Source organism: Mesorhizobium sp. P3_A8 (assembly GCF_056402995.1).
On sequence record NZ_JBFUGI010000014.1, the window covers coordinates 165842 to 219434 of the forward strand.

Annotated in this window: 48 protein-coding genes; 21 read left to right on the forward strand and 27 right to left on the reverse strand. The window is 63.3% G+C overall.

Features of this window, described 5'->3' with window-relative positions; translation table 11 throughout:
* The first annotated feature begins 54 nt into the window (after window positions 1-54).
* Window positions 55-762, forward strand: a complete 708-nt coding sequence (locus tag AC1DX4_RS28835; RefSeq protein ID WP_477223534.1) for an LssY C-terminal domain-containing protein — start codon at window positions 55-57, stop codon at window positions 760-762.
* A gap of 15 nt (window positions 763-777) precedes the next feature.
* Here AC1DX4_RS28835 and AC1DX4_RS28840 read toward each other — a convergent pair whose 3' ends face one another.
* Window positions 778-1800, reverse strand: a complete 1023-nt coding sequence (locus AC1DX4_RS28840) for a zinc-dependent alcohol dehydrogenase family protein (RefSeq protein WP_477223535.1) — start codon at window positions 1798-1800, stop codon at window positions 778-780.
* Window positions 1801-1926: 126 nt separating this feature from the next.
* On the opposite strand from AC1DX4_RS28840, the gene AC1DX4_RS28845 reads away from it, so the two are divergent.
* Both AC1DX4_RS28845 and AC1DX4_RS28850 read left to right on the forward strand, forming a co-directional pair.
* On the forward strand, window positions 1927-2841 hold the full coding sequence (locus AC1DX4_RS28845; RefSeq protein ID WP_477223536.1) for a LysR family transcriptional regulator: 915 nt from the start codon (window positions 1927-1929) through the stop codon (window positions 2839-2841).
* Between the two features lie 177 nt (window positions 2842-3018).
* Complete coding sequence (locus AC1DX4_RS28850) at window positions 3019-4329, forward strand: hemolysin family protein (RefSeq protein ID WP_477223537.1); 1311 nt, start codon at window positions 3019-3021, stop codon at window positions 4327-4329.
* A gap of 18 nt (window positions 4330-4347) precedes the next feature.
* On the opposite strand, the gene AC1DX4_RS28855 is transcribed toward AC1DX4_RS28850, so the two are convergent.
* The 4 genes from AC1DX4_RS28855 to AC1DX4_RS28870 form a co-directional block, all read right to left on the reverse strand.
* Window positions 4348-5667 (reverse strand): HlyD family type I secretion periplasmic adaptor subunit, encoded by a 1320-nt coding sequence (locus AC1DX4_RS28855; protein ID WP_477223538.1) that lies wholly within the window; start codon window positions 5665-5667, stop codon window positions 4348-4350.
* 3 nt (window positions 5668-5670) lie between these two features.
* Complete coding sequence (locus AC1DX4_RS28860; RefSeq protein WP_477223539.1) at window positions 5671-7425, reverse strand: type I secretion system permease/ATPase; 1755 nt, start codon at window positions 7423-7425, stop codon at window positions 5671-5673.
* Between the two features lie 35 nt (window positions 7426-7460).
* A complete protein-coding gene (gene eglC, locus AC1DX4_RS28865) occupies window positions 7461-8936 on the reverse strand; it encodes an endo-1,3-1,4-beta-glycanase EglC (protein ID WP_477223540.1) in 1476 nt (491 codons plus the stop codon).
* A gap of 368 nt (window positions 8937-9304) precedes the next feature.
* Window positions 9305-10219, reverse strand: a complete 915-nt coding sequence (locus AC1DX4_RS28870; protein ID WP_477223541.1) for a DMT family transporter — start codon at window positions 10217-10219, stop codon at window positions 9305-9307.
* 198 nt (window positions 10220-10417) lie between these two features.
* On the opposite strand from AC1DX4_RS28870, the gene AC1DX4_RS28875 reads away from it, so the two are divergent.
* Window positions 10418-10822 (forward strand): YciI family protein, encoded by a 405-nt coding sequence (locus AC1DX4_RS28875; protein ID WP_477223542.1) that lies wholly within the window; start codon window positions 10418-10420, stop codon window positions 10820-10822.
* Window positions 10819-12075 (forward strand): RNA polymerase sigma factor, encoded by a 1257-nt coding sequence (locus AC1DX4_RS28880; RefSeq protein WP_477223543.1) that lies wholly within the window; start codon window positions 10819-10821, stop codon window positions 12073-12075. The genes AC1DX4_RS28875 and AC1DX4_RS28880 overlap by 4 nt, the downstream gene beginning before the upstream one ends.
* A gap of 8 nt (window positions 12076-12083) precedes the next feature.
* Here the strand turns inward: AC1DX4_RS28880 and AC1DX4_RS28885 are convergent, their stop codons facing one another.
* The 4 genes from AC1DX4_RS28885 to AC1DX4_RS28900 form a co-directional block, all read right to left on the reverse strand.
* On the reverse strand, window positions 12084-13640 hold the full coding sequence (locus AC1DX4_RS28885; RefSeq protein ID WP_477223544.1) for a DHA2 family efflux MFS transporter permease subunit: 1557 nt from the start codon (window positions 13638-13640) through the stop codon (window positions 12084-12086).
* A 7-nt stretch (window positions 13641-13647) separates the two neighbouring features.
* Entirely contained in the window at window positions 13648-14751 is a 1104-nt protein-coding gene (locus AC1DX4_RS28890) for an HlyD family secretion protein (protein WP_477223545.1), read from the reverse strand.
* Window positions 14748-15302 (reverse strand): winged helix-turn-helix transcriptional regulator, encoded by a 555-nt coding sequence (locus AC1DX4_RS28895; RefSeq protein WP_477223546.1) that lies wholly within the window; start codon window positions 15300-15302, stop codon window positions 14748-14750. The genes AC1DX4_RS28890 and AC1DX4_RS28895 overlap by 4 nt, the downstream gene beginning before the upstream one ends.
* A gap of 190 nt (window positions 15303-15492) precedes the next feature.
* The gene (locus AC1DX4_RS28900) at window positions 15493-15957 is read right to left on the reverse strand and encodes a RidA family protein (RefSeq protein WP_477223547.1); all 465 of its coding nucleotides are present in this window, start codon (window positions 15955-15957) and stop codon (window positions 15493-15495) included.
* A 195-nt stretch (window positions 15958-16152) separates the two neighbouring features.
* On the opposite strand from AC1DX4_RS28900, the gene AC1DX4_RS28905 reads away from it, so the two are divergent.
* Window positions 16153-16833 (forward strand): TetR/AcrR family transcriptional regulator, encoded by a 681-nt coding sequence (locus tag AC1DX4_RS28905; RefSeq protein WP_477223548.1) that lies wholly within the window; start codon window positions 16153-16155, stop codon window positions 16831-16833.
* Window positions 16834-16838: 5 nt separating this feature from the next.
* Here the strand turns inward: AC1DX4_RS28905 and AC1DX4_RS28910 are convergent, their stop codons facing one another.
* On the reverse strand, window positions 16839-17819 hold the full coding sequence (locus AC1DX4_RS28910) for a quinone oxidoreductase family protein (RefSeq protein ID WP_477223549.1): 981 nt from the start codon (window positions 17817-17819) through the stop codon (window positions 16839-16841).
* 35 nt (window positions 17820-17854) lie between these two features.
* Here AC1DX4_RS28910 and AC1DX4_RS28915 point away from each other — a divergent pair, with 35 nt between their 5' ends.
* On the forward strand, window positions 17855-18325 hold the full coding sequence (locus tag AC1DX4_RS28915; protein WP_477223550.1) for a winged helix-turn-helix transcriptional regulator: 471 nt from the start codon (window positions 17855-17857) through the stop codon (window positions 18323-18325).
* Between the two features lie 157 nt (window positions 18326-18482).
* Complete coding sequence (locus AC1DX4_RS28920; RefSeq protein ID WP_477223581.1) at window positions 18483-19205, forward strand: MBL fold metallo-hydrolase; 723 nt, start codon at window positions 18483-18485, stop codon at window positions 19203-19205.
* 42 nt (window positions 19206-19247) lie between these two features.
* On the opposite strand, the gene AC1DX4_RS28925 is transcribed toward AC1DX4_RS28920, so the two are convergent.
* Window positions 19248-20402: a sulfite oxidase gene (locus AC1DX4_RS28925; protein WP_477223582.1), complete on the reverse strand. Its 1155-nt coding sequence runs from the start codon at window positions 20400-20402 to the stop codon at window positions 19248-19250.
* 1130 nt (window positions 20403-21532) lie between these two features.
* Complete coding sequence (locus AC1DX4_RS28930; protein WP_477223551.1) at window positions 21533-22138, reverse strand: NADPH-dependent FMN reductase; 606 nt, start codon at window positions 22136-22138, stop codon at window positions 21533-21535.
* Between the two features lie 91 nt (window positions 22139-22229).
* Here AC1DX4_RS28930 and AC1DX4_RS28935 point away from each other — a divergent pair, with 91 nt between their 5' ends.
* Complete coding sequence (locus AC1DX4_RS28935) at window positions 22230-22598, forward strand: winged helix-turn-helix transcriptional regulator (RefSeq protein ID WP_477223552.1); 369 nt, start codon at window positions 22230-22232, stop codon at window positions 22596-22598.
* 168 nt (window positions 22599-22766) lie between these two features.
* Here AC1DX4_RS28935 and AC1DX4_RS28940 read toward each other — a convergent pair whose 3' ends face one another.
* The 3 genes from AC1DX4_RS28940 to AC1DX4_RS28950 all read right to left on the reverse strand — a co-directional run bounded on the left by AC1DX4_RS28940 (window position 22767) and on the right by AC1DX4_RS28950 (window position 24533).
* Entirely contained in the window at window positions 22767-22970 is a 204-nt protein-coding gene (locus AC1DX4_RS28940) for a hypothetical protein (RefSeq protein ID WP_477223553.1), read from the reverse strand.
* A gap of 125 nt (window positions 22971-23095) precedes the next feature.
* Window positions 23096-23491, reverse strand: coding sequence for an acyl-CoA thioesterase (locus AC1DX4_RS28945; RefSeq protein ID WP_027044112.1), 396 nt, complete (start codon window positions 23489-23491; stop codon window positions 23096-23098).
* A gap of 100 nt (window positions 23492-23591) precedes the next feature.
* Window positions 23592-24533: a phosphoribosylaminoimidazolesuccinocarboxamide synthase gene (locus tag AC1DX4_RS28950; protein WP_477223554.1), complete on the reverse strand. Its 942-nt coding sequence runs from the start codon at window positions 24531-24533 to the stop codon at window positions 23592-23594.
* Window positions 24534-24739: 206 nt separating this feature from the next.
* On the opposite strand from AC1DX4_RS28950, the gene AC1DX4_RS28955 reads away from it, so the two are divergent.
* The 4 genes from AC1DX4_RS28955 (at window position 24740) to AC1DX4_RS28970 (ending at window position 29111) form a co-directional block, all read left to right on the forward strand.
* Window positions 24740-26356 (forward strand): GMC family oxidoreductase, encoded by a 1617-nt coding sequence (locus AC1DX4_RS28955; RefSeq protein ID WP_477223555.1) that lies wholly within the window; start codon window positions 24740-24742, stop codon window positions 26354-26356.
* Window positions 26353-27567 carry a mandelate racemase/muconate lactonizing enzyme family protein gene (locus AC1DX4_RS28960; RefSeq protein ID WP_477223556.1) on the forward strand — a complete coding sequence of 405 codons (1215 nt, stop codon included), beginning with the start codon at window positions 26353-26355 and terminating at the stop codon, window positions 27565-27567. The genes AC1DX4_RS28955 and AC1DX4_RS28960 overlap by 4 nt, the downstream gene beginning before the upstream one ends.
* Complete coding sequence (locus AC1DX4_RS28965; RefSeq protein WP_477223557.1) at window positions 27564-28481, forward strand: NAD(P)-dependent oxidoreductase; 918 nt, start codon at window positions 27564-27566, stop codon at window positions 28479-28481. The genes AC1DX4_RS28960 and AC1DX4_RS28965 overlap by 4 nt, the downstream gene beginning before the upstream one ends.
* Window positions 28482-28604: 123 nt before the next feature.
* A complete protein-coding gene (locus AC1DX4_RS28970; RefSeq protein WP_477223558.1) occupies window positions 28605-29111 on the forward strand; it encodes a DUF6790 family protein in 507 nt (168 codons plus the stop codon).
* A gap of 8 nt (window positions 29112-29119) precedes the next feature.
* Here the strand turns inward: AC1DX4_RS28970 and AC1DX4_RS28975 are convergent, their stop codons facing one another.
* Window positions 29120-30058: a diacylglycerol/lipid kinase family protein gene (locus AC1DX4_RS28975; protein ID WP_477223583.1), complete on the reverse strand. Its 939-nt coding sequence runs from the start codon at window positions 30056-30058 to the stop codon at window positions 29120-29122.
* Between the two features lie 900 nt (window positions 30059-30958).
* On the opposite strand from AC1DX4_RS28975, the gene AC1DX4_RS28980 reads away from it, so the two are divergent.
* The 3 genes from AC1DX4_RS28980 to AC1DX4_RS28990 all read left to right on the forward strand — a co-directional run bounded on the left by AC1DX4_RS28980 (window position 30959) and on the right by AC1DX4_RS28990 (window position 33193).
* Complete coding sequence (locus AC1DX4_RS28980; RefSeq protein WP_027044106.1) at window positions 30959-31393, forward strand: hypothetical protein; 435 nt, start codon at window positions 30959-30961, stop codon at window positions 31391-31393.
* A gap of 6 nt (window positions 31394-31399) precedes the next feature.
* Window positions 31400-32530, forward strand: coding sequence for a hypothetical protein (locus AC1DX4_RS28985; RefSeq protein ID WP_477223559.1), 1131 nt, complete (start codon window positions 31400-31402; stop codon window positions 32528-32530).
* Window positions 32531-32671: 141 nt separating this feature from the next.
* Window positions 32672-33193, forward strand: coding sequence for a hypothetical protein (locus AC1DX4_RS28990; protein ID WP_477223560.1), 522 nt, complete (start codon window positions 32672-32674; stop codon window positions 33191-33193).
* A gap of 3 nt (window positions 33194-33196) precedes the next feature.
* On the opposite strand, the gene AC1DX4_RS28995 is transcribed toward AC1DX4_RS28990, so the two are convergent.
* From AC1DX4_RS28995 to AC1DX4_RS29015, 5 genes are all read right to left on the reverse strand, one after another.
* Complete coding sequence (locus AC1DX4_RS28995) at window positions 33197-33820, reverse strand: hypothetical protein (RefSeq protein WP_477223561.1); 624 nt, start codon at window positions 33818-33820, stop codon at window positions 33197-33199.
* 15 nt (window positions 33821-33835) lie between these two features.
* Entirely contained in the window at window positions 33836-35458 is a 1623-nt protein-coding gene (locus tag AC1DX4_RS29000; protein WP_477223562.1) for an FAD-binding protein, read from the reverse strand.
* A gap of 202 nt (window positions 35459-35660) precedes the next feature.
* Window positions 35661-35903, reverse strand: a complete 243-nt coding sequence (locus tag AC1DX4_RS29005; protein WP_172348989.1) for a DUF1344 domain-containing protein — start codon at window positions 35901-35903, stop codon at window positions 35661-35663.
* 457 nt (window positions 35904-36360) lie between these two features.
* Window positions 36361-37338, reverse strand: coding sequence for a hypothetical protein (locus AC1DX4_RS29010; RefSeq protein WP_477223563.1), 978 nt, complete (start codon window positions 37336-37338; stop codon window positions 36361-36363).
* Between the two features lie 56 nt (window positions 37339-37394).
* Window positions 37395-38447, reverse strand: coding sequence for a CapA family protein (locus AC1DX4_RS29015; RefSeq protein WP_477223564.1), 1053 nt, complete (start codon window positions 38445-38447; stop codon window positions 37395-37397).
* A 107-nt stretch (window positions 38448-38554) separates the two neighbouring features.
* Here AC1DX4_RS29015 and AC1DX4_RS29020 point away from each other — a divergent pair, with 107 nt between their 5' ends.
* Entirely contained in the window at window positions 38555-39811 is a 1257-nt protein-coding gene (locus AC1DX4_RS29020; RefSeq protein WP_477223565.1) for a hypothetical protein, read from the forward strand.
* Between the two features lie 261 nt (window positions 39812-40072).
* Here AC1DX4_RS29020 and AC1DX4_RS29025 read toward each other — a convergent pair whose 3' ends face one another.
* Window positions 40073-41287 carry a clavaminate synthase family protein gene (locus AC1DX4_RS29025; protein WP_477223566.1) on the reverse strand — a complete coding sequence of 405 codons (1215 nt, stop codon included), beginning with the start codon at window positions 41285-41287 and terminating at the stop codon, window positions 40073-40075.
* 101 nt (window positions 41288-41388) lie between these two features.
* Between AC1DX4_RS29025 and AC1DX4_RS29030 the strand changes: the two genes are divergently transcribed.
* Complete coding sequence (locus AC1DX4_RS29030; RefSeq protein ID WP_477223567.1) at window positions 41389-42318, forward strand: LysR substrate-binding domain-containing protein; 930 nt, start codon at window positions 41389-41391, stop codon at window positions 42316-42318.
* Window positions 42319-42349: 31 nt separating this feature from the next.
* On the opposite strand, the gene AC1DX4_RS29035 is transcribed toward AC1DX4_RS29030, so the two are convergent.
* From AC1DX4_RS29035 to AC1DX4_RS29050, 4 genes are all read right to left on the reverse strand, one after another.
* Window positions 42350-42943, reverse strand: coding sequence for an Imm42 family immunity protein (locus AC1DX4_RS29035; RefSeq protein ID WP_477223568.1), 594 nt, complete (start codon window positions 42941-42943; stop codon window positions 42350-42352).
* Between the two features lie 81 nt (window positions 42944-43024).
* The gene (locus AC1DX4_RS29040; RefSeq protein WP_477223569.1) at window positions 43025-43960 is read right to left on the reverse strand and encodes a hypothetical protein; all 936 of its coding nucleotides are present in this window, start codon (window positions 43958-43960) and stop codon (window positions 43025-43027) included.
* Window positions 43960-46659, reverse strand: a complete 2700-nt coding sequence (locus AC1DX4_RS29045) for a spermidine synthase family protein (RefSeq protein ID WP_477223570.1) — start codon at window positions 46657-46659, stop codon at window positions 43960-43962. Before AC1DX4_RS29045 ends, AC1DX4_RS29040 begins: the two co-directional genes overlap by 1 nt.
* A gap of 22 nt (window positions 46660-46681) precedes the next feature.
* Window positions 46682-47551, reverse strand: coding sequence for a protein-L-isoaspartate O-methyltransferase family protein (locus AC1DX4_RS29050; protein ID WP_477223571.1), 870 nt, complete (start codon window positions 47549-47551; stop codon window positions 46682-46684).
* 17 nt (window positions 47552-47568) lie between these two features.
* On the opposite strand from AC1DX4_RS29050, the gene AC1DX4_RS29055 reads away from it, so the two are divergent.
* From AC1DX4_RS29055 to uvrB, 3 genes are all read left to right on the forward strand, one after another.
* On the forward strand, window positions 47569-47922 hold the full coding sequence (locus AC1DX4_RS29055) for a hypothetical protein (protein WP_477223572.1): 354 nt from the start codon (window positions 47569-47571) through the stop codon (window positions 47920-47922).
* A 146-nt stretch (window positions 47923-48068) separates the two neighbouring features.
* A complete protein-coding gene (locus AC1DX4_RS29060) occupies window positions 48069-49697 on the forward strand; it encodes a tlde1 domain-containing protein (protein ID WP_477223573.1) in 1629 nt (542 codons plus the stop codon).
* Window positions 49698-49826: 129 nt separating this feature from the next.
* Window positions 49827-52997 carry an excinuclease ABC subunit UvrB gene (uvrB, locus tag AC1DX4_RS29065; RefSeq protein WP_477223574.1) on the forward strand — a complete coding sequence of 1057 codons (3171 nt, stop codon included), beginning with the start codon at window positions 49827-49829 and terminating at the stop codon, window positions 52995-52997.
* A gap of 285 nt (window positions 52998-53282) precedes the next feature.
* Here the strand turns inward: uvrB and AC1DX4_RS29070 are convergent.
* The coding region (locus tag AC1DX4_RS29070; protein ID WP_477223575.1) for a transposase at window positions 53283-53593 on the reverse strand (311 nt) is incomplete at its 5' end.

Sequence of the window (53593 nt, forward strand, 5' to 3'; positions counted from 1 at the left end):
ATTGATTTCCCGGGGCCGTCAGGCAACAGATACCGCACGAACCGAGCCTCCTTCATGAGCCAACGAAGCCTTCGGCGACGCGCGACAATCTGGCTGGCGTCCTTGCTGGGTGCCTGGTTCGCGCTTGCCTATCTCGCGGCGCCGGAATTCTGGACGTTCCGGGAGCGTGGCTTTCGCGACCAGCGCTTCGAAATGGTGACGCACACGCCGCAAGGCATTCCCGGCGACCCGATCAATGTCGGCCTTGTCGGTACGGAAAAGGAAGTGGTCCATGCCTTCGCCGTCGCCGGCTGGGACACCGCCGATGCCATCACCTTGAGAACCGCCATCGATATCGGCGAGAGCGTCCTGTTTTCCCGCCCCTATCCCGATGCGCCGATGAGCCGCCTGCTGTTCGAGGGCCGCGCCCAGGATCTCGCTTTCGAGAAGCCGGTCGGCGACAGTGCCGACCGGCGCCACCACGTCCGTTTCTGGCAGACGGATACGATCGGTGACGACGGTCGCCCGCTCTGGCTGGGCTCCGCCAGTTTCGATCGCGGCGTTGGGCTGAGCCACGACACCGGCGCGATCACCCATCACATCGGTCCCGACATCGATGCCGAACGCGACTTCCTGATCGGCGACCTCAGTGCAGCCGGCCTGCTGGCATCGACCAGCGATATGGGCGGCATCGGCGCCACCAAAACCGGCCGCAATGGCGGCGGCGACCCCTATTTCACCGACGGCAAGGCGATCATCGGCGTGCTGAAGCAGTTGCAGTGATCTAAACAGCAAGCATCAGGTCGTGCGGATCACGATCTTGCCGAACGGCCCTTTCTCCAGATGCTGCAAGGCCTGCGGCACCTCGTCAAAGCCGAAGACCCTGTCGATGACCGGCTTGATGCCGAGCGCCTCGATCGCCTGGTTCATTCGCTCGAAGGACCGGCGATGGCCGATCGACAGGCCCTGCACGGTGATGCGGTTGCGCATGAAGGGCATTATCGGGAAACTGAGTTCCATCGAACCCAGAAGACCGATGATCGACAGCCGGCCATCGGCGGCCAGCGCATTCAGCGATTGCCGCGCATTGTCGCCGCCGACCATTTCCAGAATGTGGTTGACGCCCAGCCCATCGGTCAGCTTACGCGCGGCCTCGTCCCATGCCGGCTGCGTGAGATAATTGATCCCTTGCCAGGCGCCGAGCTTTCTTGCCCGCTCAAGCTTCTCGTCGCTGCTCGAGGTGACGATGGCGCGCAGGCCGAATGCCCTGGCGAACTGCAGCGCAAACAGCGACACGCCGCCAGTGCCCTGGATGAGAATGGTCTGGCCCGCCACCGGCCTTGTCGCCTCGGCCATCGCGAACCAGGCCGTCAGCGCCGCGATCGGCAGCGTCGCCGCCTCGACATCGCTGAGCGATGGCGGCGCCAGCACCGCGGCATCCTCGCCGAAGACAACATGATCGGAGAGCATGCCCGACAGCGAGGAACCAAGCGTATGCTTGTGCAGCACCGGCGGGGCGTCGCCATCCGGCCAATCGGCGATCACCTGGCCAAGCACGCGCTGCCCGACCTGGAAGCGGCTGACCGCGCCGCCGACAGCCACCACCTCACCCACCGCATCCGATGTCGGCACGAAGGGAAAGGCGAGGTCGGGGATCAGCGTGCCCTCAACGACCATCTTGTCCTTGTAATTCAGCGACACGGCTTTCGTGCGCACCAGAAGCTCGTGCGGGCCGGGTTCGGGAATCTTGCCGGTCACCTGGTTCACCCTGGACAGGCCGAAACCGCTCATCTGCCAGGATCTGTTGATTTGGGTGCTCATGTCCTTCGCGCTCCTTTGATTGATGGCCACGCGAGACATTTATGCTTTTCGACTATAGAAAATAGGGCTCCCATGCGGCATATTGGATGACTGATTGAGGACTAGAATTCGCCAATTGGAATCATCATGGAATCGACGGACCTGCAAGGCATCGTCGCATTCGTCCAGGCCGTGGAGGCTGGCAGCTTCACCGGCGCCGGCGAACGGCTGCATGTGACGAAGTCGGCGATCGGCAAGTCGATCGCGCAATTGGAGCTGCGGCTTGGCGTTCGCCTGCTCAACCGCACCACCCGCAGCCTCAGTACGACCAGCGAAGGCATGAGCTACTATGAGGCCTGCGTCAGGGCGCTGGCCGAGATCGAGGCGGCGCAGTCATTGCTCGCCGCGCGCCGGCAGATCCCGTCCGGCCGGCTGCGCATCGATGTACCGCTCGCCTTTGGTCGCCGCTGCGTCGCCCCCGTTCTGTTCGAGATTTCGAGGAACTTCCCCGAGCTGACGGTCGAAATCTCCTTCAACGACCGCCGCGTCGACCTGATCGAGGAAGGCATCGACCTCGCCATCCGCATGGGCGAACTGGACGACAGCCTGTCGCTCGCGGCCAGACGCATCTATGCCCAACGCTCGGCCATCTGTGCCGCCCCCGCCTATCTCAGGGAACACGGCTCGCCGCAATCGGTTGAGGATCTCACCCATCACAGCGTCATCGGTTACGGCCGCGAGGGTGTTGTCCGCCCCTGGGTGATCAGGCATGGCGACGGCCATCTGACGACCTTTGTCCCCAAGGCGCGTCTGGTTCTCGGCCATGGCGAACCGATGCTCGACGCCGCCCTTGCCGGTTGCGGCATCGCCTTCCTGCCGACATGGCTGGCAGCCGAAAGCCTCAGGCATGGCGACCTCGAAATGGTCCTATCCGACTGTCTCGTGGAAAACATTGTCGTGCATGCCGTCTGGCCGGTGACACGCACGCTCACGCCAAAGGTGCGGGTTGTCGTCGACGCTCTTGTCGAACACTTTTCGGCGCCAGCCTGGGACAACGCCTGAATGACGCGACTGTCATTTTCTAAAAATGGCCAATGCATGTCACACAAAAGTGGTCCCGGTTTTGGGACAATGACATGCATCAAAACTAAAGACTGAAAGCGCGGCGCGCTTAATCCGTTTACGCGCGATGCGCTTTCACTATTTTCGAGCGGCCCACCGCAATGCTATTGAGCCCTCATGCTATACGTTGAAATTGCTATCGTGGTCGTCCTCATCTGTGTGAACGGCCTTCTGGCGATGTCCGAACTCGCTATCGTTTCATCACGCCCGGCACGGCTCAAGGCGATGATCGACCGCGGCGTCAATGGCGCCGGCCGTGCGCTGGATCTTGGTTCGAATCCCGGCAAGTTCCTGTCCTCTGTGCAGATCGGCATCACCCTGGTCGGCGTGCTCTCCGGCGCCTTCTCCGGCGCCACGCTGGGTGACCGGCTGTCGGTGTATCTGGCCTCGATGGGCATGCGCGAAAGCGTCGCCGACCCGCTCGGCGTCGGCATTGTCGTTGCCATCATCACCTATTTCTCGCTGATCGTCGGCGAACTGGTGCCCAAGCAGATCGCGCTGCGCGACCCGGAGCGCGTTGCCGCCCGGGCCGCTCCGGCCATGACCATCCTCGCCAACATCTCGGCCCCGCTGGTGTTCCTGCTCGACATCTCCGGCCGCGCCATATTGTGGCTGCTTGGCCAGCGTGGCGAAAGCGAGGAGAAGGTCACCGACGAGGAGATCAAGATGCTGGTCGCCGAGGCCGAGCATCATGGCACCATCGAATCCGACGAGCGGCGCATGATCGCCGGCGTCATGCGGCTTGGCGACCGCGCGGTGCGCGCGGTGATGACGCCGCGCACCGAGGTCGACTGGATCAATCTGCAGTCCGACGACACCACGATCCGCAAGCTCCTGATGGAAACCCAACATTCGCGCCTGCCGGCCGGCGACGGCGGCGTCGACGTCATGGTCGGCGTCGTCCAGACGCGCGACGTGCTGGCCGCGATCCTTGCCGGCCGCACGCTCGACCCGCGCAAGCATGTGCGCGCAGCCCCCATCGTCTACGACCAGGCCGACGCGCTCGACGTGCTGCACAAGCTCAAGGAATCCGACGTGCCGATGGCGCTGGTGCATGACGAATACGGCCATTTCGAAGGTATCGTCACGCCGGCCGACATTCTCGAAGCCATCACCGGCGTGTTCCGCGCCGACCTCGATGCCGGCGACGAGGAAAACGCAGTCAAGCGCGAGGACGGCTCATGGCTGCTCGCCGGCTATATGCAGGCCGACGAGATGGCCGAGATCCTGGGCATCGACCTGCCCGAAAACCGCGACTACGAGACCGTCGCCGGCTATGTGCTGTCGCACATGCACCATCTGCCGGCGACCGGCGAATGCGTCGACGCGCAAGGCTGGCGCTTCGAGGTGGTCGACCTCGATGGCCGCCGCATCGACAAGCTGATCGCCACCCGCCTGCCCGGTAGCCAACGCGAAGCGGTGCGCTGATCGTTCGATCCCCAATATCTACCGCTCCGTGAAGGCGCGAGCGAAGGAATCGAGCATCGGCCGTGCCAGATACTCGAAGAATGTCCGGTTGCCAGTGTTGATGAACGCCTCGACAGGCGTTCCCGGATAAAGCTGCTCGGGCCTCACGCCGGAGGGCAACGCGGCGGCAATCTTCAATCTGGCGCGGAAATAGGGCTCGTGCGTGACCTGGTCGATGAGCCGGTCCGCGGAAATTTGTGTCACGGTGGCTGAAACCTCTGGGGTGAGCCGCATGTTCAAGGCGGACAATCGCAGTTTCGCCGGCTGGCCGACACGGACCTGATCGATGTCTTTTGGCCGCAGCCTTGCATCGACGATCAGGTCAGGTGATGTAGGCAGGATCTCCATGATCTTTTCGCCGGGGGCAATCACGCTGCCTTTGGAATTGTAGGTCGACGAGACGACTATGCCCGCCGCCGGCGCCTTGATCGTCGTTCGCCGCAGCACCGCCTCCGCCGCCCTGATCTGTTCCTCGATGTCGGCCAGGTTGGCGCGAACCTCGTCCAACTTGGTCAGTGCCTCCTCCACACGCTGTGTTGTCAGGTGCTCGGTCTGCCCTTGGGCCTCGACGATCTGGGTGTTGGCCGTTGCAAGATTGGCCTCCAGCGCCCCGGCCTGCCCGACGAGATCCGCTTCGCTGCGCAAAAGCTGGGAGTATTCGGTACGATTGGTGAGGCCCCTGTCCAGCAGGCTGGTCTTGATGCCGAGCTCCTTCTTCACCAGTTCCACCTGTTGCTGAATGGCCTGTTTCTGGGCCTGCAATCCCACGACCGACTGTCGATGCATGGCGACCCGTTGGACGAGGATCGATTGTTCCGATCGAAATCGGGCGAGCCTGGCGTCGAATTCCTTCTGCTGTTCTCGAACCAGCGTCTCGAAATCGTGCTGGAACGGTGCTGGCGCCGCTTCGGTGATTGGCGCCAGCCGATCCAATCCGTCGCGTTCCGCCTCCAGCCGCGCCGCGCCCGCCCTGAGCGCGACCGACTGTCTCGTCAATCGGTTGAGCTTTGCGCGCGCGGCTGTTGGATCCAGCACGATCAGATCCTGGGCCTGCTCCACGCGATCGCCTTCATGGACCAGCAATTCCTGGATGATGCCGCCCTCGGGATGCTGGATCAGGATGTTTCCGCCGGTCGCCGAGATCGTCCCTTGCGTGATCACCGCTCCCGACAAGGGCGCGCTGACGGACCAATAGCCAAAGCAAGCTAGCAATAGCGCTATTGCCGCGTATCCGGCGGATGCCACACGCCTTATGTCGGTGCGCGGACTGACTTCCCGGGCGAGGCTCTGGACTGCCATGGTCTATGATCCGAAGCGGGTGTTGTGCGTGCGAAGCGTCGCGGCAAACGACCCTGTCACCACCGGATTCTGCCGGGGAATGCCGTTGCCGGCGCCCGTGCTGGCCCCAGACTGCCGCAACACCTCGCCACTGGGGCCGAAGGCTTCGATCACGCCGCCGCGCAAAAGCATCACGCGGTCACAGGAGGCAGCAATCGAAGGGCGGTGGGTGATGACGATGATCGTGACGCCGGCCGCTTTCGCGGCGGAAAGCACCGCTTCGAGCGCTGCTTCGCCCGCGCCATCGAGATGGGCGTTGGGCTCATCCAGGACGAGAATCCTGGGAGCGCCGTAGAAGGCGCGCGCCAGCCCGATCCTCTGGCGCTCGCCGCCCGACAAATTTCTGTCCAACGGACCTATCAATGTCTGGTAGCCGTCCCGCTGCGCCAGGATCAGGTCATGCGCCGCGGCCCGGCTTGCTGCCTCGATGATCGAGGCGTCATCTGCATGGGGGTCGAAGCGGGCGACGTTCTGCGCGATCGATCCTGGGAACAGTTCCACCTCCTGCGCGAGGTAGCCGATATGCTTTCCGAGTTGGCTTTCGTCCCAGGTCCTGAGGTCGGCGCCGTCGATCCTGACCGCGCCGCCGGTCGGCCGGGCAGCGCCCACAAGCAACCGCGCCAGCGTCGATTTGCCGGCGCCGCTTGGGCCAACGATGGCCAACGCTTCGCCGGCGCCAATCTGGAAGTTCAGTCGCTTGAGGATGGGTTCGGTGCCGGGCTGCGCATTCGGCGCCATGAAGAAAACGTCCTGCATGGAAATCGCGCCGGTCGGATCGGGCAGGATCAGTTTTCGCGCTTCAGCCGGACGCGCCGCAAGCGCCGTCTCCAGCCGGCTCCACGCTCTGCGGGCATCGGCGATCTGCCGCCAGGCGCCGATCAACTGGTCGAGCGGCTGCAGCGCGCGCGACGACACCAGCGAGGAGGCGAAGATCATGCCTGCCGTCATCTGCCCTTCGAGCACCAACCATGCGCCGGCGCCGAGGATCGCCAGTTGCAGCATCATGCGCAGCGCCCGCGAGGCACCGCTGAAGATCGCATTGGCACTCGAGGAACGGTCATGGAAGGTGAGCGCTGCCGCTACATGCCGTCCCCAGACCTGCGCGGCGTTCTCCACCATGCCCATGGCGCGCAGCGTCTCCGCATTGCGGGCAAAGGCCTGTTCTGCCTGGCTGGCCAAAGCCGAACGCTCCGCGGACAAGGCGTCGTTCCTGCCGATGGCAAGCTGGTTGGCCACGACAAGGAGAAGCAGAAGCGCCGCGCCGGCGACCGTCACCCAAAACAGCACCGGATGGATCAGATACAGCAGGGCGAGAAAGACAGGGGCGAAGGGCAGATCGAACAACACCGCCACGCCGCGCGACCTGATGAAGGCGCAGACCGAGGCGAGGTCGCGCAGCGGCGACAGGCCGCCGGCATATTTTGCGCCAAGCGAAACGGCGAATGTGTCGGCACCCAGCTTCCGGTCGAGGGTCGCCGCGACGCGCTGCGTGTAAACGGCGCGGATCGCATCCAGCAGCCCGAGAACCGCGAGCGCGAGAACCGCAATGGCCGAAAGATAGACGAGCGTCTCGACGCTGGAGGACGGTAGCACGCGGTCATAGACCTGCAGCAGATAGAGCGGGATCACCAACAGCAGGATGTTGATCAACAGCGAGAAGATGCCGACATCGGCGATGGCGCGCATGAAGACCGGACGCAGGCCGGACGGTCCAGTCATTTCCGCATTCCCCGACGCTGCATGATCCCGAGACCTTACGCGTGGCCCCCGTATTCGGAACCGCCATGCAGTGTGCTGCTGGCGATACTGTGCGTGGTGCTGCTGCTGGCGATGTTCAGGGCGTTTGCCGGAGCACTGTCCAGCGTATAGGCGCGGACGTAGTCGATCTTCATCTCGGCCGGCGTGGCCAAATGATCCGGAGGGGTGCCGGCCAGGCCGCCGACCGCGAGATCGACCAGCATGTACATGGGCTTGTTCATGTCGGACGGCGTCGCCGCTTCTGCGACCTGCACACCGTCATAGGTCCAGACGAGCTTGTCCGGCGTCCAGAGCAGGCCATAGGTGTGGAAACCGGCGGGGTCGGAGACACTCACCGTCGATGTGACCTTGGTGTGCGTTCCGGTCTCATTCGAGTGCGCCGTCATGATCAACGAGTTGGGGGCTTGGCCGATTGTCTCCACGACATCGAGCTCCGGCGGCCACGAACCGTCTTCCGGAAGCAGCCAGAAGGCCGGCCAGGCGCCGGCGTGCTCTGGCAGGTCGGCCCGCATTTCGAAATAGCCATAGGTCTGCGAGAAGGTGTCGTGGGTCGTCAGGATGCCTGAGGTGTATTCATAATTGTTGATCAGCGGCTTGATGTCCGCCGGCGCCTGCGCCGCGGTGATGGTGAGCACGCCGTTGTCCACGCTGAACGGGTGGACCGAACTCGTCGGTGCGTAATTGGCGTCGATATACCATTGCAGCTCGTTGTTGCTGGTCAAGGTGCTGCCGTTCGGCGCTCCCCACGAGAAGTTGCTATCCCACGTGCCGCCCTGGCTGTTGTGAAGGTTCAGCGTGTTGAAATCGTCGCTGAAGGACAGGCTCATTGCGGACTTGTCGATCGGCAATTCGAACTGGCCGGGCTGCAGCTTGTCGATGGTCGTGTCCTTGAACTCGAGGATCTCGCCGGATCCGAGGTTCAACAGCACGTTCGATCCCGCCTGGATCATGTTTGAGTGGATGGCGTCGAACGAGGTGAACCCATAGCCATTCAGGCGGACGGTATCAGTGGCGGCAAAATTCGCTATCAGATCGCTTCCATTGCCTTTCGAGACGATGAAAGTGTCATAACCGCCGCCGCCGTCGATCAGCACATCATTTCCCGCGCCGCCGTCCAGCGTCTGGTGCCCGGCCTGGGCGGTGATGATGTTGTCCAACCCGTTGCCGAAAGCATAGTTATTGGCGTTTGTGACGACGAGGTTCTCGACATTGTCGGGGAGCTTGTAGCTCATCCATGTGCTGATCGTGTCGATGCCTGCCCCGGCGGCCTCGGCCACCTTGTTGCTCGCCGCATAGAGGTAGTAGATGTCATCGCCTGCGCCACCATGCATGGTGACGCCGGATGCTCCGTAGAAGGAGTCGTTTCCGGAGCTGCCGTACAGGTCCGGTCCGGCCCCTGCCGCTGAGTACCAATGGTTGGAAGCGCCGCTATAGGGAAGAGGAACGCCCAGGGCATTGACGAAGAAGCTCATCGGATAAATCGTCCTCGTAATGTCTGGCCTGCTTGTATCGTTCGATACGGGTTTCAGGCGGCCGCATCCGAATCAAAATTGCCATGCACTTTGCGGCTCCAGGAGCTTGCCATAGAGTTCACCATTACATCGACCACTCAGTGGTATTTTCCGAGTTGGAAGCATAACAACCCGACGAATGGTCTATGGACAGTAATTCCACCAGAGGAATATTTAATAAAAATTGATGCGTCGACGCGCCGGGGATGGCGCTGCCATGTGGCCGACCTCTATGGCGGCGGATAGACCAGCTGATCGACACCCGCAGGACCGGCGGTCATCGCGAGGCGGTGCGCTGGTCTAACAATCGAGCGTTTGTTTCGGCCTGATCAAACCGTGGCTTCGATCGGCTCGGCAAGTCTGGGATTCGAGCGCGCGGCGATCAGGCAGCTGGCAACGATAAGGCCCGCTCCCGCCAGCGTGGTCCAGGTCACCGCTTCGTCGAAGAAGAACCAGCCGAGCGCGATCGCCCAGATAAAGGCCGAGTATTCGGTCGGGATCAGATATTGCGCTTCGGCGCGCGCATAGGCCCAGCTCATCAGGAACTGGCCGGCGAGCGACAGCGCCGTTACGCCTGCGAGCGGGAGCCAGAGATTGCTGGGCAAGGCAATGGCGAGCCAAGGTGCGGCAAGGCCGAGGGTGACCGCAACGCCAAGGTTCTGGAACAGCATGATCTCGACTGGCTTGGCCAACAGCGCCTGTTGCCGGGCGAGGATCAGATTGTAGGCATAGAAAATCGTCGATGCGAGCACCGCCGCAGTGCCGAGCAGGGCATCCCCGGCGTAGCTTGTGTGGCCGAACTGGCCGGCCACGATGATGACAACGCCGGCAATGCCGGCGAGCGAGGCCCAGATCGCCTTGCGTTGAATCCTTTCGCCGAGCAGCAGCACGGCCAGCAGGAGTGCAAACAGCGGCGCCACAAAACTGAGCCCGATCGCCTCCGCCAGCGGCAGCCTCGCAAGCCCCCAGAAGAAGCACAGCAGGACAAAGCTGACGACCACCGCGCGCAGCACATGCAGCCTCAGCACCGAGGGCGTTGGAAGCGAGCGCGGCCCTGCCAGCCAGCCCGCGCCGGCGACCACGGTCGCCAGCATGCTGCGCCACAGCACTGTGTTGTAGACGCCGACCGCGATGACCAGCACCTTCATCGCCGCATCCATGCCGGACAGCAGGAAGATGCCGAACACGCAGACGAGCACCGGGATCGTGGGGGAGATTGCGCCGGCCTGGCTGGATGATTTCACGGATTTGCTCGAGTGAGGAATTGCAGCCTGACATATCAGGGCAAACTGGCAGGGCCAGATGGCAGCCTCGCCCATATGGCGGTCCAACACTCTCGGTCTTTGGCGCGACCGCGAATTTGAACTTTTTTGCCACTCGTGTCGATTCCGCCATTGCCCGTTCGTCTTATCATCGAACCAACCCAACCAAGGAGAACGACCATGCGGTTCATGATGCTGATGATCCCCGGCGGCTACGCAGAGGCGGCGCCCGATGTCAGGCCCGGCGCCGAGGCGGTGGAAGGGATGATGCGATACAATGAAGAGCTCAAGAAGGCCGGCGTGCTGCTGGCGCTCGACGGGCTGCATCCGCCGTCCGAGGGAGCGCGGGTCAGCTTCAAGGGCGGCAAGCCCGTCGCCACCGACGGGCCGTTCGCGGAGGTCAAGGAAGTGCTTGGCGGCTATTGGGTCATCGACGTGCGCTCGCGTGAAGAAGCCATCGAATGGGCCCGCCGCTGCCCTGCCGGGGAGAATGACCTGATCGAGGTTCGACGCGTCTTTGAGATGAGCGATTTCCCCGAGGACGTCCAGAAGGCGGCTGAAGGTTTTGGCGAGTTGAAGGGTTGACGGCCAACGCCACCATCGAAGCGGTCTGGCGGATCGAGCAGCCGAAGCTCACCGCCAGGCTCGTCCGCTATCTCAGGGATATCGGGCTGGCCGAGGAGATCGCGCAAGATGCCTTCCTGCTGGCGCTGGAGCGCTGGCCCCGGGACGGCATCCCGCGCAACCCGGCCGCCTGGTTGACCGAGGTCGCCAGAAACCGGGCGCTCGACCGGCTGCGCCGCACCACCATGATCGACGGCAAGCATCGCGAACTCGCCATCGACCTCGCCGAGCTGGAGCGCGAGATGCCCGGCATCGAGGCAGCACTCGACGAGGATATCGACGATGACCTTTTGCGGCTGATCTTCACCGCGTGCCATCCCATACTGCCGGCCGAGCAGCGTACCGCACTCGCCTTGCGGCTGCTCGGCGGGCTGTCGACGCCGGAGATCGCCCGCGCCTTCCTGGTGCCCGAAGCCACGGTCGCCCAGCGCATCGTGCGCGCCAAGCGGACGCTTCGCGATGCCGCCATCCCGTTCGAGACGCCGCGCGGCGAGGAGCGTCGCGAACGCCTCGCCGCCGTGCTGGAGGTGGTCTATCTCACCTTCAACGAGGGCTATGTGGCAACCACGGGACCGGATTGGCTGCGCGCCGATCTGTGCGGCGAAGCGCTGCGCCTCGGCCGTTCGCTGGCCGCGCTGATGCCTGATGAGCCCGAGGTGCAGGGACTGGTGTCGCTGATGGAACTCAACGCCTCGCGCTTTCCCGCCCGCACCGGCAAAGCGGGCGAACCGATCCTGCTGCTCGACCAGGACCGCGGCCGCTGGAACTGGTCGCTCATCCGGCGCGGCCTCGACGGCCTGAACCGCGCCATGACCCTGACATCGACACCCGGTCCCTATCTCCTGCAGGCGATGATCGCCGCCTGCCATAGCCGCGCGGCAACAGCCGCCGACACCGACTGGATCGCGATATCGGCCTATTATCAGGCCCTGGCCTTGGCGGCCCCGTCGCCCATCGTCGAAATCAACCGGGCGGTGGCCGTCGGCATGGCCTTTGGACCGGCGCAGGGCCTCGCCATCGTCGAAGCGCTGAAGGACGAACCGCGCCTGAAGGACTCGCATCTCTTACCCACGGTGCGCGGCGATCTTCTGGAGAAATTGGGGCGACCAGTGGAAGCCCGCGCCGCGTTCCGCCAGGCCGCCGGATTGACCGGCAATGACAGGGAGCGCGCCCTGCTGCTCGCCCGCGCGGGTGACCAGATCACCCGCCGATAACGTCGGTCTCAGTGAGCGTCCGGTGGTGGCGCCTTCGGTGCGACATTGCGCAGGAACGGCACCATAGCGGTGGCGATGACGAAGGCGGCCATGATCACCAGGAACGCATCGGCATAAGCCATGGTCGACGCTTCGCGATAGGCCAGCGCCCACAACTGCTTCAATGAGGCGGTATGACCATCCGCGACCGCGCCGGGCAGTTGCCCATAGCGAAGCGCGACATTGTCGACGAGCCGCATGGCGGCCTCGTTCTGAGGCGTCAGGTGCGAGGCAATCGTCAAGAAATGGAAGTTGGTGCGGTCGTTCAGGATCGCGCCGCAAATGGCGATGCCGACCGCGCCGCCGAGATTGCGCATCGTGTTGAACAGGCCGCTGGCATATTTCAGCCGTTCGGGCGGCAGGCTGCCGAGGCCGAGATTGACGCTCGGCGCCACCGCAAAGACCTGCGGGAAGCCGCGGAACAGTTGCGGGATCAGGAGCTCGGCCGCACCCCACTGGCTGGTGATGGCGCTAAAACTCCACATCGACGCGCCGAAGGATGCCAGGCCGAACATCATCAGCCAGCGCGTGTCGAAGCGCTTGGCGAGAAAGATGTAGACGGGCACGCCGACCATCGAGGCGACGCCGGTGGAAAACACCGCCACGCCGGTCTGGAAGGCGTCGTAGCCCCTGACATAGCCGAGGAACAGCGGCGTCAGATAAATCGTGGCGAAGATGCCGATGCCGGTGACGAAGGAGAGAAAGCAACCAATGGCGAAATTGCGGTTGCCGAAGGCGCGGAAATCGACCACCGGCTGCGCATAGGTCAGGCTGCGGATGATGAACAGAACCATGGTAACGCTGGCAACGATGGCGCCGTTGCGGATCGTTGCATCGTCGAACCAGTTCCAGCGCGTACCCTCCTCCAGAACGTACTCCGCCGTGCCGAGACTGACGGCCATCAGAACCATGCCGGTATAGTCGGCGCCCTTCAGCAGCGACGGATCGGCTTTGTCGATCTTGACCAGAGCCGCGACGAGGATGGTGATGATGGTGCCGGGAACGACGTTGACATAGAACAGCCAATGCCAGCTCAGCGTATCGGTGATCCAGCCGCCGATGACGGGGCCGAGCGTCGGCGCGATCGAAGCGATGCTGCCGACCACAGCCGCCGCATAGACCCGCCTCGGTCCCTGGAAATAGTGGAACGACGAGGTGAAGACGGTTGGGATCATCGACGCGCCGAGCAGCCCTTGCAGCGCGCGGAACACGATCATGCTTTCGATGCTCCAGGCGAAGCCGCACAGCATGCTGGCCAGCGTGAAGCCGGCCGCCGAGAAGGTGAACAGCCAGCGTGTCGAAAACACCCGGGTGAGCCAGCCCGACAGCGGGATGACGATGATTTCGGCCACCAGATAAGACGTCTGCACCCAGCCGATCTGGTCTTGTGCCGCCGACAGGCCGCCGCCAATGTCCTGCAGCGAGGAGGCGACGATCTGGATGTCGAGCAGCGCGATGAACATCCCCACGCACATCACCATGAACGGCAGAATGCTGACGAAGAAGGATTGCGGGCGCTCTAACATGGCGTCCTCAGCGCGACGCGGTATCGACGGTCACGACGGTGGAGAGGCCCGGCCGCAGCGCGACCTTGCGCGCCTGATCCGGGTCGATGGTGATGCGGACAGGAACGCGCTGGACGATCTTGGTGAAATTGCCGGTGGCGTTCTGTGCCGGGATGACGCTGAAGATCGCCCCTGTTGCCGGTCCGAGGCTGGTGACATGGCCCTTGAGCGGCTGGTCGGGCGCGATGTCGCTATAGACCGTCGCCGCCTGGCCATCGGCCATGCTGCGCAGTTGATCCTCCTTGAAATTGGCGTCGACCCACAGCCCGCTCTCCGGAACGATCGTCAAGAGATAGCTGCCCGGCGAGACATAAGTGCCGACCTGCGCCAGCCGGTTGCCGACGAGGCCGTCGATCGGAGCGCGGATCTGCGTGAAGCCGAGCTCAAGCTCAGCCATGTCGAGATCGGCCTTGGCGGCCAAAACCGCGGCGGTGGCTTCCGCGATCTGCGTGTTGAGCACATCGAGCTGTTGCCTCGCCGCGGCAAGCCCGGCGCGGGAGGCGGCGACAGATGCCTTGGCCTGGCTATCGGCGGCAAGACTTCTCTGCGCATCCTGTTGCGTACCGGCCTTGGTGCTGGCCAGCACCGCGTAGCGTTGAGCGTCCTGCGTGGTGAAAGTGGCGGCAGCGCTCTTGGCATCGAGATCGGCCCCGGCCTGTTCGATCAGCGAATTCTGCAGCGAGACCTGGGCGTGAAGATTGTCGAGCGCCGACTGCTGCTGCTGGACGGAAGCCTGCGCACGCTCCACCGCCGCCTTGAACGGCCGGTCGTCGATGCGGATGATCAGCTGGCCGGCGGCGACATGCTGGTTGTCCTCGACGAGGATCTGGTCGATATGCCCGGCGACGCGTGGCGCCAGCGGCGTGACGTTGCCGCCGACATAGGCATCGTCGGTCGAGACGAGGAAGCGGCCGGCCTGCCACCACTGAGAGCCATACCAGCCGGCAATGCCGATCGCGATCGCGGCGCCCAGCAAGACGAACGGCTTGCGGCGCTTTTTAACGGGCGCGGGAATCTGAACGACCGAAGGCTGCGCCGGCTGCAACTCGGCAGCGGAAAGAACCTTGTTCATTGGCCCCGCGCCTCATTCGACCTGTGCTCGATCACGGTGTTGTCGACGAGCGGAAAGCCTGAGCCTTCGCTGCTGAAGCGATAGCGCTGCCGCATGCGGTCGGTGGCCTTGGGTGCCGTCGCCATGGTGAAGCCTTCGCTGTCGAGCTCCTTGCCGGTCTGGCGATCGACCAGCACCGGCTCGGCCCAACGCCCGTCAGCCTTGTCCACCACCACCAGGCTCGGGCCTTCGGGGGCGAGATGCTTGTTGCCCCAGGCGAGCAGGGAAAGCAGCACCGGGCGGAAATCGCGCGCCTTGGCGGTCAGCACATATTCATGACGAAGCGGCCGCTCGCAGTAGGCGCGCTTTTCAAAAAGGCCGCGCTCGACCAGACTGTTCAGCCGCCGCGTCAGAATGTTGGGCGCGATCTCCAGGCTCTTTTGAAACTGGTCGAAGCGCGTCAGCCCCTGGAATGCGTCCCGCAGCAACAGGATGCTCCACCACTCGCCGACATCGTCGAGGCTGCGCGCGATGGGGCACGGGCGTGTTTCGAAGCTTGTTTTGGCAACCATGATCGGAGTCTCTTTCAAAATGAAAGTGACTCATAGCCATGTTGGTTGCATTATGCAAGTCACTCGAGTGTGATCGTGGATCGAGTGCGGATTTGAAGATATGATATAGAGCCCAAGCGATGCGGGCCGGCACCAAAGCCGGCCCATATGCCACAAGCGGTCTTCCGTTGCAGAGCTTCGCTGGCGCCCGCTAGTCAAGCACCACCACGGCTTCCACCTCGAACAGCATCGGGTCGATGGCAAGCTTGGGAACCGGCACCAGTGTCTGCGCCGGCAGCGCCTCGCCGAACATCTCCTTGACGTTGCTGGTCAGCACTTCGAGCTTGGACATGTCGTGGTCGACGACGAAGACCGTGAGCTTGGCGACCTGATCGGGTTTCGCGCCGATCCCCTCGAGTGCTGAGCGCAAATTCGCATAGGCCTGTTTCACCTGGACGGCGAAGTCGGGCGACAAGCCTCCCGTACTGTCCTGGCCGCCCTGCCCGGAAATATAGGCCACCCGGGCTCCCGGCGGCGTGACCACCGCCGTGCTGTAACCGTTCGGCGACGGGTCGTAGAGGGTCCGAGGGTTGACGATGGTCAATTCATTGGCTGTTGCCGCAGTGGTCATGATGATTAGTCCTCCGATAAGCAGATGCTTGATTGCGCGTGACATGATTTCTCTCGGGCTTCGCGGCCTGCCAGCGACGTCCTCGAAGCCGGCATGATTGAGCTTTAATCCTACTTCTAGTACAACGTACTATACGGTGCACGAGTCATCCTATAGTACGTCGTACGAGTCAACCGTTCAGGATCGACATTCCTGACGGTGCCTGCCAAAACTGAGGTTCCTACCAGCGAGGAAGACGGGATGGCAGCCAAGCGCAGCGGCGCTCGTAGCAAACGGTCTCAACGGATAAGCCAGCCGGTGCAGGAGCCATCAGGTGAACCGCCTCTGTCGCGCGAGCGTATCGTGGCGACTGCGGTCGACCTTTTGGACGCTCAAGGGCTCGACGGATTGACCATGCGCCGGCTGGCCGACCGCCTCGGCTCAGGCGTGATGAGCCTGTATTGGCACGTCGACAGCAAGGAAGATGTCTTTGATCTGGCGCTCGATGCGGTGCTCGACTATCGCGGACCGCCTGAAATGATCGAGCCTCAAAACTGGCGCGCGGAAATCGTTCATATGCTTGAAGACTGGCGCGCCGGCATGCTGCGCCATCCCTGGTCGGCATCCTTGTTGCCGCGCCGGGCGCTCGGTCCGAACGTCCTCGGCCGCCTTGAATTCATGAGCAAGACCTTGTCCCGGGCCGGTGTCGCGGACGCGGATGTGAACGCCGCTATATGGTCGCTCTGGAACTATGTGATGGGCGCCACCATCACCCGCGCGAGCTTCGATCTCTCGGACGACGACAGGGCCGCCGCGCAGCAGCGCCTGGCCAGCGAACGCTACCCGACCATCGAACGCTCTCGCCTGCTGTTGGACAATGATTGGGATGGCACCTTCCGCAAAGGCCTCGACTTCCTGCTCGATGGCCTCTCTCGGAGGTAGCGCCGTCAAGGCATCAGCACGACCTTACCGGTCGAGCGGCGCTCGTCGAGCAGCCGGTGCGCCTCGCCTGCCTGGTCGAGCGGAAACCGGCCGCCGATCGCGACCCGCAGCCGGCCGCTCGCCGCCAGCTGGAACAGCTCCGACAGGCTGGTTTTCAGCACGTCAGGGGAAAGCAGCGGCAGCAGCGCGAACCCTCTGAGCGACTGGTTGCGGCCGATCATGGCTTCCAGATCGGAAGCCGCGAGCCCATAGCGGCCGAGCGCCGCAAACACCAGCTCGCCGCCGGACGCAAGAGCCTGCAGCGATGCCCCCGTCAAAGCGCCGCCGACCGTGTCGTAGATGATGTCGACACCGGCGCCGTCCGTGACGTCGCGGACGCGGGCGGGCCAATCCGGGTTGGTGTAATCGACGGCCGCATCGGCGCCGAAGGACAGGGCAAGATCGAGCTTGGCCTTACCGCCGGCAGCCGCGATCACCTTGGCCGTGCCCTTTAACTTCGTAAGCTGGATAAGCAGCGATCCGACACCACCGGCCGCGGCCGGCACCAGCACCGTCCGGCCCTCACACGGGCTCTGGCGCAGCAGATGCAGCGCTGTCAGCCCCTGCACCATCAGCGCCGTCGCCTCTTCGAATAAGATTTCATCCGGCAACGGCACGGCGAGATCGGCTGATATCGTCACCTGCTCGGAATAGCCACCATGAGGACGCTGCGAGGCAAACAGCGGTGCCGCGACACGTCTCCCCAGCAGCGCCGCATCCACCCCTTGGCCGACGGCTTCGACGACGCCCGCCACTTCCACGCCGGGGAACATCGGCAGCTGTGGCGTCACTGCATAACGGTCCGCGCGCATCAGCACCTCGAAGAAGTTGATGCCGGCAGCGCGGACGCGGATCAGCACCTCGCCGGCCTGCGGCACGGGCGCCGGCACGTTGACGACCTCAAGAACCTCGGGGCCGCCGAAGCGGCTGAATTGAACGGCTTTCATTGGCAAACTCCGATCGCACTGGCATCAGCCGTGCTTTGCCACTATCTGCGAGGCCTCGACTACACACTCATTTGTCCCCTGCTGACCACGAGGTGACCATGGCCGGTCCTGCCAGGAAAATGCCGATCAAGAGGCTGCCGATGCTGCCGGCGGAACGTGCGCTCAAGGTGATCGCCGGGCGCTGGAAGGCGGTCATCCTGTACCATCTGTTCGATGGTCCCCGGCGGCTGACGACGCTCAAGGCAATGGTTCCGGGCATCACTCAGAAAGTGCTGATCCAGCAGCTGCGCGAGATGGAAGAGCACGGCCTTGTCAGCCGCGAGATCTTCGCAGAAGTGCCGGCGCGCGTCGAATATTCGGCGACCAGCCTCGGCCTCAGCCTCGAGCCGATCCTGCTGGCGCTCTGCCAATGGGGCCAGCACCACGCCGATGAACTGGACGAGAAGCATCGTCTCGCCGACTGCATCATCCGGCCACGGCAGGCACAGCACGCACAATTGGCTTAGATCGAATTGACAGGGCGGGTTGCCGACGCCGGCTGTCCGTCTCAGACTGTCTAAAAAAACGGATCGGCAAATGCACCGCAAAGCTTCGGGTGAACTCTATCAGACCTACACTCTTGGTGACCTACGCATCACCGCCTTGCGCGATGGCTATGTCGACATGCCGGTCAGGCGGCTTCGGCAAAACGGCGACAAGCCTTTTGGCGATGATTTGCCGGCACAAGTCCCGCTGTTTGGCGGTCAACTCAGGCTCTCCGTCAACGCCTTTGCGATTGACGATGGGAATGAGATAACGCTGATCGATACCGGCTCCTCGAATGCCTGGCACCCCACCATGGGCCGGCTTCCCCAGGCGCTGGACGAAGCCGGCATCGATGTCGGACGAATCCACTCGGTCTGCTTCACCCATACGCATCTCGACCACATTCATGGCCTTGTGCTTGCCGACGGCCGGGACGCTTTCCCGCGCCTGGCGCGCCTGCTCGTTCCCAGCGAAGAACTCGGCCTTTTTCGCGCCGAAGCGCGGCTCGAGCGGTTTCACGGCATGGCGGAGCCATTCGAAGCCGGAGACCATTTCGGGGCACATGTCGACATTATCGGCGCTCATGGCCATGAAGTGGGTCACAGCTGCTTTCGCGTTTCGAGCGGCAGCGAACGCATTTTGATCTGGGGCGATACCGTTCACTGCCCATCGCTTCAGTTCGACCGGCCTGAGGTGACATGGGAATTCGACACGGATCAGGACCAGGCGCACCAAAGCCGGTTGCGGCTGCTGGCGCTTGCGGCGGACGACAATCATTTCGTTGCCGGCGCGCATCTGGACTCGCCCGGCATTGGCCGTGTTATCAGGTCCGGCGGCAGCTTTCGATTTGAGCCGCTATAACGAGAAAGGGCGGCGCAAGCGCCGCCCCGACCGGCGCTACCGTCAACCGATCTGAATGCGGCGTGTCACGTGTCCGTTGCTCTCCCAGTAGGTGTGTTTTTTGGCGATCCACGGATCACTCATCGCCGGCTGGATATTGCCGCTCGTATCGATCGCGCGCGAGGTGACGGTGTGCTCTCCGGCAGAAGGCTTGGGCCAGTCGAGAGACCACATCTTCCAGGCAAACTCCGCCTCCTCTGTATGGTCGATGGTCGCCGGCAACCACGGCCCATCGTCGATCTTCACCTCGACCCGGTCGACCGGCGCGCCCCAGGCGGCTCCGACGATGCAGTAGTTGCTGCCGACCTGAGTGACCCGGGCCGGTGCCGATTTGAGGCGCGCCCGTCCGACGGAGGTTTCCACCCATACGGTCTCGCCGTTGTGGTCTTCCTCACGGAGCGTGACGTAGTCGCGTCCCATGAACCGGTTCTCGAAGCGCTGGTCGCGCACGTCGATGCGCTTGAGCCATTTCGCGTTGGCGACCCCGTACCAGCCCGGCGCCACCAGCCGCAGCGGGAAACCGTTGTCGGGCGGCAAGGGAGCGCCGTTCATCTCGTAGCAAAGGATGTTTTTTGGATCCATGGCTTCGGCAAGCGACATGCTGCGAGCGAAATTTTGCTTGAACTTGACGTCGTCGGCCCGCTTGATCTCGCCTTCGTCGGCACCCCAGAAGACAACCTCGATGCCGCTGTCGAGGACCCCGGCTTCCTTCAGGATCGGTGCGAGCGGTGTGCCCGCCCAGCGCGCATTGCCGATGCCGCCGTTGAAAAACGGAAGGCCAGTGTTGCCCGAGCATTCAATCGTGAACGTAACCTCTTGGCGCGGACGGGCCTTGATGTCGGCAAGCGTCAGGGCCATCGGCTTTTTGACCATGCCATGGATTTCGAGCTTCCACGTGCTTTCGTCGATGACGGGTCGGTTGAAGTGCGCGATTGAAAAGAATTTGTCGTTGGGCGTTACCCAGGAATCGAGATCCTCCCAGGCGAGCTGGTTCTTGATGACCTCCGGAACAGGGTTCGGCGGTAGCTTGTCGAGCCATTCGACGACTTTCTCGCCGGGCCGTGTCGGAAAAGCGTAAGCACGCGAAGCATGGAGAGCCGCGATTGCGGCAACGGCCACGCTTCCCTGGATAAGTTCTCTGCGTTGAAGATGAGGCATGCTGTTTCCCTCCCAGTTGGTCCGGAACGGGCTGCAGCGTGCTATTTGGGCCGTAGCCTGATCTCGGACAGGCGCACAAAGGAACGACTGCCACCCGGAAATATCCGGATGGGTCATGCGGTCAGCGACGCGTCTCAAGCATGTAAGGCACTGGACGAAACTCTAGCTTGGGTTTCGTGCTTGAAGAGTGCGCCCTGAAAAAGGATGTGTCCACAACTTGGACGGGATATGTTGACCTTGCGGCCGATTTCCGTCCCGTCGCAGCTCGCGACCCGCTTCTGGCGCGACGCGTTCGCTCCGATGATGTCCGGTCTAGCTAGGGGGCACCAAAGCCTCTCACCGCCCGTCCTTGGTCTTGCCCATAGGCGTTCGGGGCTGGTCTCGGGCGTATGGATCAGCCCGTGCGGGATTGCCATTATTTTAGCCTAGGCGCATATTGATCCGGCAGGCGGTCCTTTACTCGCGGCGCCTATGACATCGTTATCAATGCTGAGGTGCCGGACCAGGCCGCTGGGATGGGCATAGCCCTAGCGGAACGGCCGTGCTCGCGGCTGCCAATAGGGCTGCCAGCGTTTACAAGCCCGCCGGCTGATTGGACTAACCGTACATTGAAGGCAGCACGGTACCGGAGGACGGACAAGCGTGCGGAGGCTCCTGACAGGCCTGTTGGCCGCGATGCTGGTGGCGTCGGCAGGACGATGCTGGTCCAAGGACAAGCAACCTTACAAGCCGATTGCCGAAGAAGCAGTGAGAACGGCCAGTGCCCGGCTGTATTCCGACATTCTGAAGCAAGAATGCCTGCAAGGACGACGGTATCTCAGAAGCCAAATCGAGAGCGGCTTCAGAAGGCACTTCGAGGAAACGAGACTGACGTTGGTGCAAGAAGGGTACACAATTGTGCCCAATGCGACAAAGAACAATTCATCTTGGTCTCTCTCGCAGATGGCATTTGACGCCAAACGGCGACTGGCTCTCCCGCCCCAATTCGGCTGTTTTGAAGCATACTGGCTCCATGACAATCCGGATTGGTAGCGGCTGCTGGGCTACCGGCCACAAGCGGTTTCACACAATTGAAAAGGGCGGCGCATGCGCCGCCCCATATCCCTTGGGAGGATAATCTCAAAAGGCGATCAGGCCGCCTTGATTTCCTCGTCCACCACGTCGGCATCGCGGGCCTTCTTCAGCGCCTTGGCCCACCAGGCGACGTCGTTGACCAGCGCCGTGGCGGCCTGGTTCAGATGCTCGAGATCCTCAAGCTTCTTCTCGCCCTGGCGAACGGCGAGGAAGTCGCCCCAGGCGATATGGACGGCCGACTTGACCGGCGCCATCTGCAACTCGACGGCATGGAGGCGGAGCTGCTCCACGGCGCGGGCACCGCCGACGCTGCCATAACCGACGAAGCCGGCCGGCTTCTTGTTCCATTCGTTGGCGGCGTAGTCGATGGCGTTCTTCAGCACGGCCGTCGGGCCGTGATTGTATTCAGCCGCGGTGAAGATGAAGCCGTCGAACTCGGCGACCTTTTTCTGCCAGCGCTGCGCCACTTCGTTGGTCGACGGTACCCAGGCGGAGGACGCAACCTCGTCGAAGAAGGGCAGCGGGAAATCACGCAGGTCGACGACCTCGACTTCGATGTCGGCATGCGACTTGGCGATCTTGGCAATCCATTGGGTGGGCACATCGGCGAAGCGCGCGGCGCGCGTCGAACCGACGATGATGGCGATTTTCGGCTTTGACATGGGGGCTCTCCATTCCAGTAAAAAGCTGGTATCATTTGGATACCGGCGCTATATGAGATACCGCGATCCGCCGACGCAAGGAGGCACTTTTTTGTTACCGAGGCACCCGCACCGCACCGAAGACTGCCGCGCCATTTCGGAAATCCTGCAGCGCGTCGGCGATAAATGGACCGTGCTTGTGGTCGGGAAGCTTGGCGACGGACCGCTGCGTTTCAACGAGCTGCGCGCCGCTGTCGGCGGCATCTCGCAGAAGATGCTGACCACCACCTTGCGAGGGCTGGAACGCGACGGCTTCGTCACCCGCACCGTGTTTCCAACCATCCCGCCGCGCGTCGATTACGAGCTGACCGAACTCGGACATGAGTTGCTGATACCGGTCGGCGCACTCGGCGAATGGGCGCGCAAGAACACCACGCGCGTCAAGGCGGCACGCGAGAAATTTGACGGCATGCACGCCTGAAACCTTTGCGCTGCAAGGTGTCAGGAGTTTCGCGGTTGAGCGAAATTGGCTGACGGCAGGGAATTTGTGGCTCTTAAAACGTAGCCTGGCAACTTTGTCTTATTGCGCTCGAGGACGACCACGCACGCGCTGATTTGACCACGACACTCGCAGACCAAAGGCAGTCCTTCAGCTTTTCGGCGCCGGGCTCCCGCAAGGCGCCGGGCTGCAGGGCGCGCATGTCGCGGCCGGCTGGCGGGCGCCCTTGTTGCCTTGCAGGCAAGTGGTGTTCGGAAGGTCGTTTTTGACTTCGGCATAGGCAGTCACGCCGAGCAGGCAAACCACTGCGACAAGGGCTGCCACCAGCCAGCTGTTCAGTATGTGTTGACGCATTGTCTCCCCCTCCAACGCCGGCACAATCGGGCGTGAGGGCAACCACTGGATGTCGCGAAACGCATCGCTCGCATCAGCGGTGTAACAATTGTCCCATATTGGGAGAACGGCAGAACGGGTTTTCGTCAACCCTCGGCCGGAACGGCCTTCGGCTTGCCCTCGCCATCCAGCGCCACCATGACGAAATCGGCGTGGGTGACCTTTTCCATCAGGTCGGAGAGATAGCGCTGCGCCCAGGCCTCGACCTTGAGCGTCATCGAGGTGCGGCCGACGCGTTCGACATGGGTGTAGATGCACAGCGTGTCGCCGATCTTCATCGGCTTGGCGAAGGACATCTCCTTGACCGCGGCCGTCACCACGCGGCCCCTGGCGCGCTCGGCGGCGCGGATGCCGCAGGCAAGGTCCATCTGCGCCATCACCCAGCCGCCGAAAATGTCGCCGGCGGCATTGGCGTCCGAAGGCATGGCCAGCGTGCGCAGCGTCAGGTCTCCGATCGGCCGTCCTTCCGCGTACTGCACCATGCGAGAAAATCCCCTGAGGTCGGCGGCTTGAGATCGATTGCCCTCGATCCCGTAGCGTCACGGCGCGGACGCGTCAACGCGGCAAAGCTTCGCCTTGCCGCTAGAAGTAGCGCGCGAGGTTCGAGCGGATGCGATCGAGAACGGTATCCCCGGAAACGTCGGGAACGAATGCCTTGCCCGTGATCGCCTCGTAAGCCTGGGCATAGATGCGCGAGGCCTGCTCGACGATCTCGTCCGGAATCCTGGGGATCGGATCCTTGTAGGGATCGCAGCGCGCCGCCACCCACGAACGGATGAAATCCTTGTCGAAGCTGTCTGGCCGCGTGCCGCTTGTGAGGGCCTGCTCGTAGCTACCGGCGATCCAGTAGCGGCTGCTGTCCGGCGTATGAATTTCGTCGGCGAGGATGATCGTCCCGCTTCTGTCGGTGCCGAATTCGTATTTCGTGTCGGCAAGGATCAGGCCGCGCTCGGCGGCGCGCGCCTGGCCGCGGGCGAACAGCCGCAAGGCGTAATCCGAGACGGTGTCCCACTGTGCCTGCGTCAGCAGTCCCTGTTCGAGGATCTCGGCCCTGGACAGCGGCTCGTCATGGGCGCCATCCGCTGCCTTGCTTGTCGGCGTGATGACCGGCTCGGCCAGCTTTTCATTGTCGCGCAGCCCGTCCGGCAGGCGCATCCCGTACATGTCGCGTTCGCCACGCTTATAGCGGGTCAGGATCGAGGTGCTGGTGGTCCCCGCCAGATAACCGCGCACGACGATCTCGACCGGCAGGATGTCGAGCCTTGTGCCGACCACGACATTGGGGTCGGGATATTCGAGAACATGGTTCGGACAGATATCGGCGGTTTCCTCGAACCAGTACCGCGCCGTCTGGGTCAGGATTTCGCCCTTGAACGGGATCGAGGTCAGGATGATGTCGAAGGCGCTGAGACGGTCGGTGGCAATGATGATGCGCCGCCCGTCGGCCAAATCGTAATTTTCGCGGACCTTGCCCTTGTAGTGGCCGGGCAGCTCGGGAATGAAGGCATCCGACAGGGTACGCATATGATTTCCCGACTTCCTCGGATTGGCTGATGCCATCGCATAAGCCGTCGACCCCATGCATATCAAGCGCGATTGTCGGTATTCCCCGCAACTCGACCTGACAGGGCAGTCGCTTTTTTCACAACGCATGCCGGAAGGCGCGGCGACTCGGCGAACCCATGGCGTCTAGGCTGCACCCAGTTTTCCGGAGCCGCCCAGACTTAATCATGCAGACTTATGACTTCATCGTCGTCGGCTCCGGCTCGGCCGGCTCGGTTCTGGCGGACAAACTGTCGGCTTCGGGTCGTTTTTCCGTGCTGGTATTGGAAGCCGGCGGCACCGACCGCCGCTTCTACGTGCAGATGCCGCTCGGCTACGGCAAGACCTTCTTCGACCCGGCGGTGAACTGGAACTACAAGGCCGAACCTGACCCCGGCCTTGGCGGCAATGTCGACCACTGGCCGCGCGGCAAGCTGCTTGGCGGTTCGAGTTCGATCAACGCCATGGTGTGGATCCGCGGCGCGCGCGAGGATTTCGACGACTGGCGCGATGCCGGCAATCCCGGCTGGGGCTATGATGATCTTTTGCCAGCCTTCAAGGCGCTCGAGGACAATGAGACCGGCGCCGACACATGGCGCGGCACCGGTGGTCCCCTGCACATCAGCGAGACGATGAACGCCGTCCACCCGCTGACCAAGCGCTATCTCGCGGCCGGCCAGCAGGCCGGTCTGCCGCTCAATCCGGATTTCAATGGCGCCGCCCAGGAAGGCGTCGGCACCTACCAGATCTCGACCAAAAACGGCCGCCGCATGTCGGCGGCACGCGCCTTCCTGCGCCCCGCGATGAAACGCGCCAACGTCCGCGTCGAAATGAATGCGCTGGCGACCCGCATCCTGTTCGAAGGCAAACGCGCCGTCGGGGTCCAGTATCTGCAGAACGGCGAGACGAAGACGGCGAGAGCCGGCCGCGAGGTCATCCTTTCCAGTGGATCGATCAACTCGCCACAGCTGCTGCAGCTCTCCGGCGTCGGCCCTGCGGCCCTGCTCACGGGGCTCGGCATTCCGGTCGTCCACGCCAACGAGAATGTCGGCGCTCATCTGCAGGACCATGTCGGCATCAACTACACCTTCAAGGGCAAGCTGCCGACGCTCAACCAGATCCTGCGCCCCTGGTGGGGCAAGCTGCTGGTCGGCATGCAATACATCCTCACCCGTTCCGGCCCGCTGTCGCTGTCGATGAACCATGGCGGCGGCTTCTTCCGCACCGACCCGGCGTTCTCGCGCCCCAACATGCAGCTTTATTTCCAGGCGTTCTCGACCGTCATCCCGAAGAGCGGCGAGCGGCCGATCCTGACGCCCGATCCGTGGCCCGGCTTCTCCATCGGCCTGTCCAACTGCCGCCCGTCGAGCCGCGGCGAGATCATGATACGCTCCAGCAATCCGCGCGATTATCCAAAGATCGTCGCCAACGCCTTTTCGACCAATGCCGATGTCGAGGAGATGCTGGCGGCGGTGAAGTTCGTGCGCAAGATCGCCTCGATGCCGGCGATGGCGGAAATCATCAGGGAAGAAGTCCTGCCCGGCCCATCGATCCAGTCCGACGCCGATCTGATCACCGATTTCAGGAAACGCTCGGGCACCGTTTATCACCCGGTCTCGACCTGCCGTATGGGGCCTGATCCCCAGCGCTCCGTCGTCGACCCTCGCCTGAAAGTGCATGGCCTTGACGGCTTGCGCGTCATCGACGCCTCGATCTTTCCCGACAACATCACCGGCAACACCAACGCCGCCTCGATCATGACCGGGTGGAAGGGCGCCGAACTGGTTCTGGAGGACCAAAAATGAAGATCACCGACGTCAAGACCTGGGTTGTCGGCAACCCGCCGCCCGGCATCGGCGGCAAGTATTTCATCTTCGTCAAGCTGACCACCGATGGCGGCGTGGTCGGCTACGGCGAAGCCTACAACGCCACCTTCTCCGCCCATGTCACGGCCAAGCTGGTCGAGGACATGGCCGAGCGCTATCTGATCGGCCACGATCCGCACGACATAGAGAACTTCTTCCGCCGCGCCTATTCCTCCGGCTTCACCCAGCGCCCCGACGTGACCGGCATGGGCTGCTTCTCGGCGCTGGAAATGGCCTGCTGGGACATTGTCGGCAAGGAGGCCAACAAGCCGGTCTACAAATTGCTCGGCGGCCAGGTGCATGAGACGCTGCGCTCCTACACCTATCTCTATCCACACACCGGCAGTGTTCATTCCGAGGACGCGCCGGACGGCAGGAATGTCTACAACGACCCCGAAATGGCGGCGGCCTGCGCGCTCGAATATGTCGAGCAGGGGTTCAATGCCGTCAAGCTCGACCCGGCAGGTCCCTACACCGCCTTTGACGGCCACCAGCCGCGCCTGGTCGACATCGATGTCGCCACCCGCATGGTCAAGGCGATCCGCGAGGCGGTCGGCACCCGCGCCGACATATTGTTCGGCACGCATGGCCAGTTCACCGCATCGGGCGCGCTGCGCATGGCGCGCGCCATCGAGCCCTATGATCCCTTGTGGTTCGAGGAGCCGGTGCCGCCCGACATGCCCGAAGTGATGGCGCAGGTGGCGCGAGGCACATCGATCCCGATCGCCACCGGCGAGCGGCTGACGACCAAGTTCGAATTCGCCCGCGTCATCGAGAACCGCGCCGCGACCATCCTGCAACCGGATCTCGGCCGCTCCGGCGGCATTCTGGAAACCAAGAAGATCGCGGCGATGGCCGAGGCCTATCACATCCAGATCGCGCCGCACTGCTATTGCGGGCCGATAGTCGGTGCCGCCAACATCCAGCTGGCGGTGACGCTACCCAACTTCCTGATCCTGGAATCGCTGAAGCAGTGGGACGGTTTCCACGCCGCGCTGCTGAAGAAGAAGATCGAATGGCAGGACGGCAACGTCATCCCGTCGAAGGAACCGGGGCTGGGCGTCGAGCTCAACGAGGCGGTCTGCGATGCCCATCCCTATACCGGCAAGGATTTGCACCTGCAGATGATGCAGACACCGTTGATGCCGTGAGCGAACGCTACGCCTTCATCGGCCTCGGCCATCTCGGCGGCAACCTTGCCGCCAGCCTGATCCGCAACGGCTTTGCCGTCACCGTCTTCGACCGCGACCCCGCCGCCGTCGAGCGCCTCGTGGCGCTCGGCGCCACCGCTGCCGACAGCCCTGCCGAGGCCGCGGCGCAGGCTGGCAATGCCATAACCTGCCTGCCCTCGCCGAAGGTCAGCGAAGCAGTGCTGACCGGCCCCGGCGGCCTGCTGGAAGGACTGCCGAAGGGCGGCACCTGGATCGAGATGTCGACCAACGGCCGCGACGAGATCGTGCGCCTTGCCGCCCTCGCTTCGGCCAAGGGCGTCGAGACGTTGGAATGCCCTGTCACCGGCGGCGTGCATCTGGCGGCAGCGGGAAAAATCACCGCGCTGGTCGGTGGCGATGCCGCCCTCTACGAACGCCATCGCGCGGCCATCGAAGCGATGTGCGCGAAGTCCTTCCTGATGGGGCCGATCGGCTCTGCGGCGGTGATCAAGGTCATCACCAACATGCTGGCCTTCATCCATCTCGTCGCCGCCGGCGAGGCGCTGATGCTGGCCAAGCAGGGTGGGCTCGACCTTGCCCAATCCTACCACGCCATCGTTGCCTCCTCCGGCAACAGCTTCGTCCATGAGACCGAAAGCCAGCTCGTCCTCAACGGCTCCTACGACATCGGCTTCACCATGGACCTGGCGTTGAAGGACCTCGGCTTCGCGCTCGGCATGGGCAAGGATTTCGGCGTGCCGCTCGATCTCGCCACGCGCGTCAACGCGATTTTCGAGCGGGGCAAGGAAGCCTATGGCGGTGGCGCCTGGTCGACGCAGATCGTCAAACTTCTCGAGGATGCCGTTGGCACCGACCTGCGTGCGCCCGGTTTCCCAGCCAAGCTGGAGCTTTGACCGGAGGTCGGAAAACCAAGCAATTTCATTAACTTGAATCGATAGCCGGATTCAGTTTCGAAAAGACTTGAATCAATCCCGCAGCCGCTTGATTCGGAACCTCAGCTCCGCTCAGATAACCCCATGGCGCGGAAAGCCGGGCGGCTTTGGGGGCGGTTCATGTATCTGGCGGTTGTTGTGCTGTTGATGGGTGTCTTTCCCGTCGCCTCGATCCTCATCGAATTCCTCGCATTCCCGAGCGGCGCTGGCCTCGTCTTTCTCATCGGCAAGTGGTTCGTCTTCTGGGGAGTGGGCACGCGGCTGCTGCTTGCCGGCATCAGGCAAATGGCAAACCCCGCCTTCACCGCCGACACCATTTTCGGCATCAAGGACAAGGCGGCGGAGGTCATCGTTCGCGAGCTTGGTTTCGGCAATTTCGCCATCGGCATGTTGGGCGCCGTGTCGCTGCTGAACCGCGAATGGGTGGTGCCGGCGGCAATCGCCGGTGGTCTGTTCTATGGCCTGGCGGGCGCCTTGCATGTCCGCAACGGCGACCGCAACACCAACGAGAACATCGCCATGATCTCGGACCTGTTCATCTTCGTGGTGCTGGCGCTGTACCTCGCCGCGACAGCCTTCAAGCCGGCTTAGCCAGAGCCTCAATATCTCAGCGTCAGCGCTCCGGGCAGGATCTCGAAGGTTGCCGGAATACGTCCTGGCGACTCGCCATCAATATCGACCAAGGCGCCGTTCATCTCGACATCCCCGAGCGGTTCGACCACTACTTTCTTGCCGCGCAATATGGTAATTGCCGGATGGTTGCGGTGCCGGCCGCCATAGAGCAGGCGGATGTCCCAGATCAGCTTCAGCTTGCCCGCCGCGCGCAGGATGACGATGTCGAACTCTCCGTCGGTGAGTTCGGCGTCGGGCGCGATCATCATGCCGCCGCCGAAGAATTTGCCGTTGGCCACCGCCACCAGCGCCATGCGCGCCTCGACCGGGGTGCCGTCATCGACGGTGATCCGTACATCCTGAAAGCGGTAGCGGATGAACTCGACCACGGTGCGCCAGAGGAACAGCGCCTTGGCCGACATCTTGCCCTTGCGCTTGTCGGCATTGACCGCGCGGTCCGTCGCCCCGGACAGGCCGAGGCTGGCGATGTTGATGAAGTGACGGCTAGCCAGCGCGCCATGGTCGTCGATGTAGCAGATGCGCCCGGCATCGACCTTGCGCCCCTTGGCCTCGGCGATCCGCTTCAGCGTCGCATCCACGTCCTTCGGCAGGCCGAGCCCGCGCGCGAAATCGATGCCGGTGCCGCATGGCAGCAGGCCAAGCTCGGTCGTCTTGCCGCTCTCTTCGGACGCCTGCAGCAGCCCGTCCGCCACCTCGCTCGCCGTGCCGTCGCCGCCTGCCGCGATCACCAGGTCGAAGCCGCTGACGGCAAGGTCGATTGCCAGCCGTTCGGCATCGCCCTCGGCTTGCGTCTCGCGCAGCTCGAAATCGCCAAAATGCTTTTTCAGCGAAGCGGCGACTTCAGGCCAGCACCGTTTCAGCCGGCCGCCACCAGCAATCGGATTGAGAACCACCCCGACTTTCAAATACTCGCCCTCCCCGGCGCCGGACATACACGCCCGATCGTTTGCCGGCATTGAAACCCCTGCCCGCCGGCGGAGCAAGGGGGGCTGTCGGTCGGAGCACCAAAAAGCGGGGCACGCTGTCTAAGGCAACCGGCGCCGAAATTTCGGCGTCCTTGGCAAACAGTCCCCGATAATCCCGCTATCCACAGGCCCAGGGCCATTCCCCCGGACCCTTACCCCGCGTAAGTTCAACCCATCTCAGGCGGCTACCAATCATCAAGCCGAAAGGCGAAGTGAAAGGCGGATTTCCTGAGGCCCGTACGGCCCGAAACGAGAGCAGGCTTGCCTGTTCGAGGGACGGAAGCCGAGACCTACGGGGCCGCGGAAAGCGTGCCAACGCCGACGGCGGACCGATGCTGCCATGAAGGACGGCAAAAACCTTCGATGGCCGCAGGGCAAAGCCCGCAAGGGCGGAGACCGGCGAGGTCCCGAACGGACGCTGCTCTCGGGTGGCGGACTGGCAGGACCGTCAAAATCAAGGCCGGCATGGCGCGACGACTTTACGGAAGTTGCTGCCGCGACCGTGTCCTGATCTGACAGGGAGGCGCTGGGAGAAATCCCGGCGCCGACTGTCTTTTATCCTCCTCAGCTTCTTTCCCGGCAAAGTTGCGGGCACCGCTTCACCAGGCGCTAAAATCGGTTAGTATCGAGCAGATAGAGTCCGTTCGATACGCGATCAGAGACTGTTTCGAAAGTTGCTCTGGCGAGTCATATGGTGGTGGTTTCGAGAACCGGAGCGCAGCGGACATGAGTCCGTGAGCTCAGTTCTACTGCGACGCAGTAGAACGGGGAAGCGCAGAAAACGCCATCAGATGGCCGCCGGAGTGACTTTCCAAGCAGTCTCTTGAAGGGGGATACTTCATGACGCTTATCCAGAAGCTTGCCGTTGCCTATGCTTTCCTGTTCTTCGCCGTCGTCGCCATCGGCTACATACCGGCGTTCAACGATGCCAACGGCAATCTGTTCGGCCTGTTCTCATTGCAATGGTACGATGACCTGCTGCACGCCTTCTCCGGCGTCTGGGCGCTGGCTGCCGCCTTCATCTCGCATCGCCAGGCGGTGTTCTATTTCAAGCTGTTCGGCTCGGTCTATCTGTTCGACGGCGTGCTCGGGCTGATCACCGGTTCCGGCTGCCTCGATGCCGGCATCTTCATCAACGGTTTCCGCTCCCTCAACGACATCGAATTCCCCGCCCGCTTCTTCGCCAACCTGCCGCACCTCGTCATTGGCGGCTTCGCCGTCTATGTCGGCTTCTGGCTGTCGAAGCGCATCTACGACCACTTCGCCACGGCCTGACCGGCCATGTTCCTGTTCCGCTGGCTGAAGCGCCTCATCAAGACGATCCTCTGGCTGATCGTCGTCGCCATCCTCATCCCGGTCGTCGGGCTGAGCTACGGCTTCCTGACCACGCCGTCGCTCGACAAGACGCCGCTGCCCGGCATTGCCGATGGCGCGCCGCCCAAGGCGCTGGCCGACAAGGTCCGCGCCGAGATCCCCGGCTACCAGCGGCCGGAGGAATCGACCTTCCTCACCTATCCCGAATGGGCGATCGTCTATGCCGCGCGCGAATATGCCGGCTTCGTTGGCAAGGACCAGCCGAGCGGCTTTCCCTATTGGTCCTATGTCGGCCGCTTCTGGCAGGACTACGCCACGGTGATCCGCGCCAGTTCCCCTTACAAGTTCAACTATGCCAACCATCAGATGCTGGTCATCATCGGCACCAGCCATTCGATCGAGCATATATTGCAATGGGCCTATGAGAACACCGTCGGCCGCATCACCGAGGCGACATCGGCCAAGCGCACCGCCGCCGACATCTACCAGGCCAAGGTGGCGGCGGACTACGCAGGCTTTCTCGACCAGGTGCCGTGGTACCAGTTCCCTTATGCCGAAAAGCGCGCCGGCCTGTTTGCCGTGCAGCCGGCGCCCGGAGACAGCTCCATCCGCACCAGCGAACGCAAGCTCGCCTTCGGTCTCGCCGACACCATCAAGCAGGGCTATGCCGACCTGATCAAGAAGGCGCTTGCCGCCACCTCCGACCCGGCCTTGCTCGACATCCATGTCTGGGCCAAGGGTCCGGTCGGCGAAGCCACCCGCAATGAGCCGGACACCTTGCTGGAGCGCGATTACGGCACCGATGGCACCATCTTCGTCACCAAGCGCTATCAGGTCTTCACCGACATGATCCCGCGGCTGATCGACAAGGGCGTCTCCTTCGTCGAGATCGGCGGCAATGACGAGATCATGGTCACCATGCTCTCGACCGACTCGATCGCCGTACCCGAAGGCATGCGCATCCTGTTCAGCTATCCGCTGCCGGCCGACCCATCGACGCGCCGCACCGGAATGGTCGTTGCCGTTCGCAAGCTGCATCTGGTGCTGCCATCGCTGATGAAGGCAGGCGCAAAACTCGAACACGTCTACGATTATTGAGACCTTTCGGTAACACCGCGCAAAGATTGGCCACCCAGAGCGCTCCGCCACGCTCATTCCACAATCGCGGCCAAATCCCGCCTTGTTCGCGCGCGATGGAAATGACCGAGCTGCCGGGGGGCATCTCGAAGGGACAAGACCGTGATCAAGACCGCCCTTGTCGCCATGACCATTGTCGGCTGCGACTGCGACGCCAAGCTGTGCGAATATATCGGCGAGACGCCGGCCAAATGGTCGACGATCGCCGAATGCGAAGCCGCGATGAAGAGCCAGATCCTGCACCAGCGCAATTTCAATTATCCGCTGGTGTCCGGCATCTGCCGCACCAAGGGCTCGTCGTCGTCCTCGCACCTCGCCGCCATCGCATCCGGCCCGGAGTTGAAGCCGGCCAGCAGGATCGTCAGGACCGAAAGCCCGCTGCCGCCGGAACTGAGCCACCGGCCGAGCGTTTCGGTCGGCACGCCGACGACGGCCGTCGAAGCGGACGCTGCCCGGCCCGTTGCCTATGAACAGGTGGTCGATGGCGGCACCGGCGTGCTCTATCGCACCAAGAACGGCTATGCCGTGGTCAAGACCGATCTTGGCCGCGCCGCTTCCGCGACCGCCGACGCGGCAAAACGCTCGGTGAACTGGCTGGCCGGCCTGGTGCCGACGGGGCTTTAGTCCCTACATCTTGACCTTGAGTCTCTCCCAGAACTTGTCGATCAGCGGCTGTTCGGTGCCCAGGTCCTCGCTGCCGACGCGCGTGATGAACAACAGCCCCTGATCGGCGAGGCCGTAGCCGACGATCTCGAAATATGCGGTGTCGGTGCGCGTCTTCACCTCGGCGCGGATGCCGGTCAGTTCCTTGCCGTCGGCGAGTTTGCGGGTCGTCGGCTGCTGCGTCACTTCGGCACCTGCCTGCACCGACTCCCTGGTCATCTCCTGCAGCATCAGCTGGTTGAGCGACACCGGGTTCATCTTGCCGTATTCCTGCACAACGACGATCGTGCCCAGCGCCGACGCCATCAGATATTGCGTGATGTTTTCGCCGAGATCGGTCTTGGTCACCGAAATGGTGCTCGGATGGATGAAGGAGAAACTGTCGCCGGAAAAGGTGGCGAAGTCGTTGCGTTGGAGCGTCACCTTGCTCTGCTTGCCGCCGGGCAGCGTCACCGTTGTGCTCTCGCCGGGATCGATGTCGACGGCCACACCATCGATCGTCAATTTGAACGCCTTGAGGTCCTCGGCCCCGGCCGGCCCAGCGCACAGCGCGATGAGAGTGAGGGCTGCCGCCGATACCATCCGCATCGATTTGTTCTCCTGCTACGCAACCCCGCTCAGCGCCTTGATGGCACGGTAGAAGGTCGAGGAAAACAGTTCCGTCGGGTCATATTGCCGCTTCGATGCCAGGAAGGCCGGCAGCTCGGGATAGGACGCCAGCAACTCCTTGGCCGTGTAATGCAGCTGATAGGGCAGGAAGAATCGCCCGCCATGCTTGATCGTCACGTCGATCAGCGCCCGCGTCAGCACCCGCATCCTCGCATTGCCGTCGGCATCGGTCGGCTGGTTGATGTAGAGCACCAGCGAATAGGCCGGCTCCGGCGCGTAGGTCAGCGCCACATCCTCCTTGTGGACGATGCGCACCGAGGCGTTGAGCACCGGCAGCGACTGGTTGCGCAGGATCTCGCGAGCCTCGGTGATGAATGGATTATACGCGGCGCGTGGAATAAAATATTCGTGCAGGATATCGGTCTCTTCGGCCAAATCGTTGAAGAGATACGGCACCGAATCGTGCATCGGGTTGTTGCGGGTGACGAGACAGGCCTCGCCTTGCGCCATCGCTGAAGTGCGCGCCACCGTACAGCTTTCGAATTTCGGCTCCAGCGTCTTTTCGGTGAACCACTTGAGCTCCTGGAATACGCTGCCCCATTTCGCCAGGTTGATGATCACCCGCTTCAGCCCGACCGAGCCCGGTTCGCCGATATCAGGCTGGTCCGCCGGCGGCTGCTCGGCCACCTTGTCGTAACGGTAGACGATCATGTCCTCGAGGAAATTGCCCGGGGCTGTCGACAGATGGCCGTAGAACAGGCCGATATCCCTGTTCGGCTCCAGCACCTCGGCGAAAAACTTTGGAAAGTCGTCGGATTTGATGATTTCGCGCGAGGTCCGGTAGACGGCGTTGTCGACGATCTCAAGCGTCGCCTCCAGCACCACGCCGAACAGGCCGTAGCCGCCGATGACGTGGCGGAACAGGTCGGTGTTCTCGCCTGGCGAGCAGGTCGTCACAGACCCATCGGCCAGCATCACCCGCATCGAGCGGATCGAACCCGCCACCGAGCCCGCCTGATGGTCCATGCCATGTGCGTTGACCGACAGCGAACCACCGACCGAGAAAATGTCGGTCGACTGCATCGCCTTAACCGCGAAACGCGGATGCAGCATGTTCTGGATATCGTGCCAGCGCGCGCCCGGTTGCAGCGTCATGGTCTTGGCCGCCGCATCGACGCCGACCTTGTTGAATTTCTTGAGGTCGAGCACCAGCGCATTGTCGTCGAAGGCATGCCCGCCCATCGAATGGCGGATCGCGGCCAGCGACACTTTCAGCCCGTTGGCGCGGGCGAAGGCCAGCGCCCTGGCGATGTGGTCTTCCTCGCTGACCTCGACGACGCCATAGACCGGCGTCCGCGACAGGCCGCTGGCATCGTTGATGTCGCCGCCCTTGGCCAACCATGGCAGCGAGGGGTCAAAGGCCGGCGGACTGGCGATCGGCTTCAGCGGCAGGGCGATGCCGTCGATGTCGGCAATGCGGCCGGCATTCTTCGGCCCCGAAGGGCCGCGCGCCAGCCGTGCCATGGTGGTGCCGCCCCACAGCACCGCGCCGCCGACGACAGCCGCACCGAGCACCAGCCGGCGCGACAGGCGAACCCCCTTCTGTTCACCAACCATGCAAATCCCCCGTTGGCCAAGGGATAGCGCGGCTCTTTGGCAAAAACCATAGGAGCGCAGTCGGGGCCGCGTTCCGCCACCCTGGCCGCATGGCGGTGAGTGACCAGGAGCATGAAAATGGCCGATCCCCAAAGGAACCGGCCAAGACTGGAGCAGGTCTGAAAAGTCCGGTCAGCAGGTCTGCCGACGCATGACGCGGCGACTACGAAGCCTTCTTGATGGACGTCACCATGCCGGTCTTGTCATCGACGGTCACAGCCACCTTGGCGCCGACCTTCAGCTTGCCGATCTTCGCTTCCGGCGACAGCTGGTAGATCTTGCCGTCGTCGAGCGTGATCGACTTGGTCGTCGGATCGACCGCCTGGATGGTGCCCTGAACGGACGCGGCATAGGCCGTGCCTAGGAAGGCGAGCAGAGCGGCGGTGGTTACGAGGGTTCTTTTCATCGGATGTACTCCGTACTGTTTCGGTTTTCCGGGCCGTCGCCTTGGGCAACGACAGCACCGAACGAGCCGACACTGGGCCGGAAAGCCTGCAGGCCGCAAATCACGTTGAGTGAATTTTCGCAAACAAAATCATAGGCTTAATTCTGACACATTGCTTGCGGGTCAACAGGGCTGGTGTAATCTCGCGCCAATCGCGTCGGCGAATTCTGCCATGAAAAGAGTCGGTTAGATGCCGCATGACTGTCATCATGCCACTGCCCCATTTGCTGTCCTGCGGGATCACAAAAAATGTTCCGGGAAATCGACAAGGACACGTTTTGTTTCGACGCCGGCTAGAGCAATTCCAGGAAAAGTGTGATCGGTTTTCTCGGGAAAAGCGCAGAGCGCTTTCCCTTGGGAATTGCGTGAAAACAAAGACCTAGAACAGTTCACCGTTTCCGTGAAACGGTGAACTGCTCTAGCCCGCGTCCGTCACGCCGATCTTGCGCACCAGCGCCGCGGTCGCCAGCATGGCACCCATGTCCGAGATCATCGGCGCGACATGGCTGGTATAGTCGAGCGGCACCGATATTTCGGGCAGCTCGAAGAAATTCTTCGCCTGCGGTAACAGCAGGAAACCGTCGCCGCCATTGAGCGCGACGCGTGCGGGATCGTCCGGCCAGGTCTCGCCCAGCCATTTCAGCGCCTGCGCCAGCCGGCCCATCACCAGCGGCCGCGCGGCCTCGACATTGTCGGTGCGGAATTCATAGGCCGCATCAAGTTCGGGCACGCCGGATGACAGTTCCTGAATTTTTTTGCTGGCGAACATGCCGCGGAAGAAGCCCATGACCGCATTGGTGCGCCGCGTCGCCACCAATATTCCCGGGAACGGCTCGATGGCCTCGAAAGCGACGATGACGCCCTTGAAGGTTGTCGCCTTGGTCTTGGTCGACGCCCCATCCCAAAGGTCAGCTTCGTAGAGTTCGAACGCGAACCCGTCATAGCGTCCTGATATGATATCGTCGAAGCGGCTCATGCTGGCGCCGCCGACCGTCTCGCGCGGCAACCGGTCGAAGGAATGCGGCGTCACGTCGTGCTGGTAGCGCATATCCCCGATGAAGCCGAAGATGATCGGCATCAGCGTCTCGCGAAACGATTGCTGCAGCCGCGTCGCCGGCCGGATCGCCCGGAAATAGAGCAGGATCGCCGTCACGAAACCGATGATGTAGAGAAACACATGCGGTGTCGAAAACCATTGCTCGTTGGGGTCGGCGACCTTGTTGAACAGCCATGCGATCAGCGCCACGGCCACCAGCACCAAGCCAACGAAAAGCGGCGTCCGCCAGCGCACCTGCCGCAGCGTCGAAGCCCTCGCCGCTTCATAAGCTTCGATGCCCCTCCGGATGGCTGCGATGTCGTTCTCATCAGGCATGAAATCCGCTGTTTCCACTGCCATCTCTCCGCCGCCAGCACGCCTGCATGATAGCTGCTTTTGTGAGGGCCGCCAGACGGCTAGGCAGTGACATCCTCTTCGGTTGCCAGAGAAGGAAAGATCGCTCTCAGCCGCCCCTCGACCTTGTCGCGCATGCGGCCCTCCAACCCCTTCACCGGCACCAGCCGTTCATGATCCCCGTCCCGCAGCCGCACAAAGGGATGCAGCCGATAAGACGCAACCACACCACGCGTCCCTGCATCCGCGCTGACATCGACACCAAAAATCCCGCCAATGCGCCCCGGCCATGGCTGTCGGGCAAGGGCAGTGCCGAGGAAATCGCCGAGCCCATAGGCGACCATCGTGCCGCCGATGCGCTCCACCGGCTGCACGACATGGGCGTGATGGCCGGCGATCAGCCCGACGCCCTGCCCGGCCAACCGCCTGGCCAATGCCCTTGTTCCGGCGCGTGGAAAATGCCGGAACTCCCAGTCCCAATGCGGCACGGCGCAGAGAAGGTCGAAATGATCGCGCTGCCAGCCTGTCGGGTTCATCGACACACGCCCGGCAAACAGGTTTTCATCCGCATTGCGCCACAGCGTGAAGGCGGCGAAGCCGACATCCAGCGGCCCGACTTTGACCGGCTGCACCGGACCGTCGGCGGCGAGGCCAATGGTGCGGATGCCAAGCCGCTTCAGCGCCGCCACCGTCTCCTCGAAACCGGCGACGCCTTGATCGAGCACATGATTGTTGGCCAGCGACAGCACCAGTTTTTCGCGCGCAAGACCGGCCGCGGCCAGCGCCTCGGCCAGGAACCGCTCGCTCATCGCATGATGCGTGCCAAGCTTCGTTCCGAGCACGGCGCTCGGTCTGTCCACGACAGGGCTTTCGCAATTGCCGATCACCAGGTCTGCAGTGCCAAGCAGTTCTTTGATCGCCGGATCGCAATCCGGCGCCCGGCTGTTGGCCACCGCCGAGATGTCGCCGATGAAGGCAAGCCGCACCGTCTTTCCCGGTGGTGGCTCCATCAACGTGCCCGCCATCGGCGCAAACCCGTTGCCGTCACCGCCAAGCGACGGCTTCAGGAAACGCGGCAGCCAGGACAGTTTGTAGGAAAGCGGATAATTCGACACGCGACGCCCAATTGTTTGCCTTGTTTAGACTGTCCAGTGGGCGGGTTGAAGCGCATAGGTCGACATTCGTGTATGGTCGCCCGCAACAATACATGGGAGGGGAAAGAATGACACGAATAGCAAATCTGCTGGCCTCCGCCTTCATTGTGCTTATGCCCTTGTCTTCCGCCAATGCCGCCATGCCCGAAGCGGCAACCGCTTTGTTCGAGGCCAAGACCGTGGCCGCGCGCGACAGCGCCCTGTCGACGCTGGAGGCCGCCGCGCCGAAAGATCCGGCATCGGCCTATGCCGCCGGCGCCGGCGAGTTCTTCACCGCACTGGAGTTGCTCGCCAGCGGCCTGCACCGCCATGGTTTCGAGAGCCCGCAATCCTTCATGCTGCCGCTGATGCAGCTGCCGGTGCCGCCCAATCCAAACCCCGAGCCGCTGACTTATGAAGAGTTTCGCGCCATACTGGTCGCCTTCCGCGACCGGCTGGCAAAATCCGCCGCGACGCTGGGTTCGGTGCCGGCCGATGCCGATATCGGCATGGTCATCGATCTCACCCATGTCGGCATCGACCTCAACGAGGACGGCACCATCGCGCCAGATGAAAGCATGGCGGCGATCATGGCCGCGCTGTCGCGCGGCAGCATCTCGCAGGGCGATGCCGCGCCCGCACTGACCTTCCGCTTCGATCGCGCCGACGGCTACTGGCTGCAGGGTTATGCCGAGTTCCTGATCGCGCAGGCCGACTTCTGGCTGGCGCATGATTTCAAAAACACGTTCGACGACTCGTTCCACATGCTGTTCCCGCGCGCAAAATTGCCGCTGCAGGACATTCTCGTGCCGCCGCCCAGCGAGATGGGCTCAAACATCTTCTCCTCGGAATGGCGCATCGCCGATTTCATCTCGATGGTGCATCTCATCAACTGGCCGGTGGTCGAGCCGGAACGCCGCAAGGCGGCGCGCCAGGAATTGCTGGAAATGATCCGGCTGTCGCGCGAGGACTGGAAGGCGATCCGCGCCGAGACCGACAATGACCGCGAATGGCTGCCCGGCCCACAGCAGAAGGGCGAGAACCCGCTCACCGGCCTCGAAGTCGGCGAAGAGCAGGTGCAGGCCTGGCTCGCCACCTTGACCATGGCCGAGGACCTGCTCGAAGGCCGCGCGCTGCTGCCGCATTTCCGCATCACCGGCAAGGGCATCAACATGAAGCGCTTCTTCGACGAGCCGAAGACCTTCGACCTGGTGCTGTCGATCACCGGCCCTGGAATCGCGCCCTACCTGGAAAGCGGCAAGATCCTGACCAGCGAGGACTTCGACCAGATCCAGCGCGAGTTCGGCGGCGGCGGGTTTTTGACGTTCGCGCTGTGGTTTAATTGACGAAAGCTTGGGTTCCTCGCCCCCACGAACGTGGGGGAGAGGTGGCTCGGCGAAGCCGAGACGGAGCGGGGGCTGGCGCGACGTTTCACGTTCAGAGAAAGCCACCAGCGCCGCAGCCCCCTCTCCGACCGCTTCGCGGCCACCTCTCCCCCGCTTTACGGGGGCGAGGAACCCAGTTCCTGCCGGCCAGCGCCAGAACCCCACCCGGACCTGTGGTTCTACCTCCCCACAAGGGGGAGGTAGAAGCCGCGTTGCAAAGCCTCAAAAAATCGCCCCCTGATACAACACCGCCCCCGCCTCCCCCGGAGCAAACCGCCTGGCCAGCGTGCGAAACGCACTGTGCACGCCGTCACGGTCGATATTGCAGCTTCTCAGATGCCGCACGGCAAGCGTCGGGTCGAAGGCGCTGCGGCCGTGCAGGACACGCTGATTGTCGAAGACCAGCACCTCCCCCGGCTGCAACTGGTGCTGGAACTGGTTCTGCGGATCGCAGATCAGCCGCGTCAGTTCGGCCAGCGCCTCGATCAGACCGTCGATCCGGTCCAGAGGCGCCCATTGCGGCGCGAGGCAGCGGTCATTGTAGCGGATGCCGGTGACGGCGCCCGCCGCATCGAGGCTGATGACATGCGCCTCGGCGCTGAAGAAGACCTCGCCAGCGTGTTCGCGGTGGAAGGTGACGCCGTGCCGCGTCAACAGGTCGAACAGGTCAGGCGTGCGCGTCCGCATCCGTTCGGCGACATGAAAGCCGTCGACAATCAGCGACGTGCCGCCGGTGCCTGCCCCCGTGCGGATGGCGTGGAAGAAGATGAAGCCCGGCGGCGCATAGCGGAACGGCTCGTCGGTGTGCGGGATCTGCGCCCGCGCCGTCTCGCCCGCCACCCGCGCATCCGGCCGCGAGATCAGGTTGAAGACCTTGCCGTAGCTGGTCTCGCGGATCGGTCCGTAACGGCCGGCGACCCGCGCCGTGGCCTCCGTCTCGGCCGGAACGCCGGTCAGCATGGCGATGCCGTGATCGCGCAACGCCCTGAGCGACTGGAACAGCGCTTCGTCATCCGCGACCACCGCATCGAAGGCGAAACGGCCGAGCCGTGCGGACAGATCGCTGTTCCACGTCTGCGGCTGGAAACGGTCCGGGCCTGAACTGCCTATATGGGCAGCAAGGAAATCCGCGCCGTAGTGCGAGACATGGCCATCCTGCCAGATGGCGATGACCTGCCCGGGCGTGGAGACGTCGAAGCTTTCGGCATGGATGGCCTTATCGACATCGGCCGGCGTCAGCCACCTCTTGCCTGAGGCGGTATCGCCACACTGCTCGCATTCGCAGGCCAGCCGCAGCCAGCGCGTCGAGAACCTTGCCGAGCGGCCGTCCGCCAACTCGACTGCGACGCGACCGCCCTCAGCGCGCATTGCGCGGATCGGCACCGCTTGTAAGGCAGCGTCGCTTGGCTGGCTTGCATGCTTTGGCGTGTCGAGCATCTGGCATCCCCTGCGGTTGAATTTATTCGACCAGCCTAGGGCACCGAATAGTCCATATTCAAACGAGTTTCTTTCCCCAAGTTTTGAGGTAAATTCAAAACATGACGACGTTGAGGGACTTGCCGCTTTCCGGTTTACGAGCGCTGGTGGCTGCCGCCAGGGCCGGCAGCCTGACGCGCGCCGCCGAGGAATTGGGCGTCACGCCCGGGGCCATCGGCCATCAGATCCGCCAGTTGGAAGAGCGGCTCGGCGTCAAGCTGGTCCGACGCGAGGGCAATGGCATTGTGCTCACCCGCGCCGCCGAGGCCGCCTTGCCCGACATCGACCGCGGCTTCGACGCACTGGCCTCCGGCATGCGCCGGCTGCGTTTCGAGCGTAGAGCCGAAACCTTCACCATTTCGGCCGATCCCTCCTTCGCCTCGCTTTGGCTCGCACCCCGGCTCAGCCGGGTGCGGACGGCGCTGGGCAAACTCGAAATCCGCATCGTCGCCTCGGTCGCACTCGACGCCATGCTGGAGGAAGGTGTCGACCTTGCCATCAGCTATCGCAGGGGTGCCGCCCCGGACCTCGCATCGCTCGACCTCTTCACCGAACGGGTTATCCCGGCCTGTGCGCCGGCCTTGGTTCGCGGCCATGCCAGGCCCGATGCGGCCGAAGTGATGGACAGCATGCCGCTGCTGCACATCGACCCGACGATGGGCGACGATGTCTATCCCGCCTGGCGCGACTGGTTCGCCGCCGCAGGCCGCCAGCCGAAAGGTATCGACCAGGGTCCACGTTTCGGCCTGACGATCGTCGCGGCACAAGCGGCGATTGCCGGCATGGGCGCCTTGCTGGCCAGCGAACTGGTGCTGCGGCGCCATCTCGAGCCCGGCCATCTCGTCGAGATCGCCCGCGACGTGCCGGCACTGACCATCAAGCGCCGTTTCGTCTGGCCTGAACATGGTCCAAAGGCGCGCCGAGCCGCCGCGGTCGCCGCAGAACTGGCTGCCATTGCCGATATCGGAGTTGATGGCGCCTTGCCTCAGTGAATCCGTGTCAGGTCAACGCCACGTCCATCAATCAGTCCGATACCGAGGCCGCACTATTTTCACTTGATTTATTCGCCCACTCGGCAGCGAACTGCTCGCTCCAACGAGAGAGAACGCTGTAGAAAACCTCGTCGTCGAGCCATTCCTCCACAACCGTGCCGCCGACATCCTCGGGAGATTCCGCATGTGCGAAAGCGATGAGGCGAACCTTGTTGCCGACGTCGAATTGGAGAATATGGCTGCCGTCATCGAATGCCTCATCACCATCCGGAGCCCATACGATCGCGTTCCCATAGAGAATTTCGGTGAAATCAGCAGCCGGCAGCCCGAAATAATCAACGCGAGCGGTTTGCCTATACCAGGCATCAAGATACGCCTCGGCAATCAGCGACGCGTCTATGGTCGATAGAAACGGAACTTGATGCGATCCGCGTCGCCGCAGACGATCATTTACCGCGTCGAAGGAGCAGCCCAACATCGAGGCATCAGGTTCCTGAACGCCATACGCCTTCCCTTGTATGTGAATGACGAAGTATCCCAACGCGCGTTGCGCAAGGTTGGGAAATGCCTGCGTGATTGCACTTTCGATCGCAAAGGACGTTCGATCTCCGACCACCGCAACCATCACTCAGCCTCGTGAGTTTTTCTCGTACGAAACAATCTAGCTTAGGACGCTGCCCATCAATCGCGCCAATGCAAACATGTTCTAACGGGGAAAGCCATGCACGCGCGCCAGCAGCCACTGCAGCGGATTGCCGACAAAAGCTCGCGTGACGAACGTATCATGGGCGGCGTCAGAGGCGAGGAAGGCGATGGTGCCAGCTTCGAGGCGGCGCGGCGGGTCGGAACTGGCGTTGATGCCCTGGCCCGCCAGCAACTGCCGGATCTCGCCATTGCCGGAGGCCGAGGATTTGCCATAGGTGCTGACAAAGAAACTCTTCCTGTGCTGCACGATCCAGGTCGCAAAAATGTCGGCTTCGTCGAAGACGGCGTCGAGCAGGATGACGCCGAGCAGGCGGCCGCCGATGTCACCATTCCTGAGAATGGAGGCGGCCGGGTTGTAGCCGCCGCTATAAGCGACCAACACCACCGGCATGGCGTCGAATTTTGCCGCCTTGGCGCCGATCAGCTTCGCCAGCCCTTGCGCCGCCTCGGCCATGAACCCGGCAAAGAAGCCCGGCGTCCAGAAATTACCGGCGCTGGAATCCTGAGCATTGCTGGCGAATTGCGGCGCCACCAGCACGGCGTTGACGCCGGAGGCCTCGACCTGCGCGACGACCCGCTGGCGGCCGACCACATCGCGCTGCAAGGTTGCGCCATTGCCGTGGAAGAACACCACGATGACCGCCGGCTTGGCCGGATCGAACCCTTTCGGCACCGCCAGCAGCGTCGAGCGGTCGGAATAGGTCTCGTCCTCCCAATAGATGCCGCCGCGCGGCGAGGTGTGGCCGTGCCTTCCATCCGCCGCAGTAACGTCGAGGAACGGCGCGGAGCCATCGGGCAGCTTGCCCCGGTAGGGAAAGGGTGACGCCTTGAACGGCACGATGGTCGATATCGCCTTGTGCAAGCGCGCCCCCTGGCTCGCCACCGGAAACGCCGCCGTGGCCAGCAATCCGGCAACGATGGCGCGACGGTCAACCATCAGGCCGGTACCAGCCGCATATCAGGTGCCCTCGACGGCAACAGCACAGCAAAAAAGGCCGGGATGGCGATGAGATAGGCGATCGCCGACCATTGCAGCACGGCGCTTAAGCCAAAGCTGGTGGCGACGATCGGCACCGCGGCCGAGCCGATCACCGAGAAACAGCCATTGATGCCCCAGGCCCAGACGAACAGATGCTCCTTGCCCAGCCGCGCCAGCCAGGTCATGGCGGTGGCCATCGGCATGCCCATCAGGAAGGCCGGCGGCGACACCAACAGGAAGCAGAGCAGCAGCCGCACCGCATAGGGATAGGCGCCAATCCAGTCGAGCACCGGCGACAGGTAGAAGCCATAGGCCAGAAGCAGCACGCAGACCGCCAGCAGCACGACCGGCAGCAGCGTCCTGGCGCGGTCGAAGATGCGTTCGGCAAACAGGCTGCCGAGGCCGGAAAACACCAGCATCGACGAAATCAGCACCGAGGCCGACACCGTCGGATTGGCCAGGGCCACGGTAAAGCGGCTGATCAGCCCGACCTCGACCATGATGTAGCCGAGGCCGAGACAAGCGAAATAGAGGATGGTGCCGAGCTTGCCACGGGAGCGCGAGAACACGATGCGCCAGCCGAAGAGGACCGGCAGCAGCACCAGCGATGCCGCCGTGATGCAGGCGATGCCGAGCGTCGCCCAGATCAGCAGATAGCCCCAATCGTCCTGGAACAAATCGAGCCGGTCGAGCGTGCGCGGCAGGTCGGCGACCTTCACATAGGCGGCGAAATAGGGCTGGTCGTTGCTGAGCGCCCGCGCGTCGAAGACGTAATCGCCGGCGAGTTTTTCCCAGCCGCCGGTCAAAAGCGCGTGCCAGCTCATGCGCTGCAGTTCCGTCGCCGGCAACACTTGTGGGCCGGCATCGCCGCCGGCACCTGCACAGGCATCGAGCGTCGGATCGGCCGGCGCCGTCGGGTCGCAATCGGGATTTCCAGGCGTGGTCGGGTCGGCAGGCGCATCGGCCGCGGGCTGCGTCAGCGTCGCATCCTGTCCGCTGCCGAAGATCGACGCGCGGTAATCATCGAGTACCTTTTGCGCGCCCGAACCGTCATAGACCATTCCTGGATAATAGACCTCTTCCCAGGACATCGACTTGGTGTAGTCGCGCAGCGTCTTGATTTCGGCCTCGCTGAAGCCGCCGCGCTTGAACAGCACGGTCGTGGTCGACAGGTAACTCGACACGGCGAAGATGTCGTTGGCAGCGCCTTGCGGGTCGAAGGTTTTCGCCGCCTCGGCGATCGTCGAATAGAGCTTCAGCACCGACTTCGGCGGCTCTTCCTTGTTCCACAAGGTCACCGACAGCACGCCGCCATCGGCCAGCGCGTGCATGTAGCTCAGCATCGCCTCATGCGTGTAGGCGTACTTTTCGGAGATGGCGAAGCCGCCCGGATTGGACAGGCCGACGCTGTCGGCAAGGCTGAGGTCGATGACGTCGTAGCGCTCCGTCGTGTTGGCAAGGAACAGGCGCCCGTCATAGTCGATCACCTTGAGCCGCGGCTCAGCCAGGATATCACCGGTGACATCTTTCAGCACCGGATCGCGGAACGCCCGCAATGTCATCGGATTGCTCTCGGCGACGGTGACCGAGGTCGAACCGGCATTGAGTGCGGCCTGCGTGGAGATGCCGCCGCCAAACTGCACGACAAACGTTTTCGGCTTGTCCTTGATGACATAGGGATAGTGCATCGGCAGATAGCGGAAATAGACCTGCTCGGCCGGCGCCAGATTGCGCATGATGCCTTCCGGCCCGTCGCCGTCACGATACATGCCGACATAGGTGTTGGCCGGCACTTCGGGCATGCCGAAGGCGGCATTGTCGCTCAGGCCCGGCGCGAAATGCATGTAGGAGCTGGCATAGACCTGCAAATCGCCGAACGGCGAAACGCTGCGGTAAATGCGCTTGCCGTCCGGAAAGTTGCGGGCGTAGGCGACGCCCTTGTACTGCGACACGGCGATGTCCGGGATGCCGAGCCAGCCTGGCAGCATGAGGTAGCCGGCGACCGATAGCGCCGCCACGGCCACGCCGGCGACAACGCTCTTCCACGCGCCGAAGGCGAAGAACCACAGCAGCGAGCCGGCGACCCAGAGCAGCAGCGGCACGACGATGATGGTTTCCGGTGCGAACAGATAGAGCGACACCAGCACGACGAGGCCGGCCAGCCCCGAGCCGGTGAGATCGGCGAAATAGACACGGCCGAAGGCGGTGCGGCTTTTCAGGAAGACAATGCCGAGAAAGAACGCGCCGGCGAGGAACGGCAGGAGATAGAGCAGGAAATTGGCCAGCAGCCGCCATTTCTGCTCTGGGTCGGAGACCAGGAAGATGGCGTTGAACGGCACCGTCTGGGCGACAAGGTTGGCGCCGACGGCGAGCGGACCGATCAGCAGCAAGGCCGCGGTGGCCGCACCTTGCCAGTGGCGGTCGAACCAGCCCTTGCCGGCGAAGATGACGACGCTGGACAGCGAGAAGCCGAGCATGGCGAGGCTGACCACCAGCGAGCCGAAATGCGACCAGCTGCCGACAGCGAACACCCGCATGACCGCGATCTGCAGCGCGATGATGGCGCCGGCGATCAGCCCGACGGCGAGATAGTGCGCGAGCCGCGGTGCCTCCAGCGAGGCGATGCTTGGTCGAGAGGTCGATACGACAGCCGTCATTCAGGCCCCTTGATGCGGCAACTCAACCGTTGTGCGTGCCGACGATCTGGTCGCCTTCGAGCTTGGTGAACGGCACGAACGGCACCACCTTGCCATTGTAGATGTCCGATCGGACGATGTTGAAGGTGCCGTCGGCGAGTTGCTGCTTGATCACCTTGAGCACATGCTGGGCGCCCGGTGGGCCGACCGGAATGACCATCACGCCATTGGGCTTGAGCTGCTGCAGCAGCGACGGCGGTATGTGGTCGATGCCGCAGGTGACGATGATCTTGTCGAATGGGCCGACGCTTTCCCAGCCATAATAGCCGTCGGCGTTGCGGCTGGTGACCGAGCCGAACACGCTGTAGCCGCGATCGATCAGCGCGTCATAGGTGCGCCGCGTGCGCTGCGCCAGCGGATTGATGATCTCGATCGTGTGCACCTTGTCGGTGAGGTTGGCGAGATAGGCCGACTGGTAGCCCGAACCGGTGCCGACCTCGAGCACGGCCTCGCCGAACTGCACGTCAATGGCCGTCGTCATGCGTCCGACCAGATGCGGGCCGGAAATGGTCACGCCATAGCCGATATCAAGGAAGGCATGGTCGTAGGCGCGCCCCAGATTCTGCGGCAGAACGAATTCTTCACGCGGCGTCGAAAGGAAGGCGCGCTTGTTGCGGTCGTCCAGCACATCCTTGTTGTAGACCATGATCTGGAAGCGATCGAATCGCTCGGCCAGCAACTTCGGATCCTCGCCGCGATTGGCCACCATCCAGTCGATGAACGACTTCTTGTCCTTGAACGGCACTTCGGCGTTGCGGTCATAGGCCACCGGCAAGGCAGCCCTGACGGTGGCCGGAAGAATGGAGAACGCCGCCGCACCCGCCGACAGCGTCAAGAAATCCCGACGCCTCATGGAAAAAGCCTCCAAAAGTGGCCTTTGCCACCCCAAAACCAAGCCCTTCAACGGGATTGCACCGCCTCCCAAAACGAGTCAATGGCCGTCGGGAGGCAGGTGTCCGGGCCGGAAAAATGTTGCAAACGGGCAACAGTTTTGCCGATGCCATCGGCTTTTTCAGCACCGTGGACTGGCGCGCCGCATTGCCGCAGGGCTCGCTGCAGCGCCTTTGCTTTAAATTAGCAAGGCCTGTTTTGCTTGACTCGGCCGTCAAAAACAGGCAGCAAAACTGCGACGGAAGGGCAACAACACCACTTTCCTGCTCGTGGACAAAGCCTCATTTGGCCCAAATCCGCATATCGTCGTTGGTTTTGAGAGGGATTGATTAACCAAATTTGTCCATATTTTGAAACAATCGGCAACCAACGACAGACGCGGCAAACGCGTCGGGGACCACCTGGGATCACTCACAGAATGGTCGTCGCGGCTGACAAGGCCACGTACGGGGAAAACCGATTGGAGCAAGATTGGTTGCATGGCGTTGTCGAGTAAACAAAAGATAATCTGGGACCAACGCGAAGGCGGCGAGTTCGTCGATGCGCAGCGTGCCCCTTCCTTCAATCCGAAACGGATCGTCCGCTGGGTAGCGGTACCCGGTGCAAGCGCCGCTGTCGGCCTGTGGCTGATCGGCACCATGGCTGGCCTCAGCTCCGTCGGCGCTTCGCTGTCGGCGACGTCGAGCGGCGGCCTGCCGCAGACGCTGGCCATGCCGGGCTCACTGGCGATGGCCGATCCGCTGAAGCAGCATTTCCTCAGATCCTCAGCGCCATTCGTGCTGGCCAATGCCCATGGCGGGGCGCAGGCGCTGCATGACCATGCCGTGCAATGCGGCGCCAGCTGCTTCAAGCTGGCCAGTGTGAGCCCGCTGGCGGAAAAATCCGCGCGCCTCGTTGCACATGCGAAGCCGGAACAGCGAATCCTAGAGTCGAAGGCGCAGGAGCGCTTCGAACGCATGGAAGCGTCGCTGTCGCCAACCAAGCTCGCCGCTGCCTTTGCCGGCGCCGGCAAGCCTGTTTCCGCCGGCAAGCCTCTTGCCGTGGCCGACGCGCGCCCCGTGATTTCCAGCATCGGCGCGCAGATCACCGAGGCGTCGCTGGTACCGTCTGTCCAGGTCATGGCCAGCCTGTCCAACGACATGCCTGCCCCTGCGGCAGAGCGTTTCGCCCGTGCCGATACCGTGGTCCAGACCGCGCCGGCGCCGCAGGGCTTTGCCCAGTCGCAGACGCCTGACAATGCGCAACTGGCGCTGGCCCTCGTCGAGTCGATGCCGGTCGAGGACGAGGCCTTCGCCTCGCCGCTGCCGATGACCGAATCCTCGGCCGATGTCGCGGTTGCACCTGTCGAGACCCAGCAGCAACAGCCCGGCGACGCAGCGTCGCTGCCGGATGCGCTCACCGACGACGTGCCGCTGCCGACCCGTCGGCCGCAATACGATGCGCCGCAACCCAAGGCCGTGGAGCAGGACAAGCCGGCGCCGCAGCCCAAGATCACCCAACCCAAGATCGCCCAGCAGAAGCCGGCGCCACAGGCAAAGCCGGTCCAGCAAGCCAGGCAGCCGACCCGGCAAGGCCGCGATGGCGGCGATGTGCTGGCCTATGCCAAGCCGGACACGCCCTCGGGCGGCCTTGGCCAGGCGTTCAGGAACCTGTTCAACGGACCGAACCCCGGAAGCGGAGCCGGCCACGGCGTCGCCGTCTATGACATTAGCGCCAAGACCGTCTACATGCCGGACGGCCAGCGGCTCGAGGCGCATTCCGGCCTCGGCGCCATGGTCGACCAGCCGCGCTATGTCCATGTGAAGGATCGTGGGCCGACGCCGCCCAACACCTACAATCTGTCGCTGCGTGAATCGCGCTTCCATGGCGTCGAGGCCCTGCGCCTGACCCCCGTCGGCGGCGGCAACAAGTACAACCGCGACGGCCTGCTTGCCCACACCTACATGCTGCGCGGCGGCCGCGCCGAATCCAATGGCTGCGTCGTCTTCCGGGACTATGCCCGCTTCCTGGCCGCCTTCAAGAAGGGCAAGGTCACCCGCCTCGTCGTCGTGCCGCGCCTGAATGGATCGCCGACCCAGGTGGCGACCGACAACGCACGCGGCGCCTGACTGCGACAGGCAGGCATCCCCTGATACCTGACTTCCTCCTGACAGCCTTCTGTCAGGAGCCGCATCCGGGCATGCGCGTCGCCTCATCCCTCTCTTTCCATTTTGGCCAAGACTCACCATATTCGGAACATGGCCAAATCCCCCGACAAGAGAACGCCGCCGACGGCGAATGACGAACGCGCCGCACCGAAGCGGCGCAGCCCGCTGACCGATTTCCTCGACGCCTCGGAGCCGCTGCACAGAGGTGGCTTCGCCGAGATGCCGCAGCCTGAACTGTCGGGCACGCCGCTGACCGGCTCGATCGCCGACTGGGCCGAGCAGATCGAGCAGGAGGCCGAGAAGGAAGGCCGCCAGACCGGCAAGGGCGACGGCGGCAAATCGCCAAAACCGTCGAAGAAGATTCCTGAGCGCTCCGCCGCTCCGGGTCGCAGTTCGCGCGGCACTTCGATGGGTGGCGCGGCAACGGCCAGGGAGCGGACAGCGGCCGGCCTCAATCCGGTCGCAGGCCTCGATATCTCGCTGGAAGACGCCGAGACAATGGCCTCGAGCAGCGTCACCGCCACGGTCGCGGCTCTCTCGGCACTGATCGAATCCGGCAATCCGCTGCACAAGGATGGCGTGCTGTGGACGCCGCACCGCCCTGCCCGGCCGGAAAAATCCGAAGGCGGCATCGCCATCAAGATGGTGTCGGACTTCGAGCCGGCCGGCGACCAGCCGACTGCCATCAAGGATCTGGTCGAAGGCGTCGATAACAACGACCGCACCCAGGTGCTGCTCGGCGTCACTGGCTCGGGCAAAACCTTCACCATGGCCAAGGTGATCGAGGAAACGCAGCGCCCTGCCTTGATCCTGGCGCCCAACAAGACGCTTGCCGCGCAGCTCTATTCCGAGTTCAAGAAATTCTTCCCCGACAACGCCGTCGAGTATTTCGTCTCCTACTACGACTATTACCAGCCGGAAGCCTACGTTCCGCGCACCGACACCTTCATCGAGAAGGAATCCTCGATCAACGAACAGATCGACCGCATGCGCCATTCGGCGACGCGCTCGCTGCTCGAGCGCGACGACGTCATCATCGTCGCCTCGGTGTCCTGCATCTACGGTATCGGCTCGGTCGAGACCTATACGGCGATGACCTTCCAGATGCAGATCGGCGACCGGCTCGACCAGCGCGCGCTGCTCGCCGACCTCGTCGCCCAGCAATACAAGCGCCAGGACATCAATTTCGTCCGCGGTTCGTTCCGCGTGCGCGGCGACACGATCGAGATATTTCCGGCCCACCTGGAAGACCGCGCCTGGCGCATCTCGATGTTCGGCGACGAGATCGAACAGATCACCGAGTTCGACCCGCTCACCGGCCAGAAGACCGGCGAACTGAAAAGCGTCAAGATCTACGCCAATTCGCACTATGTGACGCCGCGCCCGACGCTGAACCAGGCGATCAAGTCGATCAAGGAAGAGCTCAAGCACCGCTTGGTCGAACTGGAGCGCGCCGGCCGCCTGCTGGAAGCTCAGCGGCTGGAACAGCGCTGCCGCTTCGATCTGGAGATGCTGGAAGCCACCGGCTCCTGCGCCGGCATCGAGAACTATTCGCGCTATCTGACCGGGCGCCAGCCCGGCGATCCGCCGCCGACCTTGTTCGAATACATTCCCGACAATGCGCTGGTCTTCATCGACGAAAGCCACGTCACCGTGCCGCAGATCGGCGGCATGTATCGCGGCGACTTCAGGCGCAAGGCGACGCTGGCCGAGTACGGCTTCCGCCTGCCCTCCTGCATGGACAACCGGCCGCTACGCTTCGAGGAATGGGACGCCATGCGTCCGCTCTCCGTCGCCGTCTCGGCGACCCCCGGCGGCTGGGAAATGGAACAGGCCGGCGGTGTCTTCGCCGAACAGGTCATCCGCCCTACCGGCCTGATCGACCCGCCGGTCGAGGTGCGCCCGGCGAAGAGCCAGGTCGACGATGTCGTCGGCGAGATCCGCGACACCACCAAGGCCGGCTACCGCACGCTGGTCACCGTGCTGACCAAGCGCATGGCCGAGGACCTGACCGAATACCTGCACGAACAGGGCGTGCGCGTGCGCTACATGCACTCCGACATCGACACGCTGGAGCGCATCGAAATCCTGCGCGATCTGCGCCTCGGCGCTTTCGACGTGCTGGTCGGCATCAACCTGTTGCGCGAAGGGCTCGACATTCCCGAATGCGGCTTCGTCGCCATTCTCGACGCCGACAAGGAAGGCTTTTTGCGCTCGGAGACGTCGCTGATCCAGACCATTGGCCGTGCCGCCCGCAATGTCGACGGCAAGGTCATCCTCTATGCCGACCAGGTCACCGGCTCGATGGAACGGGCGATGGCCGAAACCAGCCGCCGCCGCGAAAAGCAGATGGAGTGGAACGCCGCCAACGGCATCACGCCGGAATCGGTCAAGTCGCGCATCTCCGACATTCTGGACTCGGTCTACGAGAAGGACCATGTCCGCGCCGACATCTCGCAGTTCACCGACAGCGCCGGCGCCATGATGGGCAACAACCTCAAGGCCCATCTCGACGCGATGGAGAAACAGATGCGCGACGCCGCCGCCAATCTCGATTTCGAGAAGGCAGCCCGCATCCGCGACGAGATCAAGCGCCTGCGCGAGATGGAACTGTCCATCTCCGAAGACCCGCTGGCCAAATATGCCGATATGGAAAGCCCGGTTTCGGGCCGCGAAAAGGGCAAGCACAACAAGGGCGTGGCCAAACACCGTACTTCAGAGGAACAGGAACGTTTCCGCAAGCTCGACGAAGCCCGTGCCGCCGAAGAGGCCGCCAGGGCTGCCCGGTCCAACCTCTTCCGCAAGCCGGCCCTTGACGAGATGGGCGCCGACGGCGCCGTGCCCGTGAAGAAGCCGCTGTTTTCCAAACCCTCAATCGACGACATGGGTCCCGGCACCGACATGCCGACGCCGGCCGGTGCCGAGTCGCGCTCGCTGTTCAAGAAACAGTCGGCGGAAGAAGCGCATGGCTCCGACTTTGGCATTCCAGGCGACGCCACCAAACCGCTGTTCAAGAAGAATTCGCTGGACGAGATGACGGTGCGACGCACGGAAAAGCCGGTCGAGGGAAAAGTACCGGCCAAGCCCCAGCCAATCTCCCCCCTCGTGGGGGAGATGTCCGGCAGGACAGAGGGGGGCGCGCAAGAACGCGACGGCAAACCAATCGTCCGCCAGCGCGCCGGCATCGGCTCTTACGAGGATCCAGGCGACGCCCGTCGCGAAAAGCGCCGGCCAGGCAAGACAGGGCGGCCGGGGAAGTAGCGCCTTTTTTCCTTCTCCCCCTGTGGGAGAAGGTGGATCGGCGCGCAGCGCCGAGACGGTTGAGGGGTGCTCCAGCGGAGTGAGACGGTGGCGTTCCCTGGAGCACCCCTCATCCGACCGAGCTTCGCTCGGCCACCTTCTCCCACAAGGGGCCTGTTGTGTAATTGCAGCAGAGCGCGGATGAGAGCGGGATTGCGGGAATATCGCCCGTATTCGTGAGTTCTTGTGTCTGGTTTGGAATTTCGGGCGGCGGTTCGGCCTCGTGGRGCCGGACTGCGGGCGCACCTATSCTGTGATGGCGGCCCATCGGCGCATGTTGAAGGCAATCGCCGCTAACGTCACCTGSGCAGTGGCTTTGGCCAGSCCGACATAGCGGATCGTGGTCAGCTTCATGCGGTTCTTGAGCGTGGCGAAGGTGGTCTCGACTGCGGCACGCCGTCTGGCGATCAGACGGTTGTAATGTTTGAGCCGCGGCGGCAGTGCATGGTGCTTGTTGGGGCGGCGCGCGATGCGAGGCTTCTTGCCTGCGGCCTTGAGCCGGGCACGGCGGGCATGGGTGTCGTAGGCGGCGTCCGCCCATACCGTCTTCTCGTCGC

Bases quoted from the DNA above. Each gene is read 5' to 3' on its own strand.
- AC1DX4_RS28855 (WP_477223538.1), bottom strand. From the start codon at position 5,667: ATGGCAGTCCAGAGCCTCGCCCGGGAAGTCAGTCCGCGCACCGACATA.
- AC1DX4_RS28985 (WP_477223559.1), top strand. From the start codon at position 31,400: ATGTTCCTGTTCCGCTGGCTGAAGCGCCTCATCAAGACGATCCTCTGG.
- AC1DX4_RS29010 (WP_477223563.1), bottom strand. From the start codon at position 37,338: ATGGCAGTGGAAACAGCGGATTTCATGCCTGATGAGAACGACATCGCA.
- AC1DX4_RS28995 (WP_477223561.1), bottom strand. From the start codon at position 33,820: ATGCGGATGGTATCGGCGGCAGCCCTCACTCTCATCGCGCTGTGCGCT.
- eglC (WP_477223540.1), bottom strand. From the start codon at position 8,936: ATGAGCTTCTTCGTCAATGCCCTGGGCGTTCCTCTTCCCTATAGCGGC.
- AC1DX4_RS28835 (WP_477223534.1), top strand. From the start codon at position 55: ATGAGCCAACGAAGCCTTCGGCGACGCGCGACAATCTGGCTGGCGTCC.
- AC1DX4_RS28900 (WP_477223547.1), bottom strand. From the start codon at position 15,957: ATGTCACGCGCAATCAAGCATCTGCTTATCGGAGGACTAATCATCATG.
- AC1DX4_RS28945 (WP_027044112.1), bottom strand. From the start codon at position 23,491: ATGGTGCAGTACGCGGAAGGACGGCCGATCGGAGACCTGACGCTGCGC.
- uvrB (WP_477223574.1), top strand. From the start codon at position 49,827: ATGGCCAAATCCCCCGACAAGAGAACGCCGCCGACGGCGAATGACGAA.
- AC1DX4_RS28920 (WP_477223581.1), top strand. From the start codon at position 18,483: ATGCCGGTCAGGCGGCTTCGGCAAAACGGCGACAAGCCTTTTGGCGAT.
- AC1DX4_RS28910 (WP_477223549.1), bottom strand. From the start codon at position 17,819: ATGAAAGCCGTTCAATTCAGCCGCTTCGGCGGCCCCGAGGTTCTTGAG.
- AC1DX4_RS28875 (WP_477223542.1), top strand. From the start codon at position 10,418: ATGCGGTTCATGATGCTGATGATCCCCGGCGGCTACGCAGAGGCGGCG.
- AC1DX4_RS29005 (WP_172348989.1), bottom strand. From the start codon at position 35,903: ATGAAAAGAACCCTCGTAACCACCGCCGCTCTGCTCGCCTTCCTAGGC.
- AC1DX4_RS28925 (WP_477223582.1), bottom strand. From the start codon at position 20,402: ATGCCTCATCTTCAACGCAGAGAACTTATCCAGGGAAGCGTGGCCGTT.
- AC1DX4_RS28940 (WP_477223553.1), bottom strand. From the start codon at position 22,970: ATGCGTCAACACATACTGAACAGCTGGCTGGTGGCAGCCCTTGTCGCA.
- AC1DX4_RS28860 (WP_477223539.1), bottom strand. From the start codon at position 7,425: ATGACTGGACCGTCCGGCCTGCGTCCGGTCTTCATGCGCGCCATCGCC.
- AC1DX4_RS29035 (WP_477223568.1), bottom strand. From the start codon at position 42,943: ATGGTTGCGGTGGTCGGAGATCGAACGTCCTTTGCGATCGAAAGTGCA.
- AC1DX4_RS28890 (WP_477223545.1), bottom strand. From the start codon at position 14,751: ATGAACAAGGTTCTTTCCGCTGCCGAGTTGCAGCCGGCGCAGCCTTCG.
- AC1DX4_RS29025 (WP_477223566.1), bottom strand. From the start codon at position 41,287: ATGCTCGACACGCCAAAGCATGCAAGCCAGCCAAGCGACGCTGCCTTA.
- AC1DX4_RS29060 (WP_477223573.1), top strand. From the start codon at position 48,069: ATGGCGTTGTCGAGTAAACAAAAGATAATCTGGGACCAACGCGAAGGC.
- AC1DX4_RS28930 (WP_477223551.1), bottom strand. From the start codon at position 22,138: ATGTCAAAGCCGAAAATCGCCATCATCGTCGGTTCGACGCGCGCCGCG.
- AC1DX4_RS28845 (WP_477223536.1), top strand. From the start codon at position 1,927: ATGGAATCGACGGACCTGCAAGGCATCGTCGCATTCGTCCAGGCCGTG.
- AC1DX4_RS29050 (WP_477223571.1), bottom strand. From the start codon at position 47,551: ATGAGGCGTCGGGATTTCTTGACGCTGTCGGCGGGTGCGGCGGCGTTC.
- AC1DX4_RS28905 (WP_477223548.1), top strand. From the start codon at position 16,153: ATGGCAGCCAAGCGCAGCGGCGCTCGTAGCAAACGGTCTCAACGGATA.
- AC1DX4_RS29040 (WP_477223569.1), bottom strand. From the start codon at position 43,960: ATGGTTGACCGTCGCGCCATCGTTGCCGGATTGCTGGCCACGGCGGCG.
- AC1DX4_RS28980 (WP_027044106.1), top strand. From the start codon at position 30,959: ATGACGCTTATCCAGAAGCTTGCCGTTGCCTATGCTTTCCTGTTCTTC.
- AC1DX4_RS28950 (WP_477223554.1), bottom strand. From the start codon at position 24,533: ATGCGTACCCTGTCGGATGCCTTCATTCCCGAGCTGCCCGGCCACTAC.
- AC1DX4_RS29000 (WP_477223562.1), bottom strand. From the start codon at position 35,458: ATGGTTGGTGAACAGAAGGGGGTTCGCCTGTCGCGCCGGCTGGTGCTC.
- AC1DX4_RS28850 (WP_477223537.1), top strand. From the start codon at position 3,019: ATGCTATACGTTGAAATTGCTATCGTGGTCGTCCTCATCTGTGTGAAC.
- AC1DX4_RS28970 (WP_477223558.1), top strand. From the start codon at position 28,605: ATGGCGCGGAAAGCCGGGCGGCTTTGGGGGCGGTTCATGTATCTGGCG.
- AC1DX4_RS29045 (WP_477223570.1), bottom strand. From the start codon at position 46,659: ATGACGGCTGTCGTATCGACCTCTCGACCAAGCATCGCCTCGCTGGAG.
- AC1DX4_RS28960 (WP_477223556.1), top strand. From the start codon at position 26,353: ATGAAGATCACCGACGTCAAGACCTGGGTTGTCGGCAACCCGCCGCCC.
- AC1DX4_RS28840 (WP_477223535.1), bottom strand. From the start codon at position 1,800: ATGAGCACCCAAATCAACAGATCCTGGCAGATGAGCGGTTTCGGCCTG.
- AC1DX4_RS28955 (WP_477223555.1), top strand. From the start codon at position 24,740: ATGCAGACTTATGACTTCATCGTCGTCGGCTCCGGCTCGGCCGGCTCG.
- AC1DX4_RS28895 (WP_477223546.1), bottom strand. From the start codon at position 15,302: ATGGTTGCCAAAACAAGCTTCGAAACACGCCCGTGCCCCATCGCGCGC.
- AC1DX4_RS28885 (WP_477223544.1), bottom strand. From the start codon at position 13,640: ATGTTAGAGCGCCCGCAATCCTTCTTCGTCAGCATTCTGCCGTTCATG.
- AC1DX4_RS29020 (WP_477223565.1), top strand. From the start codon at position 38,555: ATGACACGAATAGCAAATCTGCTGGCCTCCGCCTTCATTGTGCTTATG.
- AC1DX4_RS29030 (WP_477223567.1), top strand. From the start codon at position 41,389: ATGACGACGTTGAGGGACTTGCCGCTTTCCGGTTTACGAGCGCTGGTG.